The following is a 47,046-nucleotide window of genomic DNA, read 5'->3' on the forward strand; positions in this document are numbered from 1 at the left end:
TTTGAATGATAATCAGCCTGTGCCGCTTTAAGATATAGAATTATGAAGTGAGATATTTTAATTGAAAATCTAAAGAAAAGAGCATGTTAGTTGCTCTTTTCTAATTTAAATAAATTTAAATACTATGCAATTCTAAAATTCTTTTGATAACAGGGGCAGCTTTCTCTGCAAAATCTCCTGCCGATATAGATTCACTCTCACCAAGAAGTAAAGCATCAAAATGAGCATCTTGCTCTAAGAATGAAATTCTTTCTTTCTTTAGAAATTCATGAAGTTCAATGGAATCCGCTCTTTTCATTTTAATTGTTTTAAAGCGATTGCACCACAAATAGGTTCCTTCTGTAGTTTTAACTATCTCAAATTCTAATAGTAAATCATGAAGCGTCGTTTGTATTGTTTTACTAATAAATGACCCTCCGATAGAGGATAAATCATCATCTTTTCGATTAAAGGTTGTATCATTTGGAAAAATATTAAGTTCTTGATCTTGCAGTAATTCTATAATCTCTTGAACATGTTGTTCATAATATTGATAAACAGATTCTTTATTATCCTCATCTTGGATCTTCTCCAAAACTTCACGATTGTTACGATAAAAATTAACGATATCCATTTGCATTTTCCCATACTCCGAATGAGGGTTTAGTTTTTCTATAGCTGAAATATAATCAATGAGATAGGTTAAGTAATACTGATCTGCTTGTAACGATTTATGCCCAAGTAAATCTAATATTTGCTTAGATAAATCAAAATGTGTAATGAGATGAAAATTCTCAGGTATTTGATTTGGATTTTTGACGACAAGAAGAATGAAGATTAATTCTTTGTTATTTGGATTATTTTCACGTGCGTGTTCTACATAATCTTCGAAGGGATTATTATCAGCATGATGGTAAATCTTATTTTCGATTACAATGATATGCTCATTTGTTTCAATCCAAAGATCAATACGTCCTTTATCCGTTCTTTTTTCAAGAATGATGGTTTCAGTATGTAATTGATATGAAATATTTTTGCCAATTTTATTGAGTAATGCACTGATCACTAGATCATTGAGGTTATGTACTTCTTTACTATCTAAAAAAAATGCTAATGTTTTTGAACTCACATTTTCTAAATGGCTTAATCCCATGATTTCAAGAAATGATTTTCTTTGTGTTCTAGCCAATTGAAGTTTTTTAAAATCGTGTATTACTTTTTCAGCTTGATAAATATTTAAAGGTATAAATGGTTCAATTTTCTGTATTGGTATGTTTTCAATCAATGTTTTAAATTGATCTATACTATTTTGAGCACTTTCCAAGTTTAAAGAGTTTGTTAAAGTATTTTGCATTTATAAATATTCCTTATTTATTGAATTTGCACTTTGTATCGGTGTGAACCATCTTCACAGATTATTTCTATAAGATTTTCTAAACCCATTTTATGTATAAGATACGAACTGACACTATGTTTAATTTTGAAATGTTTACTTAATTCTGCTTCTGAAATATATGGTTTATCCCTGATAAAATCAATTGCTTGTTCTAGTAAGTCATCGAACTCTTGCATGGTCATATCATTTTCTATTACTACAGCGACATCTTCCTCAATATCTAGACGTTGTATTGCACCATTTTCATCTACAAAGTCTTCACAATTGCGTCCATAATCGGCAAAGTCATTCTCAAACTCCATAATCTCTATATTATAATTATTAGCCATATCACAAATTCGTTTTCTAACCTCATCTCTTAAGTCTTCTGATTCTAAAACTTCGATGGCACCAGCATGTTGTACTAACCATTCTATAAAAGACCATGTTATTGGCATTTTAGCTGTTAATGTAAAATGGGAAGGATTCGTTGCAAAAAGTTGTTGAGTTTGATGGATTTTTGAGAATTGTAATTCAGGTAACATTTTGATATTACATAATAACTCAATTTTTATAGGATGATCTGTAAAAAAACCTTCATATTCATTTTGCTCGATTGCTTTTTCCATGTCGATGTCGGGGATAAAGACACTTAAACGTTCAAGAGTTGGAGTTGCTTGCAATATGCGATGCATGGTGAAAGTTCGTGTAAAAACTTTATTATGCTCATCAATTTTTGAAGCAATCAGATATTGTTTTCTTCCTCTGATAATAACTCCATGTGGTTTAATTACATATACATTTGGTTGTTTTCTAAAATTTTCAGGATGATATAAAATTTCTAACCATGAATTGTTATCATGAATTGATTTAAATATTTGTTCTTTAATATTATTAGAAGGTGCTAAATAATTTTGGAAAGCACCATCTAAGGCACATCCAAATTTAGATAACCAAATATCTTTATTTCTTAAAGCTAAAACTTTTTGAGCTTGTTCGAACTGATCGATTAACGTGTTTTGCCATGATTCTGGAAAGTAGTTTTTCAAAAAATTATAGCTATGTACTATAGCTAATGATTGAAACTCATTTTGAATTAAATTTGGCTTTGCTAAGTCTAATTTTGCATCAGCAGATAAACGAAATGAAGCCGACTGACGACCAAGTGCTGAGATTTTTTCGATATTTCCTTTGTGCAATATATCATCAAGAGCATTTAAATCTCGTTGCAAAGCTTTACGAGGAGCTAGAAAGTGAGCATAAGAATTATGCAACTTTATAAATAAGTCCTCAATAGATATATATGCGTTCGGTGCTTTAGGTAATGCATGAAATACACTTAAAATTCTAGAAAATTGAAATGGGAAGGTTTCTTTAATATGCATAATTTTATGTACTCTTTTAAAATTTAATTTAGCATAATTGTTTTGATAGACATTATTTGTCTATTAAAAAAATATTTTGAATTTTGTTCTTTTCGTATCATATTTATATGGTGCAATATTCATAAAAGGAGATAAACATGGTGATTGAACAAGCTTTATTTCATATCATTGATGGTCAGCAGATGGCTTTTGAAAAGAAATTTTATGAATTATCCGATATTTTTAGAAATGCGCAGGGTTGTGAAAAATTTAAACTGATTCGTGGAATCGAAAACCCACAAAATTATGTTTTACAAATTCACTGGACTGATTTGGCAACCCATACCGATGTTTTTATGAAAACAGAAGAATTTCAACATTGGTTTATTGCACTGAAACCATTTTTAGCCCGTAAGATTGAAATGCAACATTTTGAAAATACGTTATAAGCATAGATCGGATTGACGTATTTAAAATGCATTTTTGATAATGATCTATACATGATCGTTAGAAACTAAAAAGAGAACATGACGTTCTCTTTTTTATTGCACTGACAAGCTTAGAATTAGAATCCTTGCTCATCCAATAACAACTGCGCTTCACGAAGGTTTAAAGTTCCTTCATAGATTGCACGACCTGTAATCGCACCTAAAATACCGTGCTGACCTTTCAAGTTACGTACATCATCAAGATTGGTTACGCCACCAGAAGCAATCACAGGTAAACCTGAATATTGTGCAAGATGAACAGTTTGTTCAACATTGACACCTTGCATCATGCCATCACGTGCAATATCGGTATATACGATGCTTGAGACACCCGCATCGGCAAAACGTTTTGCCAGATCCGTTGCTTTAACATCAGTGACATTCGCCCAACCATCTGTTGCGACAAAACCATTCATCGCATCGATACCGACAATGATATGTCCTGCGAATTTTTTGCACGCCTCTTCAACAAATTCAGGTTCTTGTACTGCTTTCGTACCAATAATGACAAAAGAAACACCTGCTTCAAGATAATGCTCAATGGTTTCTAAAGAACGGATACCACCACCAATTTGAATTGGAAGCTCAGGTTGAGCCTTAGCAATCGCTTCAACCACAGGTTTATGGATTGGCGTACCTGCGAAAGCACCGTTTAAATCCACTAGATGCAAACGACGAGCACCTTCATTTACCCAATGCTGTGCAGTCGCTACAGGATCATCAGAAAATACGGTATCGTCTTCCATACGACCTTGTTTTAAACGGACACATTTGCCGTCTTTCAGGTCAATTGCAGGGATGATCAGCATGCTTTCGCTCCTTGCCTAATCTCATGAGAATTCATTGTGGCCCATCTTAGCAAAGTATTGATCAATTTCTAAGTGTCAGTTGATGCTTTTATTCAGCCGAATTCTCAATTTTAGCCAAGAGTTTGGCTTGGTATTCAGGAAGTAAGCCTAAACGGAGTAATTCTTTAAAAATTAAAACAGGTGCATAGGCATCAGCGCCAGCATATTCAATCTGTTGTTGAGTGAGGGTTTTACGTGCCCAATTTGAAGTGCTTATTGATTTACTTTTAGGAAAATTGATTTGGAATAATAACGCCATCGCATTTTTAATACCGACTGGATTATTCAATCCAAAACTTGAAAAGCTTTTAGAAAGTTCAATGATATTATTGAGTTCAATGCCTTTTTTTCGAAATAAATGTGCATCATTTTTTAAGCCAAAACCGACTTTGATTTGGTCTTTATTCTCAAATACAGGTTTTAAAAAATCTAAAATCTCTGCTGAGACTTGAAATAAATAAGCTTTTTTATCCGTCGCAAGTTGGATGAGATGTGGGCCAGTTTGAACTTCACCTTTGGTAAATGTGGGTTTAGATTCAGTGTCAAAACCTAATAAAGGCGCAGTTTTTAAAGCATGTTCAATATTTTTGCATTGTTGTAGTGAGTTGATGATGGCAATATTTTCCAAAGAAAGGTTTTGAAACCGAGGAAAGGTCTGAATTTGCTCTTTGTTTGGAATAGGGTGTACAGGCTTATCCACGATCTTTCAGCATTTAAAAAATTAATCATATTGTTATAACAAACTTTAGCTAAAAAGGTGATAATTTTGTCAGATTCAAAATAGATCCAAAAAAGGAAACGAAATAATGGTCGAAAAAGATGATGATCTTTTTATCGAAGGTGCAAAGCGTTTAAAACAACTCATTCAGGATAAAAATATTAAAGCCAGCGACATTGTAAATGTATTAGAAGCATCAAAAGGTACAATGGGTAAATGGCTACAAAATTCGACACCCTCTAGTGCGCAAAGTTTGATTGAATTAGCACGCTTGGTGGGAATGACTGAACGTTGGAATGCGGAATCTAAACAACAGCAAAAACAAGACAATGCAGATTTAGTCAATAAAGCCTATATTGCCTCTGAGGTTGATTTAAGTCAGATCACCATGGAACAACTCATGGATGAAATTAGACAACGTTATCGTGCATTGAACTTAAAAGCGGAGATTAAAATTAGCGTACAACCACTCGAAGGTGGTTTTGTGACTAGAGAAGATGATACTGAAAAGTAGAAATAGCCTTTTATGTGAATAAAAGGCTATGACTTAAAACATTCAAGTGAATAAAATTATTCAGATTGCTCGATTTGTTGCTGATATTCTAATTGTTGTAGTTGCGCACGTTCAATATAGCTTTGATATGCGGGAATTGAAATCGCAGTGAGTACGCCCATTAATGGAATTGTGATGATATAAATCCAAGCCAGCACTTTTTCCCAAGCTTTGGTCACACGTGGTGCGCCATAGTTGTTTGTGCCTTCATCACCTTTTGCACAGCATAAATAAACCAGAAAGAAAAAGTTAATAAAAGGTACAAGCATGACAAGTGACAACCAGCCACTTTGGTTTTTGTCATGTAAACGACGAATGGTAAAGACGAAAGTAAAGTAAATGAATGCAATATAGAGGACTAAAAAAATAATCATTGCTGGAATAGAAAGTCCCGAAATACTTTCAGGGTTTGTTCCAATCATGAGAACAACGACGACAATCGCAACGATAAAAAACACCAAAGCACTTAAAAAAGACCAGCCTAAATAAGACATGCGTCCAAAACGCCCACTTGCACTTAAAGCTGAATCATTGGTTTGAAAATTAGAATTCATTTTATTTTCCTATTTAACGGCTTATTTAATCAGTTCTGAAATTTTTGTATTAAATTCGATCAAATCATAAAGAAAAAAACAATAAAAAGAAAGGTTAGGAAGAAATCCACATCTAAAAAGCAATCAAGCCAATAAAAATTGGCTTGATTTTAATCGATTAGTTTTGAGTTTAACGTCAGTTCGGGATAAACTTTGATGTAAGTTATTGAAAAGATAGATCAGACACAGCGGAGTCTTACCGTTTAAAGTCAGATGTAAGGATTAACCTTCGGTTCGACCTACTTTCCTTTCGGGAAAAGTAGGCAAAACCATTTGTCAGTCGCCAACTCGACAGATACCACCATGTATCTAATATCTTGCAAAAACAGTATATTGTAGATGTAGTCCTGCCTCGAACAATGCGACTGACGTTTCCGCGTATCATACAGTTGGGAACATATCTTATCCCGAGCTCAGGTTGAGTTTAGAAAGATTTAAATCTTCCATTCCACAAAGTTTTTAAGCAATTGCAGACCTGCGGTATGACTCTTTTCAGGGTGGAACTGTGTTGCGAATAAATTTTCTTTATGGATTGCAGTACAGAATGGCAGACCATAATCACACGTTGCAGCAACAAGATTTTGGTCTTTAGGTTCTACATAGTAGCTATGCACAAAATAAAAACGTGCATCTTGATCAATATCTTTCCACATTGGATGACTTGGATCTGCTTGATGGACTTGATTCCAGCCCATATGTGGAACTTTTAAACCATCAACATTTGGAAAATGCTTCACTACACCGTCAAAAATGCCCAAAGCAGTTGAACCGCCATTTTCCTCTGAAGATTCAAGTAAAGCTTGCATTCCGACACAAATGGCTAAAACAGGCTTATTAAAAGCCGCATTACGCACGACTTCATCGATACCTGCTTCACGCATGCCTTGCATACAATCACGCATTGCGCCAACGCCCGGAAATACAATCTTGTCTGCTTGCGCAATCAGCTTAGGATCATTGGTGACATCAACAGTTGCACCGACATGTTCAAGCGCCTTCGCTGCTGAGTGAAGGTTTCCCATGCCATAGTCAAGAAGGGCAATACGGGTCATTACAAAGTTCCTTTGGTAGATGCAACAGTATTTTCAGCACGAGGATCAATTTCACATGCCATACGCAATGCACGTGCAAACGCTTTAAACACACTTTCAATTTGATGGTGGCTATTTTTGCCTTTTAAATTGTCAATATGTAAAGTCATCAAGGCATGGTTTACAAAACCTTGGAAAAACTCAGAAAATAGATCGACATCAAATGTACCGATACGTGCACGAGTGAAAGGAATATCCATCCATAAACCCGGACGGCCAGACAGATCTACAACGACACGGCTTAAAGCTTCATCAAGCGGTGCATAGAAATGACCGTAGCGTTTTAACCCTTTTTTATCACCCAAAGCTTGTGCAAAGGCTTGCCCAAGCGTGATTCCGCAATCTTCTACAGTGTGATGATCATCAATATCTAGGTCGCCATCACAATGAATATCAATATCAAATAAGCCATGACGCTTGATTTGATCAATCATATGGTCTAAAAAGGGAACACCTGTATTGAGCGTGCCTTGACCAGTACCATCAAGATTCACACGAACTCGAATTTTGGTTTCGTTAGTGTTTCTTACTACTTCACTGATACGTTGTGTCATGACACGTTCCTCAAAAACGTCAAAATTAAAAGTTTGATGTAACGATGTTTCGCTGTGACGAAAGTGACAGCATATTAGATTGCTCAGGAGGGTTAATCAATGCCTATTACCATACATGCTAAAACTTCACTGGAAAATGCGGAAGTTCGCGATCAGCTTGAGCGATTATATGACACCAGCCCAGAGTTTGGTGATGGTAAAGATGCCGTAGAACAACTTGAGCAAAACTTAGCTCAGTATACCTTACTTTACACCGCAGAATTTAATACCAAGATTATTGGTGCGCTGTGGTGCACAGGGCAAGGAGAAAGTAAGATTCTGGAAAATATCGTGGTGCACCCTGCAAATCGAGGCAGGGGCGTTGCAGAGCGCTTAGTTGAAGAAGTCTGCCGGATTGAGGAAGAGAAAGGTGTGAAAATTTTTGAGCCGGGTTGTGGCGCAATACACCGTTGTCTAGCGCATCTGGGTAAAATCTAAGACTGAATGATTTCAGTTGTATGTTGTATAAAAACTTGAGTGATTCAATCTAATCGTTTTATGACAGCCATCTAGGCTGTCTTTTTTATTTTCAGGCTGTAAAAACAAAAAAAGGGTCAATTTGCTGTAAAAATAGACTATCGAACAAAAACATGTAGACAGGACTTGACGACATTACGGTTAAATTGTTTAATACGCCCCATCGGCGTGATAGCTCAGTAGGTAGAGCAACGGATTGAAAATCCGTGTGTCCCCAGTTCGATCCTGGGTCTCGCCACCATATTTAAAAAACTCTTTTTAAGATTTCAATCCCTGATCCCATCAGGGATTTTTTTGGGTAAAAAATATTCGGTTGAATAAAAAAGTCATGATTTATATTGACTATTGAGCTGAGATACGGCTTAATACACCGCATCGGCGTGATAGCTCAGTAGGTAGAGCAACGGATTGAAAATCCGTGTGTCCCCAGTTCGATCCTGGGTCTCGCCACCATATTTAAAAAAACCTCAATTACTTGAGGTTTTTTTTCGTTTATAGAAAAGTAATCACACAATATGTGAGTGATAGACCTTCGGGAATTAATCTGATTGTCTTACAAAATGTATGCGTATGATGTGGAAATGTCGTAAGATAAATTTTTATGAAAAGAATAGATTGTTATAAGAAAAATGAAAGATTTATTTTCAACCAGTAGTCAGCTTTATCAACAAGCTCGACCCAGTTATCCACAAATCGTCATTCAGGAAATACTCAAACATGTTCCTGAACAGCAGTTTGTATGGGACTGTGGGGCAGGTTCTGGTCAATTTACTCAACTTTTAGCGCCTTATTTTGACCATGTGGTTGCCACGGATATCAGTGAGCAACAATTACAACATGCGCCTTATTTTGAAAATGTCAGCTATCAAATACAACCATCAGAAAAGACTTCATTTTCTGCACAAAGCTTTGACTTAATTACTGTTGCTCAAGCTATTCATTGGTTTGATTTTGATGCATTTTATCGAGAAGTTACTCGAACACTGAAACCGAATGGTATTTTAGCTGTGGTGGGCTATGGATTGATTCACGTGGAACATCATTTAATCAATCAAAAGATCCAAGAGTTATATTTTGATACTTTGCACGGCTATTGGGATGCTGAGCGTCACTATATTGATGAAGAGTACCGCACGATTCCTTTCCCATTTGAAGAAATAGGCACGCCAGAATTGAAAATGGAATATCAATGGTCATCTGCACAGCTATTAAAATATTTATCAACATGGTCGGCTGTGAAGCATTATATTGATAAAAATCAAATCAATCCTTTGCACGACTTGGCAGAAGTTCTGAGTGCTGAACAAACTTTGTTAACAATAGAGTTTCCTGTATTTTTAAGAGTGGGTAAGAATAAAAAACGTAAGAAAAAAAGCTTTATGAAAAAAATCGGTCTGTAATTCGATTGCGAAAGGCAGAAAGCTATTGCTTTATGACAGCGTCAAGCAAAGAGTATCCTAATCTTGGATTAGACGTTTACCTAAACAGACCGCTTCAATTTCTTCGTAGCCCAATTGCTCATAAAAGCTTTGTACGTCAATATTATCCTTACGAATCAGCAATTGTAGCTTTGGGCAGCCCAATGCGATTAAGCGCTTTTCCAGCTGTTGGATGAGTGCTGTTGCTACACCATTGCGTTGAACATGTGGGTGAACAGCTAGGTAATTCACCCAGCCACGATGACCATCATAGCCACCCATAACAGTTGCGATGAGTTGTTCGTCTTTGACCGCCAATAAAAATAAGCCATCTTTTTGCGCTACTTTACGGAAAATATCGATTTCAGGATTATTCCATGGACGTGTTAAATCACAGACTTCCCACAATGCGATTACATCTTCTAAATCTGTTTCTTGGAATTGACGAATAATAAACATGGCTTTGATTCTATCTCTTGTTTTTAGAAAGTTTACATCAGGTTAATATAAAACCAGTTTATTGATAAGTCTATTTTTTAAACAAAATCTGTAGCAGTAGAGATAGAATCTTTCATGATTTCTATTCTGGATCAGCGTGAATGATTTTCATGTGAATACAACGTTTTTATTGAGAAAATTCATGCATAATAAAAAAGATAACGACAAAACAAAAAAGGATTTTACGTGAATAAAATGGAATATGATTACATCATCATTGGTGGTGGAAGTTCAGGCTGTGTATTGGCTGGGCGTTTATCTGAAGATCCAAACGTATCTGTATGTTTGCTGGAAGCAGGCGGGGCTGGAGATGGATGGAAAGTTGAAGTTCCGAGTGCCGCTGTGATCAGCATTCCAACAAAAATCAATAATTGGGCATTTGAAACGATTCCACAAAAAGGCTTGAATGGGCGTAAAGGTTATCAACCTCGTGGGAAATGTCTCGGAGGTTCGTCAGCAATTAATGCCATGATTTATATTCGAGGCAATCGACAAGACTATGATGATTGGGCGGCATTGGGCAATGAAGGTTGGTCTTATGATGATGTACTTCCTTATTTTATAAAATCTGAAAATAATAAAAGAATTACAAACCGATATCATGGCAATGCAGGCCCATTATCCGTAACTGATTTACACAGCGATAATCCACTTCAGGAGAAATTTCTAGCTGCGGCACGTGAGCAGGGTTATACCATTCTTGATGATTTTAATGGTGCTGAACAAGAAGGGCTTGGAGTCTACCAAGTCACACATATCAATGGTGAGCGCTGTAGTTCTGCACGTGCATACTTATTTCCACACCGTGATCGTAAAAATTTAACCGTTGAAATCTATGCACAAACACATCGTATTTTGATTGAAAAGGGTGTGGCTGTTGGGGTGGAATACAAACAAGGTGGACAGCTTAAACAAGCGTATGCGCGCCGTGAAGTGCTTCTCAGTGCAGGGGCTATGCAGTCACCGCAGATTTTAATGCTTTCAGGTGTGGGTGATCAAAAAGAATTGGCTAAACATGGGATTGAGGTAAAGAATCATTTGCCCGGTGTCGGTCAGAATTTTCATGATCATCCTGATTTTATTTTTGGATATAAAGTCAGTGATATTCAAGGCACATTTGGGCTATCTATCCCAGGCTCGATTGATCTTATTAAGCAAATTCAGCGCTATCGCAAAGAACGCCGTGGTTTGATCACCACTAATTTTGCTGAATGTGGCGGTTTTCTGAAAAGTTCAGCAGAACAGCAATTACCGAACTTACAATTACATTTTGTTGTGGCATTGGTCGATAATCATGCACGGACGATGCATGTCGGGCATGGTATTTCTTGTCATGTGTGTTTACTCAATCCGAAAAGCCGTGGCTCAATTAAAATCAGTGGGCCAAGTATTGATGATCCCTTGTTAATCGATCCTGATTTTTACGGTGATGAGTCTGATTTGGAAGAAATGGTCAAAGGCTTTAAGAAAACCAAGCAACTGATGGAATCGAGTGTTTTTAAAAGCATGGTTAAAGAAGACTTGTTTACTGCCAATGTGCAAACAGATGAGGAAATCCGTGAAGTTCTTCGAGATCGCTCAGATACGGTGTATCACCCTGTAGGCAGTTGTAAAATGGGCATAGATGATATGGCTGTGGTTGATGCCCGTTTACGTGTTTATGGTATTCAAAATCTGCGTGTTGTTGATGCTTCTATTATGCCAAAAGTGGTGAATGGCAATACCAATGCACCATCTATGATGATTGCTGAGAAAGCGGTAGATATGATTCGTCAGGATCAGGCGGGTGTGGCATTTATTAAAAAGAAAGAAAGTGTGTATTAAAAAGAAAGTGTAGTTGTTTGATTTTCTGGTTGAGTTGTTGGTTGGGTTATTGAATGTTGAAATTAAAAAACGCCCGTTAGGGCGTTTTTTGTTTCTACATGGGTTTTAAAAACTTATGCAGATTTTTTAACTTGTTCTTGAGCAACCAGCATATGACCTGATTCTTCAAAGTTTGAATGCCATGAAAGCGCTTCACGAAGAATGTGAGGTGTATGACCACCTTTTTCACAAGCACGATCAAAGTAATCATTCAATGCATCACGGTACATTGGGTGAGCACAGTTGTCGATGATTGCACGAGCGCGTTCACGAGGCGCTAAACCACGTAAATCAGCAAGACCTTGTTCAGTCACAAGAATATCAACATCATGCTCAGAATGGTCAATATGAGAAGCGAAAGGTACAACTGATGAAATATCGCCGCCTTTAGCAATCGATTTAGTTACGAAGATCGCCAAGTGTGCATTTCGTGCAAAGTCACCTGAACCACCGATACCATTCATCATTTTGGTACCACAGACGTGAGTTGAGTTTACATTACCGTAAATATCAAACTCTAATGCAGTGTTGATACCGATGATGCCTAAACGACGAACCAATTCAGGATGGTTTGAAATTTCTTGTGGACGAAGTACTAATTTGTCTTTGTATTGTTCAAGGTTATTAAATACTTTTTCGCCATATTTTGCAGAAAGTGTAATTGAAGAACCTGAAGCGAATTTCATTTTGCCTGCATCGATCAATTCGAAAGTACAGTCTTGAAGAACTTCAGAATACATCACTAGATCTTCAAAGTTTGAATCTTTAAGACCAGTCAATACTGCATTGGCAATTGAACCAATCCCAGCTTGTAATGGACCTAAGTTTGCAGGTAAACGCTTTTCAGCCACTTCATTTTCAAAGAATGCGATTAAGTGATTGGCAATTCCTTGAGTTTCATCATCTGGTAAAGTCACAGTAGACGGAGAATCATGGAGTTCACTGTTAAATACGATACCGACGATTTTTGCAGGATCGATATTGATCGCATGTGTACCAATACGCTCATCCACTTGAGTCAATGGGATTGGTTGACGAGTTGGGCGATACGTAGGGATATAAATATCGTGTAAGCCTTCAAATGCTGGGCTTAAATTAGTATTGATTTCAACAATCACTTTTTCAGCGAAGATTGCAAAGCTTGCAGAGTTACCTACAGAAGTCGTCGGAATAATACCGCCGTCTTCAGTGATCGCAACAGCTTCAATCACAGCAACATCAGGCTTTTTCAATTGAAGATTACGCATTTGCTCAACAGTTTCAGACAAATGCTGATCGATGAACATCACATCGCCAGAGTTAATTGCTCTACGAAGTGTGTTGTCTACTTGGAACGGTAAACGACGCGCAAGTACACCAGCTTCAGTTAATTGTTTGTCTAGGTCGTTACCAAGACTAGCACCTGTGATTAAAGTAATCTTTAACGGATTTACTTTAGCTTGTTTTACCAATGCGAGAGGTACAGCTTTCGCTTCACCTGCACGAGTAAAACCGCTCATACCTACAGTCATACCATCTTGGATAAAAGTTGCAGCTTGTTCTGCGCTCATGACTTTGTCATGGAGAGATGCTAAACGAATACGATCTAAAGACATGGTTTACGCTCAATTCTTGTTCAATGCTAGACGGATTGTACCGCTCTGAAACTAAATTGTGCATGCCTCTAATGCTAAGGTCTAATTTTTTCAAAAAATGCGGGTATAAAAAATAATGATGATTTTCAAGTTATTATTTATTAATAAAATAATATTGGCTGTTTGTGAAACAGCCAAAGCTGAATGTTGTTTAATTAATCGATCGTTAAAAACGATCGGTTAAGCTTTGTTTAATTTTTTGAATTGGATTAGAAGTTGTCGGCTCATTTTCCTCTTTTATTGCAATGGGCAATGAAATAATGACCTGTAAACCACCAGTCGCTCGGTTAGAAACCGATATTTCACCCTGATGAATATCGACAATACGTTTGACAATAGCCAAGCCTAAACCACTGCCTTGAACAGTTCTTGCTGAATTTCCACGTACAAAAGGCTGCATCAAGTCTTCAATTTGGTCTTCAGGAATTCCTTCGCCATGATCAGCTACACAAATTTTGATATGTTCATCTTCAACAAAAGCACTCAGTTCAATTGGTTCAGCACCATAACGTTTTGCATTATTGATTAAGTTACCAATCAGTCGTTTAAGGGACAGTGAACGGGCAGTAATCATTGGTAATTCATTCGGCGTAAAACGAATATCCAGCGGTTTGAATTGAATGACTAATTCTTGTAATAAAATATTGATATTGGTGTCTTGAAGTGCTTCATCTGAACCATCTCGCATATAGGAAATAAACTGACTTAAAATCGCATCCATATCATCTACATCATAGATTACACCTTCTTTCAGAAAGTCATCATCAGACATCATTTCTGCGCTTAAACGAATTCGAGTGAGGGGGGTGCGCAAATCATGTGAGATGCCCGCGAGCATGATTTGACGATCTCGTTCAGTCTGCTCAAGTGTGTAAATCATATGATTAAAGGCTTGATTCACTTCACGAATTTCTTGTGGGCCATGATTGGTTTCAAGATAAGGTGCTTTGCCTGTTTTACTATAATTATTGGCCGCATTTTGTAGTCGGCGTAAAGGTCGGTTGAGCTGTCGAACCAAGGTTAAAATAATGGCTGCGGCAATTAGAGGAATACCCAATAACCAACCTAAAATAAGTTCAGGGCTATAATTGGCATAGGTTTTCAGTGGTTCACGAACCCAATTCCCATTCATTTCAGGAGTTTGTACCCAGATTCTCGGACTCGGCTTGAACTGAAAGTAGACTGTGACATTTTTCATATTCAACTCTTTGGCGAGTTGGCGTTCAACACGGTTGGTGAAAAAGTCTGCAATTATTTTATCTTTAACATTGGGATATTCTTTAGGGTCAGTCACATATTCAACACCGACTCTTTGTTTTAACCACTCATCTATGTCAAGTTGTACTTCATCATGATAAATCTGTAAGCGTGGATTGTTGATCATTTCCAATTCAACAGCTAAAAATCTTGCATGTTGTTGAATTTCAGGTAAATAGAGTGTTTTCCAAAAGAACCATAACGACATAAAAAGGCTGAAAAAAACCACGAATAAAACCAAAACCGTAGTACGCATGGCTGCAGAACGGGGTTTGATTTTGTCTAAGAAACGCTCCCAAGGCGTGCGTTTTCTTTCTTGGTAGGTAGAGAAATCGGTAAATTCTTGTGGGTCTATGGGTTCTAATTTCACTGATATGTCCAGATATTTTGTATTAATTAAATATCAATGTTTTAAAATAAAATAAGCCTATCGAGATAGGCTTATACAAACTTAAATATTATTCAGCACCATCTGGAACGAAGACATAACCGACGCCCCAAACCGTTTGAATATAACGTGCGCGGGCAGGATTTTCTTCGATCAAACGACGCAAGCGAGATACTTGGACATCGATAGAACGTTCCATAGCACCCCATTCACGACCACGTGCAAGATTCATTAACTTATCACGAGTTAATGGCTCACGCGGATGTTGTACCAATGCTTTTAAAACTGCAAATTCACCTGTAGTGAGGGTAACAACTTGTCCTTCACGGGTTAATGTACGTGTCGAAAGATCCAGTGACCATGGGCCAAATGAAACCACTTCTACGTTTTGGCTTGGCGCACCCGGGACTTCACGAACTTGACGACGTAAGATCGCGCGAATACGTGCCAATAACTCATTTGGATTAAATGGTTTTGGTAAATAATCATCTGCACCCGCTTCAAGACCTGCAATACGGTCAGAATCGCTACCACGTGCTGTGAGCATGATGATCGGTGTATCAATATTCGATTGGCGCAAACGACGACAAATGCTTAAACCATCTTCTACAGGAAGCATGAAATCTAAAACAATCAATGAAAACAGTTCACGTTGCAGTAAACGATCCATTTGTGTCGCATCGTGTGCAGTTTTTACTACAAAACCTTTATCTTCCAAGAAACGCTGTAAAAGGGTACGCAAACGCACATCATCATCGACAACTAAAATGCGTTCGACACGGTCAGTTTCGTTTTGTACAACATCTGTATTTTCAGCAGGTACAACCAAACTCATGATGCACTCCCTTAATATTGTAAATTATGACGATCGTTAATCTCAGTATAATGCCTAAGTTCTTGTTAAGACTATGTATCAAATTGCTCAAAATTACAATTTTAAGCCTGTTTTGAAACCAAAAAACAACATGTTGAAATTATCGAGCTCATTCTATGTTTATAAATAAAAAGATATAACATTTGCAAATGAAAAATTGATGTATTTTGATAATAAGTTTTTGTTTAAGCGTATATATTCATCATTTTTTATCATTAGAAATACAAGCAACAGACCCTAACCTATTAGAATGATTTTTAAGTCATATTCAAATCGATGATATTCAAACAGGTATACACGATAATTTTGAATTAAAAAAGCAATATTACTTTGTATTTTTAATTAAAGAGAAAGGTAAAATGAGTCGAATGTAAAGTTGATTGACCAAGCCATTATTTTTGAAATTGTGTGAAAATACCCAATTACACTGTAAAAATTTAAGAAAAACGATCTTTAATCATTTTTTTCACTGCTAATTTGTAAAACAATTGTGGATTTTATGGTCTTGGTCTTTATAATCACTAACTTTTAGTCCTTATCCTTGTGGAATTAAACACGATGACTGACTTAGTTCAGCAGTTGGCAAGTGAGCTTGCCGTACGTCCAAACCAAGTAGAAGCTGCCATTAAACTGATTGATGAAGGTTCTAGTGTTCCATTTATTGCACGTTACCGTAAAGAAGTAACGCAGGGCTTAGACGATACACAATTACGCCAACTTGATACACGTCTTGTTTATTTACGTGATTTGTTTGAGCGCCGTGAAAAAGTAATCGAATCTTTAAAAGAACAAAACAAGTTATCAGATGATTTACTTGCACGCGTGAACGCTGCGGAAACAAAAAATGCATTAGAAGAACTTTATGCACCGTACCGTCCGAAGCGTACCAGTAAATCATTTAAAGCAAAAGAAGCAGGCTTAGGCCCAATTGCTGAAAAAATTCTCAGCGAAAATGTTGATCCGACAGAAGCATTGGCTGGTTTTAGTCATGAGGATTATGCAGACGTAGAAAGTCAGTTGGATGCGATTCAGCACATCATCATCGATGAATGGGCGCAAAATATTGGATTGACGACAGATCTTAAAACAACGTTTGCCAAAACTGCTGTATTAAAAAGCTTAGTGGCTTCTGATGAGAAAAAAGAAGTTGGTAAGAAATTCCGTGATTACTTCGATTTTTCCGAAAATCTGAATAAAGTACCTTCACATCGTTTATTGGCAATGCTACGTGGTCGCCAAGAAAATGTATTAGGTCTTAAAGTTGATGGTCAAGATGATGCGCCATTGGTTCGTATTGAAACAGAATACGATCTTGAAACGGTTCAGCCACAAGCTCGTCAAGATTTCTTAAAGCAAACTGCAAAACTATTCTGGTTAGGCAAAGTTCGCCCTACGATTGAACATTCATTATTGACTGAAAAGCGTCTTGCTGCCGAAGCTGAAGCAATGGATGTTTTTGCTGAAAACCTTCGTCATTTATTGCTTTCAGCACCTGCAGGTTCACGTTGCACATTGGGTGTAGACCCTGGTATTCGTACAGGCGTGAAATTGGCGGTAGTGAATGAATCTGGTGATGTGGTTACACACAGCACGATTTATCCATTTGCACCAAAAGAAGATAAAGAAGGTTCAATTGCTGAACTAGCGCGTTTGTGTCGTGAATTCAATGTCGATTTAATCGCAATTGGAAATGGTACAGCGAGTCGTGAAACTGAAGCTGTTGTTGCAGAAATGATGACTGCAAACAGTGATCTGAAATTAACACGTGTTTCAGTGTCTGAAGCAGGTGCATCAGTCTATTCAGCATCAGAATTGGCTTCTGCTGAATTGCCTGATCTTGATGTCTCTATTCGTGGAGCGGTGTCTATTGCTCGTCGTTTACAAGATCCATTAGCAGAATTGGTGAAAATTGATCCTAAATCGATTGGTGTAGGTCAGTATCAACATGATGTAAACCAAACAGGTTTGGCTAAAACACTCGAAGCTGTGGTTGAAGACTGTGTAAACTCTGTTGGTGTGGATGTGAATACGGCATCTCCTGCAATTCTGTCTTATATTGCAGGTTTGAATAAGTCGATTGCGCAGCAAATTGTTGATTATCGTAAAGAAAATGGCCGCTTTGACAATCGTCAAGCACTCAAAAATGTACCACGTTTAGGCGAGCGTACATTTGAGCAAGCGGCAGGCTTCTTACGTATTCAAGCAGGTTCTGAGCCTTTAGATGCATCGGCTGTTCACCCTGAATCTTATGGTTTGGTGAATAAAATTGTTGAAGCAAAAGCAACAACAGTCAAAGACATCATTGGAAATACTGAAATCATTCGCCAAGTACAGGCTGAAAGTTTTGTTGATGACACTGTTGGTCTTCCAACGATTCAAGATGTATTGAACGAACTTGAAAAACCAGGTCGTGATCCTCGCCCTGAATTCCGTACTGCAAAATTCCGTGAAGACATCACAGAAGTAGCTCAGTTGACTGAAGGTCTACAATTGGAAGGTGTGATTACCAATGTGACCAACTTTGGTGCTTTCGTCGATGTTGGTGTACATCAAGATGGTTTAATTCACATTTCTGAACTTGCCAATGAATTTGTTTCTGATCCGCATAAAGTGGTCAAGCCAGGTCAAATCGTTCAAGTGCGTGTTTTAACTGTGGATGCTGAACGTAATCGTGTCAATTTGTCTATGCGCCCAGAAGGTTCGGAAGCACCAGCTAAAGCACCTCGTCAAAAACGTGAGTTCAATAACAATGAACAACGTGGTGAGCGTAAGCCACAAGGTAAACGTCCACAAGGTGCTCGTCCTAATCAGGATAAAAATCATGACAATAAAGACAAAGCAGCTCGTCATGGTAATAAACCTCAAGCAGCAAAACCACAAGAGAATAAAATTGGTGGTTTAGGTGCGTTGTTATTACAAGCAGGGATTAAAGGTTCGAAGTAACTTTTGATTGCTGAGCTTACTCAGTAAAAGACCGCCGAAAGGCGGTTTTTTTATTTTTATTGTTTATTGATATTTGAAACATCGCAGTCCTTTTGAAAAGGGCAGGGTTCTTTCGTGATTAAGTTTTCTAGCAAAGATTGCATGCTTTGTAGTTGTGCAATCTTATTTTGAACTACATTGAGTTTGTCTTCTAAAATTTTGTGAAATTGCTCAGAGGGGATGTCATTGACGTGAATAAGATCTGAGATCTGTTTAACTTCGGTTAATGTAAATCCTAAACTTTTAGCTGTTTGGATCAGTCTTAATTGTTGAATATTTTGTTCAGAATAGTCTTTATAACCATTATTGCGAATTAAAGGTTGAATCAGATCAAGTTTTTCATAAAAGCGAATCGTATCACGGCTCAGATTCAAATATTTTGATAATTCACCAATCAGCATCGAATTCTCCACTGTTATTTTTATTAAAAAAGTTTAATGATTAGGGCTTGACCATAGAGCATACTCCACAGTTTAGCTTATGCATGAAGAATTCAAAAGAGCATCATTTCATGCAAGATCATCAAACAATAGATAACGTAACTAACGTCGCTTTAGTCATAGGAGCAACAGGATTCGTTGGGCGTTTTCTAATTGCACGGTTATTACAAGAGAAATTTCAGGTATTTGCAATCTGCCGAGATATAAAGCATCAACCTACAGCATTGCAAGACTGGTTACAGCGGAAAGATGTTAATACCGAAAAATTAAAATATATTCAAGGAGATATAACTTTACCTAATTTGGGCATATCTGATGAGAATTGGTTAAAGCTTAAGAATGTGAACTATCTTTTTAATACGAGTGCTTTATTTGCATGGAATTTGTCCAAACGGCAAGCTCGCGCTGTAAATGTTGAGGGGCTGATAAATGTATTAAATTGCGTGACTCAGCACTGTCAACTAAAACGGGCTGTCCATCTTTCGGGTTATATGTCAACACTGACTCAGCATTTACAAAAGGCGGGTATAAATTTAGAGCAAATAGAGCAAACGAATTGGGACAAAGTATATGAGCGCTTAGGTGCATATGAGGCTTCAAAAGTTGAAGGTCATTTTACATGGATCAAATCTACAGAACGGCTGAATATCGATTGGACAGTGATTCATCCTGCAACAGTCATAGGTGAAGAAAGTTCTGGAGAAATTACAGAAAATCAGCCTATTACAGATATCATTCTTCAATTAAAACAAGGGAAAATGACTGCAATTCCAGCAACACCACAGCATTATTTGCCTTTGGTTTCTATTAATTTGTTAGTGGATTCAATTGTTTATGCTGCACAGGATCAAAGGACAATTAATCAAGATATTTTGATAGCCAATCCAGAGCAGATTTCTTTACAGCAAATGATTGTAACGATGGCTCAAGCATTGAGTGTTAAAGCGCCTACTCAATTTATATCTTTATCAATTTTAAAAATAATTTTGAAATGTAAATGGTTGGCAACAAAATTAGATTTATCTTCTGAATCACTTAACTTTATAAGAACTGAGAAATTGAATATAGATCATTTTCTTACCTTAAATCAAAAATGGAAAATTCCAGAAACAGATTTGAAAAAGACCATTGAAAATACAACAATTTGGGTGGATAAAAATATTCATTTATAATTTTAGATAACACCCATTTCTAATCAATGGCTGTTTTTCTAGGGAGAGAATAAAGCTTTCAGTAGGATTTAGTTCTTAAACAAAAAGTATCCCCAATAAGCAGTCACGGGAACAAAGAAGATCAAAAGCTGAATCTGTAATTCTTCTGCTAGGGTATAGCCATGCGACAGCCCTAAAGTCAAATTCCAAAATACAACACCAGCCCAAACAAGACTAAAAATGATACCCGCAATGATTTGAAATTTTTTAGGCAAAAAACCGATTAAAATAAAACCAATACAAAGACCTATACTAATAATAATCAACGTACGCATATGTTTTCCTGAGCTTCTATCGATATATTGAACGTGTTATATCTAGCTATCGATAGAAGCTCATATCAAAAATTTAAGAAGGAGGATTAACGAGTGGTATAGCCACCATTTGCGAAAATAGTTTGACCTGTAATCCACCAACCATCCGTCACCAAAAAGCGTACTAAAGGCTCAATATCTTCAATTTTAGTCAAACCACCTAATGCAGCAGCCGATTTATGATAAGCCACGGCTTCTGGAGCTTCTTGACCGTAGAAGAAAGGCGTATCCATTGGGCCAGGAGCGACCGCAGTCACTGAAATACCACGCTCACCGAACTCTTTAGACGCAGCTCGTGTATAGTGCTCTACAGGCGCTTTTAAGCCTTCGTATGTGGAATATAAACCTGTATAAGCAGCTAAAAGACTGGTCACGATTGAACAGATTTTTCCGTTGTTATTTAAATGCTTACCCGCGGATTGAATGAAGAAATAAGCAATCTTATTATTGACATCATTCATGGAATCAAACTCTTGTTCAGTTGTATCCACAAAAGGTTTTTTCAATACACGGCCTACAGTATTAATGGCAATATCCACACCGCCAAAAGTTTCTTTAGCAAGAATAAATAAACGATCAATTTCTTGAATATCAGACAAATCTGCTTGAACGAGGACGGCTTTCACACCTAATTTTTCCACATCAGCGAGAGTTTGTTCAGCATCTGCTAATGTTGCAGCACTATTGTAATGAATAACGAGATTTGCACCATGTTCTGCAAATTTACGTGCAATCAGACCACCTAAATTTTTTGCTCCGCCTGTAATAATTGCTGTTTTACCGTTTAAAGAATGTTGTGTCATTTTTATTGTCCAATTCATGTATAAAAACAATGAATGATTGTATGAGCTATTTTTTATGTGAAATAGTAAGTAGAATTGAATAGACTATTCGAATAAATTGAATAATAAAGATGGATAAAATTGAGCGTTTAAAAATATTTTGTTTAGTTGCTGAAAAACAATCATTCGCGCAAGTTGCAAACCTATTAAATCTTCCACGTTCAAGCATTACTTATGCTGTGCAATCACTTGAAAAAGAATATGAAGTGTTGTTGTTGAATCGAACAACAAGGAAGGTGAATTTAACCAATGATGGTGTTTTTTTCTATCAGGAAGTTCGGCAACTGATCATTAAGTCTGAAGAATTAAATAAATTTAAACTACAGAATCGTGAACATGTTGGACAGATCAGAATTGGTCTACCGATTAGAATGGCGACACAATATTTAATTCCTCATTTAGATGAATTTTATCAAAAATATCCTCAAGTGAGAGTTTTAATACACAGCAATGATGATTTTTCAAATTTAATTGAAGAACGTTTGGATTGTGTTGTACGTGTAGGAAATGTGAATGAAGGGCATTTAATTGCTCGCCCGATTGCTCAGGTGGATTTGTATACAGTCGCTTCAACAAGCTACCTTCAAGATTATAATGATGTGATTGATATAGATACGATTCAAATGGATCATGCACAAAATCATTTTATGATTGCATATCAACTTAAAAACAATGACTCAGGTTGGAGCCAGTTGGAGTTTCAGGATCGACAGATTGAGCTACCTTATCGGCTATCAGTTGAAGATACAGAAAGTTATTTACAGGCAGGTTTACAAGGTCTGGGGATTTTCCAAATACCTGCATTTGATGCAATTCCATTTATACATGATCAGAAATTAGTCAGACTTTTAGAAGAAGAAGCGTGTTTTAAGCTCGATATTAATTTTTTATTTTTAGAGCGTAAATATCGACCGAGTTATTTCCAATATTTTATTCTTTGGTTGGAAAGCCTACTTAAAAGTAAGCTTTCCATTTCATTATAATTCTTTATTTGATAACGATTTATTTAAAGTGATTAATTGGTCGTTAATCTTACCAATGTTCACCTGGGAACAAGCGCGCATAAGCACGTTGTACTAGATTTAACTTTTGTGGTTCGCCTACAGAAGCTGTAGAGCTTGGGAATAAGTTAAAACCAATCGACATCAATTTGTTATTAATTTCAGGTGCGATTGAATAAGTGATTGATGCTAAACGACCTAGATTCGTTGCAACTTTCTTCGGACGTTTCACAATTGCATAAGCGACTAAATCAGCTGCTTGTTCTGGTGAAAGTGTTGGTACGTATTTATAAATTTTAGTCGGCGCAATCATTGGAGTACGTACTAAAGGCATATAAACTGAAGTAATTGCAATTTTATGCGAATGAACTTCAGCAGATAAACAACGACTGAAAGCATCTAACGCAGCTTTTGATGCAACATAAGCAGAGAAGCGAGTTGCATTGGCTAGAACACCAATCGAGCTGATATTGATAATTTGACCGTCTTTACGAACCATCATTTGTGGTAAAACATTTAAAACCAAACGAACTGCACCGAAATAATTCAACTGCATTGTACGTTCGAAATCATGGAAACGATCTACAGACTCATGTACAGCACGACGGATTGAGCGACCTGCGTTATTGATTAAGATATCAATATGATCCACAGATGCAATAATCTGTTTTGATACTTCATCAATCGCATTCATATCGTTTAAATCGCAAGGGAAAATATCAGCTTGACCGCCTTCAGCGATAATTTCAGCTTGAACTTCTTTTAATGTTTCTTCTGTGCGAGAAACTAAAAGTACGTGCGCACCTGCTGCAGCAAGTTTTTTTGCAACCGTTAAACCGATACCACTTGATGCACCTGTAATTAGTGCAATTTTACCTTGAACTTTTGATTGAAAAAGTTGCTCTAATTTTTGATTCATAGCTGTTTCCCTGATTTACTGGAATGAATATATGGGCTGTATTTGTTGTTTCGGGGCGATCATGGCTTTGTATAAAAGGTGATCAGATTTATTGGGCGCAATAATATACAAAAAAAATAAAATTACTAGGCTTAAGTTTATGAATTTACAAAATATTTATAGAGTAAATGCTCTATAATTTTTTCACTTATTTAGTGATTTTTACCATATCTTGCAGAACATTAAAAGCGAAGATGCAGGTAGAAAGGCTAAAAAATAATCAAATAAATTCAAGTGAATATATTTCTAAACAGGTTGGAAACAGAGCTGAACACAGCTCTGTTCATGGAAAAATAGTGTAATATTTTTGCCATTATTTATGAAAAAGCGAGTTCATCGTACGCTTTTGTTAGCTCTTCCTTCGCATGGGTATGACCTTGGTGGGCTGCTTGTTCAAGCCATTTTTCAGCATGACTATAGCTACGATCTAAACCAAGCTGCCCATTTAAATAGCTTAAACCCATTTTATATTGTGCTTCTTGATCTCCTCGTAAAGCGGCTCGGAGATAACACCACATCGCATTACGATTATCTGCTGAGTCTGAAGGAACTTCTTGGAATGAATTTTTGCTTTCAAAATCGTGTGCTTGAGATTTCTCTAAAGAGGCTTCTGAGACATTTTTTTCAAATGCGTAGCGAGATGTAGAATCTCCTAAAAAACGGTTCAAAATATGTACTAACATATACAACCTCCTTGCTAATCCATTAACAAAGTAAAAGAGAGAACTAATCGGAAAAATGATTAGATATAGTTAATTTAGCTTGTTTTTTGCACTTTGCAAATAACTAATTGTAAATTGTCAATTGCGATTTGTATGTTTTTTATAATATGTATAATTGTCATGAATGTTTATGAGATTTATCACGTCATATTTCACACGTTCCCATTCTTTCATCATCATTTTGATGTAATTTTATTACACTGATTTATTTGTTATATTGCCTTCATGGCAATTTTCTATTTGGGCTAAACGTGTGAAGCGTTCAGGTTTTTTCATTACAGCAATATTGAGTCTGTTCATGTTCCAAAGTCTTTGGAATGTGGCTGCGGCTTTTTGCGGCCATGAAAACCTGAAAAAAACTCAGATCCAAAACGTTCAAACGCATTTTGGGCATCACGTTGCGCTGCATTGTGAAAGCGATAGCAGTCATAAAAAATCATCTGGCAGTATAGAGAATGGTTTAAATACTGATTTTATTGATAATTTCCAAGATGATCATCGTGATCATTTGCCTTCTTTTGCGCACTTCATGGTCGCTGATGTACAACAACAAACTGATCAGCCTAGATCGGTGACTTATGCCGAGCCTGCATTTATTGACTGGGAAAATTTGTATCAGTCACCTCATCTGTTTTTGCAAGATCCTCCTCCTATACCTACCCCGCTATAAGGTGGGGTAGCCAAAAAATTGCCCACCACTCATTATTTCATTTAGTGGGGCATTCAAATGTCTAAAAAATTATGTCATGTAAAAGCCAGACGTAGCGCTGTGCTTAAATTATCTGTGATCAGTGGGTTATGGATGGGGATTGTTTCATCTCCTTTTTATACAAATATTGCTTATGCAAATACAGTACAAAATCCACTGACATTGACTCAAGCGATTCAAAAAGTTGAGCAGTATCAGCAATCGCAAGATGTGTGGAAAACGCAACAGCAAATTGCATCTGCGAATATAAAACAATCAAAACTGTGGATAAATCCTGAGTTGTCCATAGAGCAAACAGGCTTTGGATCTGACCCAGAAAAAGAGCTTGCGATCGGTATTTCGCAACAACTGGATTTATTTGGTCAACGTAAATCTACGCAGAAACTAGCTCAAATATCTAAAGATCAAACAGATTTAAAACAGAAAATTTATCAGGCTCAGCTTTCATTGGCTGTGAAGTATTTATGGTCACAACTGGCTATTTTCGAACTTGAGCGCAATGTGGTTCAACAGCAGCTTAAAGTCAGTGAAGAAAATCTGAATGCGATTCAAAAGCGTTATCAAGCGGGCAGTATTGCGCAAGTTGATGTCGATCGAGCTCGCTTAAGCCATGCTGAAAATGAACGTTTATATCGCCAAGCAGATTTGCAGGTGCAAGTGCTGACACAACAATTGTCAAGTTTGTGGGGCGAAGTTGATAAGTCTATTGTGATTGGTTTAAGCCCTCAATCTTTATGGCCTGCATCGACGCATCAGCAGGTGCAACAGTATCTTGCTGAAAATCTGTTTGAAAAATCACGTCAGTTAAACGTCTTAGAAGCCAAGGCAACCGTCGATCAATTAAAGGCATCGGCACGTCCTAATCCGACAGTAAATGTTGGAATGAATCGAACCCAATCTCCTGAAACCACCACTGAAAATACACTGGTTGTTGGTGTTTCTGTTCCTTTAAATATTTTTAATCGTCAGCAATATGGCGTACAGATTGCGCAAGCCAAACAGGATTTATTGGCGAAGCAGCAATTATTTTATTTAAAGCAGAATGCACTGCAAATCGGAACATTATTGACTGAACTACAGGGATTAGAAGTGCAATTTAAGGCGCTTGAGCAAACCCAACTTCCACTTGCAACTCAAGTACAACGTAAAACTTTGCAAGGCTTTAGTGCAGGAAAATTTGCAGTGACCGATGTACAGCAAGCGACTTTGCAATTGCAGGATGTGCGTATGCGAAAGGTGCAATTGTTAAAGGAAGCTTGGCAACGCGCAATTGAAGCAGAGAGTTTAAGTTTAGGTATTGAACCAAGTCAGGTCATGGCAAAGGATGCGGTTGCTCAGATTAATCAAAGTTTATGGCAGGAAACACAAGCTTTACCAGTGATTGGTGGGGGAAATTAATATGCGAAATCTACAAAATATTTTAAAAAATCAAAGCGGTAAAATTTCCCAAAAGCTGTTAATTATTATTGCATTCATCAGTACGGCATTATTGGCAATCGGGCTATTTATTTCAGATAAAGATCAACCTGCCAAAAAGGATGAGCATGGGCATGCTGAAACAGCAGAGCATGTGCATGAAGAAGGTGAAAAAGGAGGCGAGAAAGAAGAGCATGCTGAAGGTGAGGAGGAACACGCCGAAACTATTACTTTGACTGCTCAGCAAATCACGGAACAAGGTGTGCAGTTGGCGAAAGCTGAAATGGGTACTGTGATTAAATCTGCATCTTATCCTGCCAAAATTACGGTCAATACAGATCGTCAAGCGCATGTATCACCTGCGTTTAGTGGTCATGTCGAGGCTGTAAATGTAGAGCTAGGGCAACATGTACAAAAAGGACAGGCTTTAGCTACGTTACTGGTTCCTGATTTGGTTGATCAACAAGCCAATTTGCAAATAGTTCAAACCAATCTTGAGCTTGCTCGACAAGACTATGAGCGTGAACGTCAATTGTGGTCGCAAGGTATTTCTGCTAAGCAGGACTATCAACGGGCTTATAATGCTTATAGGCAAGCACAGATTCAGTTGCAAGCGACTAAATCACGTTTATCGGCTTTTGGTGCAGCATCAAGTTCAAATGGTCGTTATGTATTAACTGCACCCATTTCAGGGGTGATCAGTAAAAAAGATTTGGTGGTCGGTGAGAATGTTCAACTGGCAGACCAACTTTTTATTATTGATCAATTAGATCAGTTATGGCTTGAATTTATTGCGCCAAATGCTGAATTTACAGCACTTGCACCGAATCAAAAGATTGAATTCAAATCCTTGCAAACAGGCAATATTTTCACAGCACAAGTTCAAAGTTTAAACAGTGAAGCCGATGCACAAACAGGTCGTCTTCAAGTTCGTGCCAAAGTTTTATCGAAAGCGACTGAATTACGTCCGAACTTAATGGTCAATGTCCAGCTTCAACAAACAGGTTCAGCGCAAGCACTCAGAGTGTTAAAAAGTGCGATACAAAAGGTTGAAGCTAAGGATGTGGTTTTTGTTGCATCTGAACATGATCGGAAACTTGAATTTAAAGCGCAAGTTGTGGTTCTCGGACAAATATCGGGTGATGGGCAGTGGATTGAAATTCAGTCAGGTTTAACTCAGGGGCAACAATATGCTGCACAGGGCAGTTTTTTGTTGAAGTCTGAATTAGAAAAAGGAGAAGCGAGTCATGAACACTAATGATTCTCCAAGTTCTGAATCAAATCCTGAATCAAGTCCACAATCAAGTTCTGAATCAAATCCGCATTCAAACTCAAACGCCCATGTAAACTCGAATACTAGTTCTGATTTAGATGCGACATTACCTAAGTCTGAAGGTTTATTTGATCGACTGATTCAATTTTCTATTCAAAACGCAATTTGGGTGATGCTGTTTATCGTCGCTTGGATTGCTGTCGGTATTTACAGTTATCAAAAACTTCCCATTGATGCTGTGCCAGATATTACCAATACTCAAGTACAAATTAATACACAGGCAACAGGTTTTACTGCTTTAGAAGTTGAACAACGGATTACTTATCCGATTGAAAATTCGATGGCAGGGCTGCCAAAGCTAGAACAAACCCGTTCTATTTCTCGTTATGGCTTATCGCAAGTGACCATTATTTTTAAAGATGGTACAGATATCTATTGGGCAAGGCAGCAGATTAATCAGCGCTTACAGGAAGCACAGGCAGAATTACCCAATACTATTACGCCAACGATGTCACCTGTATCTACAGGGTTGGGCGAAATTTATCAATGGGTGATTAAAGCTGAGCCGAATGCGAAAAAGGCTGATGGTACGCCTTATACTGCAATGGATTTACGTGAAATCCAAGACTGGATTGTGCGTCCACAATTGCAACGTGTTGCAGGCGTGGCTGAGGTCAATTCTATAGGTGGGTTTAATAAAACCTATGTGGTGACTCCAGACCTGAATCGTTTGCAACAGTTGCAGATTCCAGTGACTGATTTACAAACTGCTTTGACTGAAAATAATGAAAACCGTGGTGCAGGTTTTATTGAAAATAACGGTCAGCAAATGACGGTACGTGTACCGGGAACATTGAACAGTATTGAAGATATTCAAAATGTCAGTATTGCACATAAAAATGGCTTTCCGATTCGAGTTGCAGATGTTGCCAAGGTGTCTATTGGGCATGACTTGCGGACTGGTGGCGCAACCTATAATGGCGAGGAAGCTGTACTCGGCATCGCCATGATGATGATGGGTGAGAATAGCCGAACAGTGGCGAAAGCTGTCGATGCCAAAGTCAAAGAAGTTCAGCAATCTTTGCCGAAAGGTGTAGTGATAGAAACGGTTTATGACCGTACAGACCTTGTAGAACGAGCCATTCAAACCGTACAGAAGAACCTTGTAGAAGGTGCGATTCTAGTCATTATCATCTTATTCCTATTTTTAGGAAATTTTAGAGCTGCATTGATTACCGCCTGTGTGATTCCTTTGTCGATGTTATTCACTTTAGCGGGGATGGCGGAGCAAAAGATCAGTGCCAATCTGATGAGTTTGGGGGCTTTGGACTTCGGTATTATTGTGGATGGCGCAGTGGTGATTGTCGAAAACTGTATTCGACGCTTGGCTGAAGCTCAACATGCTAAAGGGCGTTTATTAACCAAACATGAACGCTTTAAAGAAGTTTTTCTCGCAGCGAGACAGGCACGTCGTCCATTGATTTTTGGGCAATTGATCATCCTCGTCGTGTATTTACCGATCTTCGCTTTATCAGGTGTGGAAGCAAAGTTGTTCCATCCTATGGCGATGACGGTGGTATTGGCATTGCTTGGCGCAATGATTCTTTCCGTAACCTTTGTACCTGCGGCAGTGGCTTTATTTGTCAAAGGTGAAGTGAAAGAAACAGAAAGCCGTTGGATGTTATGGTTAAAGCGAAATTATGAGAAGTTGCTCAATATCGCGTATGAATTTAAATTTTTCGTGGTCACATTGGCTGTATGTGTGCTTGTTTTAACAGGTGTTCTAGCAACAAAAATAGGCAGTGAGTTTGCACCGACGTTAAGCGAAGGTGATTTTGCAGTACAGCAAATGCGTTCACCGAGTACAGGCTTAGAACAATCTTTGCGTATGCAGGAAAATACTGAAAAGTTATTGCTGAAGGCATTTCCAGAGATCAAAGCCATATTTGCACGTACAGGAACTGCGGAAGTCGCAACTGATGTTATGCCACCGAATATTTCCGATGCTGTGGTATTGCTTAAACCACATGAGCAATGGAGCAATCCTGATGAAAACATTGATGAATTACGACAACGGATGATTGCTTTTCTCAGTACTTTGCCTGGGAACAATAGTGAGTTTTCTCAACCGATTGAGTTGCGCTTTAATGAGCTCATTTCAGGTGTGCGTAGCGATGTTGGAGTGAAAATTTTTGGTGATGATATGGAGGTTTTAAACCAGCAAGCCAACCGTATCGCACAACAAATCAAAACTATTTCAGGTGCTACCGCAGTCAATGTTGAACAAACGTCTGGCTTACCGCTGATCAATGTAGAAGTGAATAAAGCTGTTGCAGCGCAATATGGATTATCTGTGAAAGCCATTCAAGACTTGGTTGCAACCAGTGTCGGTGGGCAAAATGTAGGGCAGATTCTACAAGGTGATCGTCGTTTTGACTTCGTGATTCGTTTGGATGATGCGCAGCGCACACCCGAACATTTGGCGGTATTGCCAATACAAACGCCGAATGGTGGTCTGATTCAACTTCAAGATGTGGCGAAGGTTGAAAATATCCTCGGGATTAATCAGGTGAGTCGTGAGGACGGGAAGCGCCGTGTGGTGGTTACTGTCAATGTAGAAGGACGTGATTTAGGTTCATTCGTCACAGAACTACAAAATACGCTCGCTAAACAAGACATGCCAGCAGGGTATTGGTTGGATTATGGTGGACAGTTTGAAAATTTAACATCTGCAAAAGCCAGAATGCAGTTGGTTGTACCTTTGGCTTTAATCACGATCTTTATTTTACTCATGGCGGTTTTTCATAACGTTAAGGAAAGCTTGTTGGTGTTCACAGGTGTACCTTTTGCATTATGTGGTGGCTTAGTCGCCTTGTGGTTGCGTGATATTCCATTGTCGATGTCAGCAGGGGTAGGCTTTATTGCGCTGTCTGGTGTGGCTGTTTTAAATGGTTTGGTGATGCTGACTTTTATCAAAGAATTGCGTCAACAATTAGATATTTATCAAGCCACTTGGCAAGGCGCAACTCTACGTTTAAGACCTGTATTAATGACCGCATGTGTCGCTTCTTTAGGCTTTATTCCGATGGCTTTGGCGACTGGAACAGGGGCAGAAGTACAACGTCCTTTGGCTACAGTGGTTATTGGTGGAATCGTGTCTTCAACCTTTCTGACTTTGTTGATCTTACCTGTGATTTATCGCTGGATGAATGAGGGAAAGAAGGTTGAGTGAAATGATGAAACCATTCGACCATAATTTTTAGTCTGAAACAGACTTAAAAGTATAATTGTTAGGAAAATGCTCCTCTTTTTGAAAAGGAGAGGAGCATATTTTGCAAGATGAGGAAGAAAATTTTTAGTGAATTATGATGAGAGTTGAACGTGATGATTCAATTCATTATTCACATTTATTATTGGGCTAAAACAGGCAATACGCCTACACTGATAATGGTGTAGTGCTGATTCACAGGTTTATTTTTAGTATCAAATATTTCTCCAGCTTCAATTAAATATTGACCTGAATGCGGGAAAGTTAAAGTGGCTGAACCATCTGGATTGACTGTGACTTTTTGAGCTTGTTTGTCGGTTTGACCTTGAGCACGAATGAGAAGTTCTGCATTTTTAAAGGTTTGACCTGATTTTTTGATGACGACTTGTACAGGTTGTTGAGCATAAATACTGTTGGGATGGGTTTTAAATTCAACTTGAATTGGTGAGGTGCTTATACCACTCACAGGTGAAGTTTTATCTTTAGACACAAAGCTTTGAATTGACCATTCACGGGTAATTTCTACAGGTGTCGGCGCTTTTTTAAAGTCAGATGGAATGACGTAGTCACGTTCAGCAATCGGTGTCGCTTGATCTGCTGGCATATCAAAGAACATTTTCCATTCTTTATTATGTTGAACGTATTTTAAAGGATAAGAAATCTGAGTAGAAATCTGATAGGTGCCTGAGTCTTTTAACGGTAAATCAAAAACCGTAGCACTTTTTAAATGTTCAGTCGTTTGAATTTCAGATTTGGTATTGTCAGGTTGAGTGATGGTGAAAGAGGGTTGTTTTAATGCATATTCAGCATTTAAAGCTTGTTCTGCATAAGCACTGATGACAGGAATTTGTGTATTTGCTGTGAGATAGCTCAATGGTGCAACATAGGGTTCATGTGCGTGCACGGCAGTGCAAAAAAGTGAGCTTAAAAGTAGACTTGGAAAGATATATTTTTTCATGTGACATTATCCTAATGCTTTAAAACGTTGTTCATACAACAAGGCCATTGGTTAGAGAGTATATATGAGAATATTATTGTTTGATAATAATTATCATTACTATTCTTGGCGTTTTAATTGAAATGGTTTTAAACAATAAATAACTCAAAGAGGTAGGTCATGGGTGAACATGCAGGACATGATCATAATCATGCAGTTGTAACAGAAGGCAATGCAAGAAAACTGACTTTTGCACTGGCATTAACCACAACATTTTTAATTATTGAAGTGATAGCAGGTTTTATAACGCAGAGTTTGGCTTTGCTATCAGATGCGGCTCATATGTTTACGGACGCTGCTGCACTGGCTATTGCTTTGGTGGCGATTAAAATTGGTAAATTACCTGCCGATGATAAACGCACTTTTGGTTATCAGCGTTTTGAAATTTTGGCAGCATTGTTCAATGCCTGTATGTTATTCATGGTCGCCATTTATATTTTATTCGAAGCCTATCAACGTTTTAGCCATCCTCCTGAAATTCAAAGTATGGGAATGATGATTGTTGCGGTGATTGGACTGATCATCAATTTGATTTCGATGAAAATTCTATTCTCAAGCTCACAAGAGAATCTCAATGTGAAAGGGGCTTATCTTGAAGTATTGAGTGATGCAGTCGGTTCGATCGGTGTCATTATTGGTGGTGCAATCATCTATTTTACAGGGTGGATGTGGGTCGATACGGTGATTGCCGTTTTGATTGGTTTTTGGGTTTTACCTCGAACTTGGATTTTATTAAAACAAAGTATCAATATTTTATTGGAAGGTGTCCCTGAAGAAATTGATATAGAAAAACTGCGCAATGATTTATTAACAGTGAATGGTGTTGAAAGTATTCACCAATTAAAAGTTTGGGCGATTACTTCGAAAAATATCCATTTAACTGTGCATTTATTTGCACCTACTGCTGATCATAATCGAGTGTATCAGGACGCAATTGAAGTATTAAGCCATGAGCATGGTATTACTGAAATGACCTTGCAAATCGAAGATGATCAATGCATCGCATGCGCACATGAATTAAAAGCGCATGATGTTCACGATCACGATCACGATCACGATCACGATCACGATCACGATCACGATCACGATCACGATCACGATCACGATCACGATCACGATTACGATCACGAGGCGAAGCAGAAGTAAGCCATAAAAGGATATAAAGAAAAACAGCATCTATTGAGTAGATGCTGTTGGATTTGACGAAGCCTATTTTTAAAAGAAATTTAGAAAATTAAATTTTCCATTGGTGATTACAATCACGACATTTCCATTCTTTATTGGCTTGCATGAAAGATTGCATAGAAATTTTAAAATCAGGAAGGTCACGCCAAAATAATAAACCTGCAATCACCGTTGCAATAAACACTACCACAGTGGCGATTTGTAAGGTTTGTCCTGCACCATTGCCGAAAATCCACATTGCAATACTAATGACAACCAATAAAAGAAGGATAAAAAGCAAAGGGATTAAAAATACGAGGCTTTTTGGCACAACTGGACGTGCAGCAGGCTCATTGGCACTTGCAACAGGAATAATTTTCCGACTTTGACATTTTGGACATTGGTATTGCATGGTCGCTCCATATTTTTAATCTGACTGTCATTTTAATCGTAATTATGCAGAATGCAAAAGTCGTAAGAAAATGCCAAGAAAATCTTATCAATAAAATTTAGACAATAAAAAACCCAAGTCATGATGCTTGGGTTTTCTATAAGATGTCGCCATCTTGAATATGGCGTCCCTACGGGGATTCGAACCCCGGTTACCGCCGTGAAAGGGCGATGTCCTAGGCCTCTAGACGATAGGGACAAGTGAGGCAACACAACAGAGGATTTTAAAGTGGTGGAGCCAAGCAGGATCGAACTGCTGACCTCTACAATGCCATTGTAGCGCTCTACCAACTGAGCTATGACCCCAGTCTGTGTGAGCGCAATATTAGGCATATTGCGCTCACACGTCAACAGAAAATTTAATTAAGCTTCATCGATTGCATCATTTTTCGGCAATTTTAAGCTTTCGTTGAGTTTTTCCCAAACTTTCGCTTCTTTTTTGCTCGGTCCACCTACAATTTCAAGCGCATGACGTAAACGAGCAAAAGTTAAATCAGGGCCAATCGTGACCATAGACTGCATAACAGGAGTTGATGAAGTTGAACCTGCGATTGCAATGAAGAATGCTGGCATGAAATCACGTAGTTTGATTTCCATCTGATTTGCCAAATCCATTAAAGTTTGGCTAACCGTGTCATTATTCCACGTAAATAAGCTTTCTAAACGCCAAATCGCAAATTGTAGGCTTTGGCGAACTTGTTCTTCAGACAGCTTTTTACTTTCAAATTGTTCTTTTGACAATGTTGGGAATTGGTTGAAATAAAAACCTGCCCAATTTACAGCTTCTGAAAGTAAGTGAATACGTGGTTGAATAGCAGCAGCAATCTCTTCTAATGTTTTACGATCAGATTTCCATGCCAGCAAAGTATCTAATAACTCAGCAGGTGTTAAACCTTTGATCCATTGACCATTGAGCCAATTTAATTTTTCAACATCAAAAATTGGACCACCTAAAGATACACGTTGGATATCAAAGTGTTCGATCATTTCAGCAAGTGTGAATTTTTCACGCTCATCAGGCATTGACCAACCCATGCGACCTAAATAGTTCAATAAGGCTTCAGGCAATACACCAATGTCTTTGTAGTAGTTGATCGATGTTGGGTTTTTACGTTTTGATAATTTCGACTTATCTGGATTACGTAACAATGGCATGTGGCATAAAACAGGCATTTCCCAACCAAAATATTGGTAAAGTAATTGGTGTTTCGGTGCAGATGGAATCCACTCTTCGCCACGGATTACATGGGTGATTTCCATTAAATGGTCATCGACTACATTGGCTAAATGATAAGTGGGTAAACCGTCGGTTTTGAGTAGAATTTGCATGTCTACTTGTGTCCAAGGAATTTCAACTTCGCCACGTAACAAATCGTCAAATCTGCAAATACCATCTTCAGGTATTTTCATACGAATCACATGCGGTTCGCCTGCACCTAAACGTTGTTGTACTTCTTCTGGAGAAAGCTTTAACCCACGACCATCATAGCGTGGTGTTTCACCACGTGCTTGTTGTTCTGCACGCATTTGATCCAACTCTTCGGCTGTTGCGAAACAGTAGAATGCGTGACCTTTTTCAATCAGTTCTAAAGCATAGTCTTTATAAATACCCATACGTTCGGATTGGCGATAAGGTGCATGTGGGCCACCAATATCGGGTCCCTCTGACCAATTTAGACCTAACCAACGGAGTGAATCTAAAATCATTTTCTCAGATTCAGGTGTTGAACGCAGTTGGTCAGTATCTTCAATACGAAGAATAAATTCGCCACCATGCTGCTGAGCAAAACATAAGTTAAACAAAGCAATATAGGCAGTACCTACATGTGGAAAACCAGTAGGAGAGGGTGCAATACGAGTACGGACTTTCATAACTAAATATTATTCAGAATGTAAATTAAAGCCATTATAACGAAAAAGCCCAAACGCTTAAGGGTTAATTCACCAATAAACGATTGGGCTTATAAATTCTTTTAGGGAGCTTCGAATTTATTTTCGTTAAATCATGTTGTTAAGAGTTGTGTGGTTGAAATAAAGCTTGAACAAAACGTGAAAATTTTTGGTGTTGTTCAGCTAAAAAATTCTGCGCAGGTGCGACTTTGATTGATGTCAAAACTTTGATTTGGTCTTTATCAGAAACCAAAAGATAATCACTGCGTTTTTGTTGACTCAATGCTTTTTCAATCGGTGATTGCTTTTCAATCATAATGGTCGATTGAATTGGTTTATTTGTGTCTTTAATCGCAGCTGTATGCCCCGTTTGTGCAAATAAAACGAGACTAAAACCCAATATAGATATTAACTGTTTGTCCATGCCATCAACTCCCCTAGATGGTTGATTATTGTTTTCCACAGACTAAATTGTAGCAAACTTTGTTACTAAAATGTATAACTGCGTCACATTTTTTAATAATACTACACAAAAAATGTCTAATAAACAATCATTGAAACGAAATGTAATAATTTAATAAATAACATAGAAATATGAATGAATAGTGAAGAATCACACGCTAATCAATGTTGCTGAGTCATTATTCAAAGAAATAAAGATAAAGTTTACATTATTTTAGATATCTAGAATTATGGATTGAATAGTTTTAAATGTTATAACTGCATGATTGTTAAAATAAAAAATTATAAATATAGTGCATTTAATGATCGGTAAATTGATATTAAATGAGAACTTAAATGAAAAAATTATTTGTATTGGGTTTTGTAAGTTTATTGGGTGTGGGGCAAAGCTATGCAGCAAAAGAATTCTTAAATGTATCTTATGATCCAACCCGAGAGTTTTATCAGGAATACAACAAAAGCTTTGGTACTTTTTGGAAGCAAAGAACGGGGCAAGACGTTGAGTTTAAACAATCGCATGGTGGTTCTGGGAAGCAAGCACGTTCGGTGGTTGACGGTTTGCAGGCGGATGTTGTGACTTTGGCTTTGGCGAATGATATTGATGAAATTGTCAATGCAGGGTTGATTGACAAAAATTGGCAAAAAGAGTTTCCCAATAATTCAGCACCTTATACATCAACAGTTGTTTTTTTAGTACGGAAAGGTAACCCAAAAGGGATTAAAGACTGGAATGATCTTGTTAAACCTGATGTTGAAATTATTACACCTAATCCAAAAACGGGAGGAGCACCCCGTTGGATTTATTTATCTGCATGGGGCTATGCTTTAAAACAACCGGGCGGCGATGATGTTAAAGCGAGGGCGTTGGTTAAGCAACTTTATAAAAATGTGAAAGTTTTAGATTCGGGTGCGCGGGGCTCATTAACGACTTTTGCTGAGCGTGGAATTGGAGATGTATTGCTGTCTTGGGAAAATGAAGCGCTCTTAGCAACTTCGGGGCCAGATAAAGATAAATATCAAATTATTTATCCATCAATTTCAATCTTGGCAGAACCATCAGTTGCCATCGTCGACAAAACTGTAGATAAAGACGGCAATCGTCATTTGGCAAAAGGCTATTTGAATTACTTATATTCACCTGTAGGACAAGATCTTGCGGCAAAATATAATTTCCGCCCTCGTAATGCTCAAGCAGCTAAAAAGTATGCTGGAAAATTTCCGAAAATTAAATTATTCACGATAGATCAAGTTTTTGGTGGTTGGGCTAAAGCACAAAAAACACATTTTGCGAATGGCGGGATTTACGATCAATTTACTGCTGAAAGATAGTTCGTACTCTATGATTTAAGGCTTCGGAAATGCATTTGCAAATCATATATTTTCGTATGATTTTAACTGGATCGAAGAAGCTTAAATTCTCATATAATTGCTGTGGTTTATTCTTAAAATGTGAATATATGAATATCTCAGTGGATTTATATTTTCATACAAAAAATAGGTGACTTCTAAGAGCTGACATCTAAAAGTAAAGTTAAAGTCATAAAGACATCATTTGATCATTGATCAAATTGCAGTTTATCAACGAATCTCATATATTGAAGTCAATGATAGATGAATGATTGATATAGTGATGAAAACTAATTTAAAAGCGTTATTCGCTTCAGCGCTTTTTGTAGCTGGTTTGAATTTGACGACTACGACAGCTTCGCATGCAGCAGACCGTGAATTTTTGAATGTTTCTTATGATGCAACACGTGAATTTTACGATGAGTTTAATCAATCATTTGGTACATATTGGTTAAAGCGCACAGGTAAAACCGTTAACTTTAAACAATCGCACGGTGGTTCAGGCAAACAAGCACGTGCCGTTGTTGATGGTTTAAAAGGTGATGTAGTGACTTTAGCTTTGGCAAATGACATCAATGAAATTGCTAAATCAGGTCAAATCAATCCAGGATGGGAAAAAGAGTTTCCTTATAACTCAGCACCTTATACGTCGACCATTGTATTTATGGTGCGTAAAGGTAATCCAAAAAATATTAAAGATTGGACGGATTTAACCAAACCGGGTGTGCAAATTATTACCCCTAACCCTAAAACGGGCGGTTTACCACGTTGGATTTATCTGTCGGCGTGGGGTTATGCGCTTAAACAGCCGGGTGGTAATGATGCCAAAGCACGTGAATTTGTGTCTAAAATGTACCATAACGTAAAAGTCATGGATCCAGCAGCACGTGCTTCAATGACGACTTTTGCTGAACGTGGCATTGGTGATGTACTACTGACATGGGAAAATGAAGCCATGATCAGCAAGAAAACCTTGGGTAATAAGTTTGATATTATTTATCCATCTATGTCGATTTTAACTGAGCCTTCAGTGGCAATCGTAGATAAAACCGTAGAGAAGAATGGTAATAAATGGTTAGCTACAGGCTATATCAATTATTTGTATTCTCCATTAGGACAGGATATGGCTGCTCGTCATTTCTACCGTCCACGTAATGAAAAAGTTTTGGCAAAATATGCAAAACAGTTCCCACCGTTAAAAACATTCACGATTGATGAAGTCTTTGGTGGTTGGGCAAAAGCGCAACAAACACACTTTGTAAATGGCGGCGTGTTTGATCAAATATATAGTTCAAAGCGTTAATTTACTTAAAGCATTTGTTCTGATGTTAAAAAACCTCCATTTTGGAGGTTTTTTAACAAATGATCGGGTTGAAAATCTAAAATAATGCTCAGAAATATCGTAAAAAATTGCTTAAAACGGTTTTCTCTATAAAAAGTAATATTTCCCTACAAAAAGTCGTTTGGAGCTTTTGTAAAACAAGGTAATAATGTGCAGTTACTTTTTTGATTGAACTGAAACCATACTTATGTCTCATATTTCTGTATTACTACATGAAACTGTCGATGCTTTACTTGCAGATCGCAATACAGGAATTTACGTGGATGGGACATTCGGGCGAGGCGGGCATACGCGTTTATTGCTGTCTAAATTAGATGAAAATGCACGTGTATATGCATTTGATAAAGACCCGCAAGCTTTAGAAGTGGCTTATCAACTCGAAAAAGAAGACCCAAGATTTAAAATTATTCATGCCAGCTTTGCAGATTTACAACAAGAACTCAATCAACTTGATATTTATCAGGTGGATGGTGTTATGGCAGATTTAGGTGTTTCATCGCCACAGTTAGATCAAGCAGATCGTGGTTTTAGTTTCATGAAAGATGGCCCACTTGATATGCGTATGGATAATTCTCAGGGACAAACTGCTGCTGAATGGTTAGTGAGTGTTGAAGAAGAACATCTTGCTAATGTTATTTTTCAATATGGTGAAGAACGTTATAGTCGACGTATTGCCAAAGCCATTAAAAATGCAGGTTATATTGAAACAACAGCACAATTGGCTGAAATTGTGAAAGTAGCCCATCCGAAATGGGAAAAAAATAAACATGCTGCTACACGAACCTTTCAAGCCATTCGTATTGAAATCAATAAAGAACTCGATGATGTTCATCATTTTTTACCTCAAGCTGTAGATTTGCTAAAATCACATGCACGTTTAGCGGTGATTAGTTTCCACTCACTTGAAGACCGAATTATTAAGCAATTCATTCAAAAAGAATCAACTTTGGCTGAAGATAATGGTTGGGGATTACCACAAAAAGTCCAAGACACACGTAGACTGAAAAAAGTAGATCGGATTCGTGCAAGTGAAGAGGAAGTGAAAGCAAATCCTCGTTCACGCAGTGCTTGGCTTCGAGTTGCAGAACGCTTAGAACATAAAGGCGCAGAATGAAAGAAGAAATTGTAGAAGAATCAACACAAAAGTTGACAATAAAAAAATTTATTGTTTATGGCATAGTGATTTTTTTGGTACTGACGAGCGCATTTATGGTGGTCATGCAAGTCTTTGCTTATCGTCATGATTTTCGTGATTTAAATAGTTATATGCGTGAGCGTGAAGACATCAATGCGGAATGGGGACGCTTGTTGATCGAACAACAAACCTTTGGGGCGACTGCTCAGATTGGTACACGTGCAGTTACACAACTCAGAATGTATTCACCGCCAGCTGCACAAACAGTTGTCATTTCATTACCGTCTGAATCAGAGCAGAAGAAGTAAGGCATCTGTATGGTAGATAAGCAAACTAAACAGACTCGGCAGCCACGTAAAAAGCAGCCATCGATTACAGAGAAAAACACCGTTTCTCTGGAAATGTGGCGTTTTTATTTATTGTGGGGTGTCGTTTTACTCTGCTTTGTAGGATTGGTCGGTCGTGCATTTTATGTTCAAGTCATTAATAAAGACTTTTTACAAAACAAAGCCAATGCCAATATTCTGCGTTCTGAAAAATTAAAAGCCATGCGTGGCGTGATCAGTGACCGTCATGGCGTGCCTTTGGCGATCAGTTCACCGATTATGAAAGTGGTCATTGATCCACGTGAATATTTTGAAACTAAAGACCAGTTCGAAAAAATTACGGCTGAATTACAGAAAACCCCAAACAGTCGTAAATTAAAACGTCAATTACCTGATGAAAATTTAAATTTAGATGAATTGGCAGATGTTGTTGGTATTGATCGTGCGGATTTAAAGAAAAAATTAGCAGATCGTCCTCGTTCACGTTATTTAGTGCTTAAAAAAGAAGTTCCACCACCACAAGCAGATTTAATCACGCAACGTAAATTTGCAGGCGTGTATGCAGAAAAAACCTATAAGCGTTATTACCCTCAACCCCAACCGAATGCTCAAATTATTGGTTTGACCAATAGTGAAGGCACAGGTATTGAAGGTTTGGAAATGAAGCTTAACACTCGCCTTGCTGGTGAGGATGGTGAGCAGAAAATTTCTCGCGATAAACATGGTAATCGCATTACAACACCTGAAGTGGTTAAAGAAGTCAAAACAGGTGAAAACATCACCCTCAGTATTGATTCACGTTTGCAATATATTATGTATCGTGAATTAACAGCAGTCGGTGTTGCCAATAATGCACGTTCTGCTTCAGCGATTGCGGTAGATGTGAAGACGGGTGAAATTTTAGCCATGACCAGTTGGCCTTCTTATAATCCAAATGATAAAGATGGATTAAGTAATAAGGATGCAATGCGAAACCGTGGTGCGATTGATATGTTCGAACCCGGTTCGACCATGAAGCCATTCACGATTGCCGCAGGGTTGGAAAGTGGTCAATACACGCCTAATACCGTGATTAATACCAGTCCGGGTTCTATGCGTTTAGGTTCGCATACTATTCGTGATACGCATAATTATGGTGCATTGACCGTGACTGGGGTGATCATTAAATCATCTAACGTCGGTTCTGCAAAAATTGCATTATCACTTCCCAAAGAAACTTTACCTACTTTCTTTAAGCGTGTTGGATTTGGTCAGCGTTCAGCCGTTAAATTCCCGGGTGAAAGTGGTGGTTTAGTTCTCCCTCCTGAAAAATTAAATTCGTCGCAAATCGGAACCATGGCTTATGGTTATGGTTTAAATGCGACCATTCTACAATTGGCTCAAGGTTATGCCATGTTGGCTAATCATGGGGTGGAATATCCACTCAGTTTATATAAGCTGGAAGATCAACCGAAAGGCAAACAGGTTTTAGATACTAAAATTGCAGACAATATTTTGTTAATGTTAGAGCAAGTCACGATGCCGGGCGGTACTGCTAAGCAGGCTAATATTCCGGGTTATCGTGTAGGTGGTAAAACAGGTACTGCGCATAAACTACGTCCTGACCATAGAGGATATTCAAATACTGAATATCGTGCTCTATTCGCAGGTGTTGCACCGATCAGTGATCCACGCTTAGCCATTATTGTGGTGGTTGAAAACCCACGAGGTCAATATTATGGTGGTCTTGTTGCTGCCCCTGTATTTGCTCGAATCATGCAAGAATCGTTAAGATTGATGAATGTTCCACTCGATAAGCCGTTAGAAACTGCAAAAGCATCCAAATAGGTAAAATATGACGATTCATTTTCAAGACATCGTAAATGTCGAAACACAACTGCCTTGGATGTCCGCGCCATTTCGTGGGTTTAGCCTGGATAGCCGTTCGATACAACAGGGTCAAATTTTTATCGCTTTGACCAGTTATTCTCAGCCTGAAAAAACATTGCAATTTGTACAATCAGCTTTAGATAAGGGCGCTTTAGGTATTGTCAGTGAAACGGACTTGGGACTTGCAGATGTTTTTGTTTGCCCAGATGTTCGTCAGCAAATGGGGCAATGGCAAAAACAATATTTACAAGCAACTGATCCAGTGAGCGCTGCACATGTACTTGCAGTGACAGGAACCAATGGTAAAACGACGATTTCACGCTTAGTTGCAGAATTAGTCATGCTACAAGGTAAAAAATGTGCGGTGATGGGAACAACAGGGAACGGTATTTTACCGAACCTAGAAGCATCTTCGCACACCACTTTGGATGCACTGCATTTACAAAACTTACTGCATGATTTTGCTCAACAAGGTGCGGAATTTGTTTCACTTGAAGCCAGTTCTCATGGTTTGGAGCAAGGTCGCCTCAATGGTTGTGATATTGAAATCGCAGCCTATAGTAATTTAAGTCGTGATCATTTGGATTATCACGGAACACTTGAAGCATATGCAGAAGCAAAATCACGCTTATTTAAATTTCCAAGTTTAAAAGTAGCTGTGATTAATATGGATGATGCACATGCCGATATCATGCTCAATGCTGCAAGTAGTAATTTAGCGCATCCAAAAGTATTAACTTATTCCACAGCTAAAGCTGCTGATTATCAAGTTTTTGGGATTAAATACAGTCTGGAAGGTGCAAGTTTTCATTTGAAAACAGTAAAAGGTGAATTTACTGTGAAGAGTCCATTGCTTGGACATTTCAATATTGAAAATTTAGTTGCCAGTTTAATTGTGGCTGAACAAGCAGGCTTTGATCTCAAAGCATTGATTGCATCAGTGCCAAAACTCAAAGGCGCACCAGGACGGATGCAAGTGATTCGTGATGAAGATCGCCTATTTGTTGTAGATTATGCTCACACTCCAGATGCTTTGACACAAGTCTTAAAAACTTTAAAGCGCCATGTTGAAAATCAACTTTGGGCAGTTTTTGGATGTGGTGGTGATCGGGATCGTGGTAAACGACCATTGATGACTAAAGCTGCATTAGAGCAAGCTAATCCTGTCATATTGACCTCAGATAATCCTCGAACTGAAGATCCTGAACAGATTTTTGCAGATATGAAACGTGACGTTGATTTTAGCCAACGCGAGATACATGAAATTCATGACCGTCGTGAAGCAATCAAATATGCCGTAAAACACGCACAATCGGGTGATATTGTGGTGATTGCAGGCAAGGGACATGAAAATTATCAAGAAATTGATGGTGTACGCCATTGGTTTGATGATGTCGTGGAAGTGCAATCGGCGATTGATGCACAACACCATAAACCAAATTCAGCTTATCCAGCTCAGTAGGAAGAAGAGATGCATACTTCTACGACAAGTACTGTGCCTTTGGAGCCATGGTCAGCAGCGCAACTTGCTGAAGCGACTCAAGGTTATTGGTATTTAGACAAAGCACCACAAGGTGAAATTAAACGTATTTTGACGGATTCACGTCATGCGGAAAATGGTGATGCATTTTTAGCGCTCAAAGGTGAGCGTTTTGATGCGCATGATTTTATTGCACAAGTTGCTGCAAATGGCTGTCAAGTGGCTATAGTCAGTCAGCCTATTGATACTGATATTTGTCAGTTGGTTGTAGCTGATACGCGCTTGGCATTGGGCCATTTGGGTGCATATCGTCGAGCGCAACATCCGCAATTAAAAGTGATTGCATTGACAGGCAGTAGTGGTAAAACCACCACCAAAGAAATGCTAGGTAGTATTCTCACACGTTTAGCACCAACTTTAATTACACGTGGTAACCTCAATAATGATTTGGGTGTACCGATGATGTTATTGGAGCTTCGGGCTGAACATCAATATGCTGTCATGGAATTAGGTGCCAGTCATCAAGGTGAAATTGATTACACCTCAAACTTAGTTCAACCGCATGTTGCAGGTATTCTCAATATTGGGACTGCACATTTGGGAGAGTTTGGTGGGCGTGATGGGATTTGCCGTGCTAAATCAGAAATTTATGCGCATATAGATCAAGCTGGAACTTCGATTGTCCCAACCAATGATGATTTTAGCGATACCATTCGCCAAGCCGTGCAGACTGAAAATGTATTGAGTTTTGGTCAAGGTGGTGAAGTTTTCGCATCTGAAATTGAATTACAAGCTCAATCTGCAACATTCACAATAAATACGCCTAATGGTGTTCGTACAGTAAATTTACCATTTGCAGGCGAACATAATGTACATAATGCGGAAGCAGCAACAGCATTTGCTTTGGCAATAGGTATTGATTTAGATGATATTGTACTGGGGCTGGAATCTGCACAAGGTGCGAAAGGTCGTTTAAACTTTATTCGTAAAGGCAATTATTTATTTATTGATGATACTTACAATGCCAACCCGACTTCAATGCGAGCTGCAGCAGAAGTGCTTGCTCAGCAAGAGGGGGTTCGGGTGATGGTGATTGGTGATATTGGTGAGCTCGGGGATTCGGCTGCGCAGCAACATTATATGTTGGGGCGTGATCTTGTTTCAGTAAAAGGGATTAACTTTGTGGTTGCTGTTGGTGAGTTTTCACCTGCAACGCAAGAAGGTGCAAGAAGCACGCAGTATGGTAAAAAAATGCAAGCTTTTCTTAATCAAGAGCAAGCACTACCGTTATTATTAAGTTTAATTAAAACACATCAACCACAGTCCATGAGTTTCTTGTTTAAAGGTTCTCGTTATACCCATATGGAAACGTTGATGGCTGATTTGATGGAGAAAGTTTAATGCTGTTTTGGTTATTTCAGCACTTGGCGGGTTATGAAAATGCGTTCCAAGTTGTTCGATATTTGTCATTCCGAGCGCTGTTAAGTGTATTGACTGCATTAGCAATTGGCTGGGCTTTGGGGCCAGTCATGATTCGTAAACTGCAAGCCTTAAAATACGGTCAAGCGGTGAGTTCTTTTGCACCTGAAAACCATGCTAAGAAAATGGGTACGCCAACGATGGGCGGGATTTTAATCCTACTTTCGATTGGAATCAGTACCCTACTTTGGGCAGATCTATCTAATCCTTATGTGTGGATTGTGCTAGCCGTGATGGTTATTTTTGGTGCTGTGGGTTGGGCGGACGACTGGATCAAAGTTCGTTATAAAGATAATGCGGGATTGCCTGCCAAGAAAAAATTCTTTTGGACTTCAGTAGGTTCGCTAGGTGCAGGCATTGCATTGTATGTCATTGCGACACAACAAGAAAATCCTGTGCATACCGCGAATATGCTGGATTTGTTGATTCCGTTCTTTAAAAATCTCAGTATTCCATTATCTGCAATTCCATTGGGAATAGGCTTCATTATTTTCACCTATTTAGTCATCAATGGTGGTTCAAATGCTGTGAATTTAACGGATGGCTTGGATGGTTTAGCCATTATGCCAATCGTTTTGGTTGCAGCAGGTTTGGGTGTGTTTGCTTATTTGGCAGGGGATATTCGTTTTGCTAATTATCTGCACATTCCCTATGTAAAATATACCTCTGAATTGGTGATTGTCTGTGCGGCAATGATCGGTGCAGGTTTAGCATTCCTTTGGTATAACGCACATCCTGCGCAAGTATTTATGGGTGATGTTGGTGCATTATCACTTGGTGCTATGTTGGGTACGATTGCGGTGATGGTTCGTCAAGAAATCGTTTTTGCGATTATGGGTGGCGTATTTGTAGTTGAAGCCATTTCTGTATTTTTGCAAATCGGTTCATTACGTATGCGTAATAAACGTGTATTCCTGATGGCACCTTTGCATCATCACTATGAGAAAAAAGGTTGGCGTGAAACCCAAGTGGTCATTCGCTTCTGGATTATTACAATTATGCTGGTAGTTTTAGGGTTAATGACTTTAAAATTGCGTTAAGCAAAAGTTGTTTGAGAAAGTCGGCAGTTGCCGGCTTTTTTTATAACTTTAAATGAGTTTGGAGAATGTTATGAATGTGTTGATGTGCCCAGTATGTCGTGAAGCGCTCAGCTTAACGGATAAAACATGGCGCTGTATAAACAATCATAGCTATGATGTGGCAAAACAAGGTTATGTCAATTTGCATGTTGTACAGCATAAGCATAGTAAAAACCCAGGGGATACACCTGAATCTGTACAAGCACGCCGTGCATTTTTGAGTGGTGGTTTTTATGCACCATTACAACGAGCAGTTGTAGAAAAGATTCGTGAATTAAAAATTGAAAACCTACTTGATATTGGTTGTGGTGAAGGTTATTACACCGATGCGATGCAACATGAGGTTATGCAATGTGTGGGTGTAGATATTGCAAAAAATGCAGTACAAGTTGCAGCGAAGCTTAATAAGGAAGTGACTTGGATTGTCGGTACAGGTGCAACATTACCTGTACTAGATCATTCTATTGATTTGTGTAGCAGTTTATTTAGCCCCATTCCTCAAGAAGAAATTTTGCGTGTATTGAAACCTAAAGCCTATCTCATGGTAGTTACGCCTGCGCCTGAACATTTGTTGGCAATGCGTGAAGGCTTATTTGAAGAAGTGAAAGCACATGAACCACATAAGTTTGTTGAACAGCTAAAAGAACATTTTGAATTGATTGAACATCCCATTGTTGAATCAAATTTTGAGTTGGATCAAATCCAATTGAAAAATCTGATTGCAATGACGCCGTATGCATATAAAGCAAAACCTGAAAAGCGGTTGGCTTTGGAAGAGCAAATCAAGACTCAATTGAAGGCCGCATTTCAAATCTATTTATTTCAGAAAAAATAATGGGCTTAATTTTGCAATCAATTTTCAATAAAAAAAACGCCATC

42 protein-coding genes, 4 tRNA genes and 1 pseudogene (1 of these 47 cut by a window edge) are annotated in these 47,046 nt (G+C 38.1%); 25 read left to right on the forward strand and 22 right to left on the reverse strand.

Annotated elements, in window-relative coordinates:
- On the forward strand, positions 1 to 31 hold the 3' end of the coding sequence (locus tag GGG_RS0105720) for a membrane protein (RefSeq protein WP_010112976.1). It extends 362 nt beyond the left edge of the window; 31 of the gene's 393 nt are visible here — the last part of the coding sequence; the start codon falls outside the window, past its left edge; it ends in the stop codon at positions 29 to 31.
- An 84-nt stretch (positions 32 to 115) separates the two neighbouring features.
- Here GGG_RS0105720 and GGG_RS0105725 read toward each other — a convergent pair whose 3' ends face one another.
- Both GGG_RS0105725 and GGG_RS0105730 read right to left on the reverse strand, forming a co-directional pair.
- Positions 116 to 1,333, reverse strand: a complete 1,218-nt coding sequence (locus GGG_RS0105725; protein ID WP_010112977.1) for a PD-(D/E)XK nuclease family protein — start codon at positions 1,331 to 1,333, stop codon at positions 116 to 118.
- Between the two features lie 17 nt (positions 1,334 to 1,350).
- A complete protein-coding gene (locus GGG_RS0105730; RefSeq protein ID WP_010112979.1) occupies positions 1,351 to 2,739 on the reverse strand; it encodes a YafY family protein in 1,389 nt (462 codons plus the stop codon).
- Between the two features lie 137 nt (positions 2,740 to 2,876).
- On the opposite strand from GGG_RS0105730, the gene GGG_RS0105735 reads away from it, so the two are divergent.
- A complete protein-coding gene (locus GGG_RS0105735; protein WP_010112980.1) occupies positions 2,877 to 3,167 on the forward strand; it encodes a putative quinol monooxygenase in 291 nt (96 codons plus the stop codon).
- 116 nt (positions 3,168 to 3,283) lie between these two features.
- Here GGG_RS0105735 and hisA read toward each other — a convergent pair whose 3' ends face one another.
- Positions 3,284 to 4,015: a 1-(5-phosphoribosyl)-5-[(5-phosphoribosylamino)methylideneamino]imidazole-4-carboxamide isomerase gene (gene hisA / locus GGG_RS0105740; protein WP_010112981.1), complete on the reverse strand. Its 732-nt coding sequence runs from the start codon at positions 4,013 to 4,015 to the stop codon at positions 3,284 to 3,286.
- A gap of 75 nt (positions 4,016 to 4,090) precedes the next feature.
- Positions 4,091 to 4,754 (reverse strand): annotated as a pseudogene (locus GGG_RS0105745) (3'-5' exonuclease).
- Between the two features lie 106 nt (positions 4,755 to 4,860).
- On the opposite strand from GGG_RS0105745, the gene GGG_RS0105750 reads away from it, so the two are divergent.
- On the forward strand, positions 4,861 to 5,286 hold the full coding sequence (locus tag GGG_RS0105750) for a hypothetical protein (protein WP_010112983.1): 426 nt from the start codon (positions 4,861 to 4,863) through the stop codon (positions 5,284 to 5,286).
- A 56-nt stretch (positions 5,287 to 5,342) separates the two neighbouring features.
- On the opposite strand, the gene GGG_RS0105755 is transcribed toward GGG_RS0105750, so the two are convergent.
- The 3 genes from GGG_RS0105755 to hisB all read right to left on the reverse strand — a co-directional run bounded on the left by GGG_RS0105755 (position 5,343) and on the right by hisB (position 7,563).
- Entirely contained in the window at positions 5,343 to 5,879 is a 537-nt protein-coding gene (locus GGG_RS0105755) for a DUF805 domain-containing protein (RefSeq protein ID WP_010112984.1), read from the reverse strand.
- Between the two features lie 473 nt (positions 5,880 to 6,352).
- On the reverse strand, positions 6,353 to 6,970 hold the full coding sequence (gene hisH, locus GGG_RS0105760; protein WP_010112986.1) for an imidazole glycerol phosphate synthase subunit HisH: 618 nt from the start codon (positions 6,968 to 6,970) through the stop codon (positions 6,353 to 6,355).
- Positions 6,970 to 7,563, reverse strand: a complete 594-nt coding sequence (hisB, locus tag GGG_RS0105765) for an imidazoleglycerol-phosphate dehydratase HisB (protein WP_010112988.1) — start codon at positions 7,561 to 7,563, stop codon at positions 6,970 to 6,972. Before hisB ends, hisH begins: the two co-directional genes overlap by 1 nt.
- Before the next feature lie 99 nt (positions 7,564 to 7,662).
- Between hisB and GGG_RS0105770 the strand changes: the two genes are divergently transcribed.
- From GGG_RS0105770 to GGG_RS0105785, 4 genes are all read left to right on the forward strand, one after another.
- Positions 7,663 to 8,040 (forward strand): GNAT family N-acetyltransferase, encoded by a 378-nt coding sequence (locus GGG_RS0105770; protein WP_010112989.1) that lies wholly within the window; start codon positions 7,663 to 7,665, stop codon positions 8,038 to 8,040.
- 204 nt (positions 8,041 to 8,244) lie between these two features.
- Positions 8,245 to 8,320: transfer RNA gene (locus GGG_RS0105775), tRNA-Phe, on the forward strand.
- A gap of 136 nt (positions 8,321 to 8,456) precedes the next feature.
- Positions 8,457 to 8,532, forward strand: a tRNA-Phe gene (locus GGG_RS0105780).
- Between the two features lie 176 nt (positions 8,533 to 8,708).
- Positions 8,709 to 9,479 (forward strand): class I SAM-dependent methyltransferase, encoded by a 771-nt coding sequence (locus GGG_RS0105785; protein ID WP_010112990.1) that lies wholly within the window; start codon positions 8,709 to 8,711, stop codon positions 9,477 to 9,479.
- Between the two features lie 57 nt (positions 9,480 to 9,536).
- On the opposite strand, the gene GGG_RS0105790 is transcribed toward GGG_RS0105785, so the two are convergent.
- Positions 9,537 to 9,956 carry a GNAT family acetyltransferase gene (locus GGG_RS0105790; protein ID WP_010112991.1) on the reverse strand — a complete coding sequence of 140 codons (420 nt, stop codon included), beginning with the start codon at positions 9,954 to 9,956 and terminating at the stop codon, positions 9,537 to 9,539.
- Between the two features lie 225 nt (positions 9,957 to 10,181).
- On the opposite strand from GGG_RS0105790, the gene GGG_RS0105795 reads away from it, so the two are divergent.
- Positions 10,182 to 11,819: a GMC family oxidoreductase gene (locus tag GGG_RS0105795; protein ID WP_029574468.1), complete on the forward strand. Its 1,638-nt coding sequence runs from the start codon at positions 10,182 to 10,184 to the stop codon at positions 11,817 to 11,819.
- Positions 11,820 to 11,932: 113 nt separating this feature from the next.
- On the opposite strand, the gene GGG_RS0105800 is transcribed toward GGG_RS0105795, so the two are convergent.
- From GGG_RS0105800 to ompR, 3 genes are all read right to left on the reverse strand, one after another.
- Positions 11,933 to 13,453 carry an acetyl-CoA hydrolase/transferase family protein gene (locus tag GGG_RS0105800; protein WP_010112995.1) on the reverse strand — a complete coding sequence of 507 codons (1,521 nt, stop codon included), beginning with the start codon at positions 13,451 to 13,453 and terminating at the stop codon, positions 11,933 to 11,935.
- Between the two features lie 205 nt (positions 13,454 to 13,658).
- Positions 13,659 to 15,119 carry an ATP-binding protein gene (locus GGG_RS0105805; RefSeq protein WP_010112996.1) on the reverse strand — a complete coding sequence of 487 codons (1,461 nt, stop codon included), beginning with the start codon at positions 15,117 to 15,119 and terminating at the stop codon, positions 13,659 to 13,661.
- A gap of 88 nt (positions 15,120 to 15,207) precedes the next feature.
- Entirely contained in the window at positions 15,208 to 15,972 is a 765-nt protein-coding gene (gene ompR, locus GGG_RS0105810) for a two-component system response regulator OmpR (RefSeq protein WP_010112999.1), read from the reverse strand.
- Between the two features lie 597 nt (positions 15,973 to 16,569).
- On the opposite strand from ompR, the gene GGG_RS0105820 reads away from it, so the two are divergent.
- Positions 16,570 to 18,954 carry a Tex family protein gene (locus tag GGG_RS0105820; RefSeq protein ID WP_010113001.1) on the forward strand — a complete coding sequence of 795 codons (2,385 nt, stop codon included), beginning with the start codon at positions 16,570 to 16,572 and terminating at the stop codon, positions 18,952 to 18,954.
- A gap of 56 nt (positions 18,955 to 19,010) precedes the next feature.
- Here GGG_RS0105820 and GGG_RS0105825 read toward each other — a convergent pair whose 3' ends face one another.
- Positions 19,011 to 19,394, reverse strand: a complete 384-nt coding sequence (locus GGG_RS0105825; protein WP_010113003.1) for a MerR family transcriptional regulator — start codon at positions 19,392 to 19,394, stop codon at positions 19,011 to 19,013.
- A gap of 110 nt (positions 19,395 to 19,504) precedes the next feature.
- Here GGG_RS0105825 and GGG_RS0105830 point away from each other — a divergent pair, with 110 nt between their 5' ends.
- Entirely contained in the window at positions 19,505 to 20,605 is a 1,101-nt protein-coding gene (locus GGG_RS0105830) for an SDR family oxidoreductase (RefSeq protein ID WP_010113005.1), read from the forward strand.
- Between the two features lie 68 nt (positions 20,606 to 20,673).
- Here GGG_RS0105830 and GGG_RS0105835 read toward each other — a convergent pair whose 3' ends face one another.
- Positions 20,674 to 20,919: a hypothetical protein gene (locus GGG_RS0105835; protein WP_010113008.1), complete on the reverse strand. Its 246-nt coding sequence runs from the start codon at positions 20,917 to 20,919 to the stop codon at positions 20,674 to 20,676.
- A gap of 86 nt (positions 20,920 to 21,005) precedes the next feature.
- On the reverse strand, positions 21,006 to 21,761 hold the full coding sequence (locus tag GGG_RS0105840; protein WP_010113010.1) for an SDR family oxidoreductase: 756 nt from the start codon (positions 21,759 to 21,761) through the stop codon (positions 21,006 to 21,008).
- Positions 21,762 to 21,871: 110 nt separating this feature from the next.
- On the opposite strand from GGG_RS0105840, the gene GGG_RS0105845 reads away from it, so the two are divergent.
- Positions 21,872 to 22,783, forward strand: a complete 912-nt coding sequence (locus tag GGG_RS0105845; protein WP_010113012.1) for a LysR substrate-binding domain-containing protein — start codon at positions 21,872 to 21,874, stop codon at positions 22,781 to 22,783.
- Positions 22,784 to 22,832: 49 nt separating this feature from the next.
- Here GGG_RS0105845 and GGG_RS0105850 read toward each other — a convergent pair whose 3' ends face one another.
- Together GGG_RS0105850 and GGG_RS0105855 are read right to left on the reverse strand one after the other, a co-directional pair.
- Positions 22,833 to 23,720, reverse strand: coding sequence for an SDR family NAD(P)-dependent oxidoreductase (locus tag GGG_RS0105850; RefSeq protein ID WP_010113014.1), 888 nt, complete (start codon positions 23,718 to 23,720; stop codon positions 22,833 to 22,835).
- Positions 23,721 to 24,076: 356 nt separating this feature from the next.
- Positions 24,077 to 24,442 (reverse strand): SEL1-like repeat protein, encoded by a 366-nt coding sequence (locus tag GGG_RS0105855; protein ID WP_010113016.1) that lies wholly within the window; start codon positions 24,440 to 24,442, stop codon positions 24,077 to 24,079.
- A 292-nt stretch (positions 24,443 to 24,734) separates the two neighbouring features.
- Here GGG_RS0105855 and GGG_RS0105860 point away from each other — a divergent pair, with 292 nt between their 5' ends.
- Genes GGG_RS0105860 through GGG_RS0105875 form a run of 4 tightly spaced genes read left to right on the forward strand, consistent with a single transcriptional unit; the run spans position 24,735 to position 31,111 of the window.
- A complete protein-coding gene (locus GGG_RS0105860; protein WP_029574469.1) occupies positions 24,735 to 25,151 on the forward strand; it encodes a cation efflux protein, CzcI-like in 417 nt (138 codons plus the stop codon).
- A 57-nt stretch (positions 25,152 to 25,208) separates the two neighbouring features.
- Positions 25,209 to 26,588 carry a TolC family protein gene (locus GGG_RS0105865; protein ID WP_010113020.1) on the forward strand — a complete coding sequence of 460 codons (1,380 nt, stop codon included), beginning with the start codon at positions 25,209 to 25,211 and terminating at the stop codon, positions 26,586 to 26,588.
- Between the two features lies 1 nt (position 26,589).
- Positions 26,590 to 27,864, forward strand: coding sequence for an efflux RND transporter periplasmic adaptor subunit (locus GGG_RS0105870; protein WP_010113022.1), 1,275 nt, complete (start codon positions 26,590 to 26,592; stop codon positions 27,862 to 27,864).
- Entirely contained in the window at positions 27,854 to 31,111 is a 3,258-nt protein-coding gene (locus tag GGG_RS0105875; protein ID WP_010113024.1) for an efflux RND transporter permease subunit, read from the forward strand. Before GGG_RS0105870 ends, GGG_RS0105875 begins: the two co-directional genes overlap by 11 nt.
- Positions 31,112 to 31,289: 178 nt before the next feature.
- Here the strand turns inward: GGG_RS0105875 and GGG_RS0105880 are convergent, their stop codons facing one another.
- Positions 31,290 to 32,105: a DUF4198 domain-containing protein gene (locus GGG_RS0105880; protein WP_010113025.1), complete on the reverse strand. Its 816-nt coding sequence runs from the start codon at positions 32,103 to 32,105 to the stop codon at positions 31,290 to 31,292.
- A gap of 159 nt (positions 32,106 to 32,264) precedes the next feature.
- On the opposite strand from GGG_RS0105880, the gene GGG_RS0105885 reads away from it, so the two are divergent.
- Positions 32,265 to 33,290 (forward strand): cation diffusion facilitator family transporter, encoded by a 1,026-nt coding sequence (locus GGG_RS0105885; RefSeq protein ID WP_010113027.1) that lies wholly within the window; start codon positions 32,265 to 32,267, stop codon positions 33,288 to 33,290.
- Between the two features lie 88 nt (positions 33,291 to 33,378).
- Here the strand turns inward: GGG_RS0105885 and GGG_RS0105890 are convergent, their stop codons facing one another.
- The 5 genes from GGG_RS0105890 to GGG_RS0105910 all read right to left on the reverse strand — a co-directional run bounded on the left by GGG_RS0105890 (position 33,379) and on the right by GGG_RS0105910 (position 36,072).
- Positions 33,379 to 33,720 (reverse strand): hypothetical protein, encoded by a 342-nt coding sequence (locus GGG_RS0105890; RefSeq protein ID WP_010113029.1) that lies wholly within the window; start codon positions 33,718 to 33,720, stop codon positions 33,379 to 33,381.
- 161 nt (positions 33,721 to 33,881) lie between these two features.
- Positions 33,882 to 33,957: transfer RNA gene (locus GGG_RS0105895), tRNA-Glu, on the reverse strand.
- Between the two features lie 31 nt (positions 33,958 to 33,988).
- A tRNA-Ala gene (locus GGG_RS0105900) sits at positions 33,989 to 34,064 on the reverse strand.
- A 57-nt stretch (positions 34,065 to 34,121) separates the two neighbouring features.
- Complete coding sequence (gene gltX / locus GGG_RS0105905; RefSeq protein WP_010113032.1) at positions 34,122 to 35,630, reverse strand: glutamate--tRNA ligase; 1,509 nt, start codon at positions 35,628 to 35,630, stop codon at positions 34,122 to 34,124.
- A gap of 139 nt (positions 35,631 to 35,769) precedes the next feature.
- The gene (locus GGG_RS0105910) at positions 35,770 to 36,072 is read right to left on the reverse strand and encodes a hypothetical protein (RefSeq protein ID WP_010113034.1); all 303 of its coding nucleotides are present in this window, start codon (positions 36,070 to 36,072) and stop codon (positions 35,770 to 35,772) included.
- Positions 36,073 to 36,446: 374 nt separating this feature from the next.
- On the opposite strand from GGG_RS0105910, the gene GGG_RS0105915 reads away from it, so the two are divergent.
- The 9 genes from GGG_RS0105915 to GGG_RS0105955 all read left to right on the forward strand — a co-directional run bounded on the left by GGG_RS0105915 (position 36,447) and on the right by GGG_RS0105955 (position 47,002).
- Complete coding sequence (locus GGG_RS0105915; protein ID WP_010113036.1) at positions 36,447 to 37,439, forward strand: sulfate ABC transporter substrate-binding protein; 993 nt, start codon at positions 36,447 to 36,449, stop codon at positions 37,437 to 37,439.
- Positions 37,440 to 37,740: 301 nt separating this feature from the next.
- Positions 37,741 to 38,760, forward strand: coding sequence for a sulfate ABC transporter substrate-binding protein (locus GGG_RS0105920; protein ID WP_029574470.1), 1,020 nt, complete (start codon positions 37,741 to 37,743; stop codon positions 38,758 to 38,760).
- A gap of 226 nt (positions 38,761 to 38,986) precedes the next feature.
- A complete protein-coding gene (rsmH, locus tag GGG_RS0105925; RefSeq protein WP_010113039.1) occupies positions 38,987 to 39,913 on the forward strand; it encodes a 16S rRNA (cytosine(1402)-N(4))-methyltransferase RsmH in 927 nt (308 codons plus the stop codon).
- Positions 39,910 to 40,242 carry a cell division protein FtsL gene (locus GGG_RS0105930; RefSeq protein ID WP_010113042.1) on the forward strand — a complete coding sequence of 111 codons (333 nt, stop codon included), beginning with the start codon at positions 39,910 to 39,912 and terminating at the stop codon, positions 40,240 to 40,242. The genes rsmH and GGG_RS0105930 overlap by 4 nt, the downstream gene beginning before the upstream one ends.
- Before the next feature lie 9 nt (positions 40,243 to 40,251).
- Entirely contained in the window at positions 40,252 to 42,087 is a 1,836-nt protein-coding gene (ftsI, locus tag GGG_RS0105935; RefSeq protein WP_010113044.1) for a penicillin-binding protein PBP3, read from the forward strand.
- Between the two features lie 7 nt (positions 42,088 to 42,094).
- Complete coding sequence (locus tag GGG_RS0105940; RefSeq protein ID WP_010113046.1) at positions 42,095 to 43,591, forward strand: UDP-N-acetylmuramoyl-L-alanyl-D-glutamate--2,6-diaminopimelate ligase; 1,497 nt, start codon at positions 42,095 to 42,097, stop codon at positions 43,589 to 43,591.
- A 9-nt stretch (positions 43,592 to 43,600) separates the two neighbouring features.
- On the forward strand, positions 43,601 to 45,010 hold the full coding sequence (gene murF / locus GGG_RS0105945; protein WP_010113048.1) for a UDP-N-acetylmuramoyl-tripeptide--D-alanyl-D-alanine ligase: 1,410 nt from the start codon (positions 43,601 to 43,603) through the stop codon (positions 45,008 to 45,010).
- A complete protein-coding gene (gene mraY, locus GGG_RS0105950; protein ID WP_010113050.1) occupies positions 45,010 to 46,128 on the forward strand; it encodes a phospho-N-acetylmuramoyl-pentapeptide-transferase in 1,119 nt (372 codons plus the stop codon). The genes murF and mraY overlap by 1 nt, the downstream gene beginning before the upstream one ends.
- Before the next feature lie 70 nt (positions 46,129 to 46,198).
- Complete coding sequence (locus GGG_RS0105955; protein WP_010113053.1) at positions 46,199 to 47,002, forward strand: putative RNA methyltransferase; 804 nt, start codon at positions 46,199 to 46,201, stop codon at positions 47,000 to 47,002.
- Positions 47,003 to 47,046: the final 44 nt, after the last annotated feature.

It is taken from the genome of Acinetobacter sp. P8-3-8 (genome assembly GCF_000214135.1).
Lineage (GTDB): Bacteria > Pseudomonadota > Gammaproteobacteria > Pseudomonadales > Moraxellaceae > Acinetobacter.

Excerpts from the sequence above, each read along its gene's own strand:
- GGG_RS0105725 (WP_010112977.1), bottom strand. The coding sequence starts at position 1,333 with ATGCAAAATACTTTAACAAACTCTTTAAACTTGGAAAGTGCTCAAAAT.
- GGG_RS0105730 (WP_010112979.1), bottom strand. The coding sequence starts at position 2,739 with ATGCATATTAAAGAAACCTTCCCATTTCAATTTTCTAGAATTTTAAGT.
- GGG_RS0105735 (WP_010112980.1), top strand. The coding sequence starts at position 2,877 with ATGGTGATTGAACAAGCTTTATTTCATATCATTGATGGTCAGCAGATG.
- hisA (WP_010112981.1), bottom strand. The coding sequence starts at position 4,015 with ATGCTGATCATCCCTGCAATTGACCTGAAAGACGGCAAATGTGTCCGT.
- GGG_RS0105750 (WP_010112983.1), top strand. The coding sequence starts at position 4,861 with ATGGTCGAAAAAGATGATGATCTTTTTATCGAAGGTGCAAAGCGTTTA.
- GGG_RS0105755 (WP_010112984.1), bottom strand. The coding sequence starts at position 5,879 with ATGAATTCTAATTTTCAAACCAATGATTCAGCTTTAAGTGCAAGTGGG.
- hisH (WP_010112986.1), bottom strand. The coding sequence starts at position 6,970 with ATGACCCGTATTGCCCTTCTTGACTATGGCATGGGAAACCTTCACTCA.
- hisB (WP_010112988.1), bottom strand. The coding sequence starts at position 7,563 with ATGACACAACGTATCAGTGAAGTAGTAAGAAACACTAACGAAACCAAA.
- GGG_RS0105770 (WP_010112989.1), top strand. The coding sequence starts at position 7,663 with ATGCCTATTACCATACATGCTAAAACTTCACTGGAAAATGCGGAAGTT.
- GGG_RS0105785 (WP_010112990.1), top strand. The coding sequence starts at position 8,709 with ATGAAAGATTTATTTTCAACCAGTAGTCAGCTTTATCAACAAGCTCGA.
- GGG_RS0105790 (WP_010112991.1), bottom strand. The coding sequence starts at position 9,956 with ATGTTTATTATTCGTCAATTCCAAGAAACAGATTTAGAAGATGTAATC.
- GGG_RS0105800 (WP_010112995.1), bottom strand. The coding sequence starts at position 13,453 with ATGTCTTTAGATCGTATTCGTTTAGCATCTCTCCATGACAAAGTCATG.
- ompR (WP_010112999.1), bottom strand. The coding sequence starts at position 15,972 with ATGAGTTTGGTTGTACCTGCTGAAAATACAGATGTTGTACAAAACGAA.
- GGG_RS0105820 (WP_010113001.1), top strand. The coding sequence starts at position 16,570 with ATGACTGACTTAGTTCAGCAGTTGGCAAGTGAGCTTGCCGTACGTCCA.
- GGG_RS0105825 (WP_010113003.1), bottom strand. The coding sequence starts at position 19,394 with ATGCTGATTGGTGAATTATCAAAATATTTGAATCTGAGCCGTGATACG.
- GGG_RS0105830 (WP_010113005.1), top strand. The coding sequence starts at position 19,505 with ATGCAAGATCATCAAACAATAGATAACGTAACTAACGTCGCTTTAGTC.
- GGG_RS0105835 (WP_010113008.1), bottom strand. The coding sequence starts at position 20,919 with ATGCGTACGTTGATTATTATTAGTATAGGTCTTTGTATTGGTTTTATT.
- GGG_RS0105840 (WP_010113010.1), bottom strand. The coding sequence starts at position 21,761 with ATGACACAACATTCTTTAAACGGTAAAACAGCAATTATTACAGGCGGA.
- GGG_RS0105845 (WP_010113012.1), top strand. The coding sequence starts at position 21,872 with ATGGATAAAATTGAGCGTTTAAAAATATTTTGTTTAGTTGCTGAAAAA.
- GGG_RS0105850 (WP_010113014.1), bottom strand. The coding sequence starts at position 23,720 with ATGAATCAAAAATTAGAGCAACTTTTTCAATCAAAAGTTCAAGGTAAA.
- GGG_RS0105855 (WP_010113016.1), bottom strand. The coding sequence starts at position 24,442 with ATGTTAGTACATATTTTGAACCGTTTTTTAGGAGATTCTACATCTCGC.
- GGG_RS0105865 (WP_010113020.1), top strand. The coding sequence starts at position 25,209 with ATGTCTAAAAAATTATGTCATGTAAAAGCCAGACGTAGCGCTGTGCTT.
- GGG_RS0105870 (WP_010113022.1), top strand. The coding sequence starts at position 26,590 with ATGCGAAATCTACAAAATATTTTAAAAAATCAAAGCGGTAAAATTTCC.
- GGG_RS0105875 (WP_010113024.1), top strand. The coding sequence starts at position 27,854 with ATGAACACTAATGATTCTCCAAGTTCTGAATCAAATCCTGAATCAAGT.
- GGG_RS0105880 (WP_010113025.1), bottom strand. The coding sequence starts at position 32,105 with ATGAAAAAATATATCTTTCCAAGTCTACTTTTAAGCTCACTTTTTTGC.
- GGG_RS0105885 (WP_010113027.1), top strand. The coding sequence starts at position 32,265 with ATGGGTGAACATGCAGGACATGATCATAATCATGCAGTTGTAACAGAA.
- GGG_RS0105890 (WP_010113029.1), bottom strand. The coding sequence starts at position 33,720 with ATGCAATACCAATGTCCAAAATGTCAAAGTCGGAAAATTATTCCTGTT.
- gltX (WP_010113032.1), bottom strand. The coding sequence starts at position 35,630 with ATGAAAGTCCGTACTCGTATTGCACCCTCTCCTACTGGTTTTCCACAT.
- GGG_RS0105910 (WP_010113034.1), bottom strand. The coding sequence starts at position 36,072 with ATGGACAAACAGTTAATATCTATATTGGGTTTTAGTCTCGTTTTATTT.
- GGG_RS0105915 (WP_010113036.1), top strand. The coding sequence starts at position 36,447 with ATGAAAAAATTATTTGTATTGGGTTTTGTAAGTTTATTGGGTGTGGGG.
- GGG_RS0105920 (WP_029574470.1), top strand. The coding sequence starts at position 37,741 with ATGAAAACTAATTTAAAAGCGTTATTCGCTTCAGCGCTTTTTGTAGCT.
- rsmH (WP_010113039.1), top strand. The coding sequence starts at position 38,987 with ATGTCTCATATTTCTGTATTACTACATGAAACTGTCGATGCTTTACTT.
- GGG_RS0105930 (WP_010113042.1), top strand. The coding sequence starts at position 39,910 with ATGAAAGAAGAAATTGTAGAAGAATCAACACAAAAGTTGACAATAAAA.
- ftsI (WP_010113044.1), top strand. The coding sequence starts at position 40,252 with ATGGTAGATAAGCAAACTAAACAGACTCGGCAGCCACGTAAAAAGCAG.
- GGG_RS0105940 (WP_010113046.1), top strand. The coding sequence starts at position 42,095 with ATGACGATTCATTTTCAAGACATCGTAAATGTCGAAACACAACTGCCT.
- murF (WP_010113048.1), top strand. The coding sequence starts at position 43,601 with ATGCATACTTCTACGACAAGTACTGTGCCTTTGGAGCCATGGTCAGCA.
- mraY (WP_010113050.1), top strand. The coding sequence starts at position 45,010 with ATGCTGTTTTGGTTATTTCAGCACTTGGCGGGTTATGAAAATGCGTTC.
- GGG_RS0105955 (WP_010113053.1), top strand. The coding sequence starts at position 46,199 with ATGAATGTGTTGATGTGCCCAGTATGTCGTGAAGCGCTCAGCTTAACG.